Here is a 57,671-nt window from a genome sequence, read left to right on the forward strand (position 1 = left end):
AAGATAAACCCGCCAACCCATGTACCTGCAATAGCGGGTGCGCCTGCAATAATTCCCAGTAATAGAAAGTCTCTGAATCGAGGTGAGGTCTTTAATAAAGGAGCAGCGATTCCAATACCTTCCGTAATGTTGTGAAGGGTAAATCCGATGATTAAAAAGGTTCCCAGAGCTGCTTCACCTAGGGAAAAGGAAGAACCAATAGCTAAACCTTCTCCAAAGTTATGAAGCCCTATTCCGGTAGCCATCAACAAAGCAAGACCTAAGGGAGAATATCCTTTCTTTTCTTGCTTTCTTTGTTGATACTGATCAAAGCCAATCAATAATAAGAAGGTTAAGGAAGCTCCAATAATCACAACCATATTGCCCTGAAAGACAGAAGGGGCTTCTGCACCAATCTCAAAGCCATCGGCTAGAGTCCCAACAAATAAAAATAAAAGCAGCCCAACCGTAAGTGCAAGGATCGCATTAATCCACTTTCGTGAGAAACGTTTCATAAATGGATACCACAACAACCCTAATGTGATCGGGACAATTCCAACGTAAAATCCTATTATGCCGTAGTTTAAAAAGTTGCTCCAGGTAGTTTCTGGGGTGAGTGTGGCAGCTGCAACTTCACCTTCCGTGATAATCCCATTCTCTGTGATTAGTTTAATGGCATGTGGATCACCTTCCACCCATGGGTAAGAGATGGTCACCTTTCCTTCTTCAAATCGTTCAAGTTTTGCTTGAGGAGAGACACTGAAATTCCACACCGAATCATTGACCATAACTTGAGATATCGTTAATGGTTTTGGTCCTGTATTACTAACCGATAATTCAAACCCGGTTTTAGTTATCTTGATGCGTTCAATATTCAAGACTTCAATCGGTGCAGCAGGATCTTTTTCTACACCTGCTCCATTCATTAGTACCCATCCAAGCATCCCTAATAGTAAAATTAACGGTATTAAACCAGTAATTAGCCATTTCCCCTTCATATTATTATCTCCCCTCTTTACTCGACCTCAAAAAATCCCATCCAGCCTAACTCAGCGAATTCGCTTACATGGGCATGAAACATATACATTCCCTTGAATGGAAAACGCACTTCTACAATTCCACGTTCTCCCTGACATTGCATGATGGTATCTGTGAACTGTGAGGGATTATCGTTTCTGCCTGTTGGATAGTACGTAAAGTAATTTGCATGTAAGTGAAACGAATTTAATAAGTCGAATTCTGTTAAATTACTTAGATAGATACGGACCAGTTGATCTTTTTTGATTTTAATAGGGTGATTCATAAATGCGAAGGCATAGCCATTCACGGTATAAAACTCGTTTTCACCATCTAAATCCAAGTCAAATCCATTCATAACCATGTTTAACTCTAATGCCGGCTCTCTTGGCTTTTTTGGATCAATAATAAAATTTCCATATAACCCTTTATGGATATGGCGAGCTAGGGGGAGTACATGGCAATGGTATATTTGCAAACCGTATGGTTTCGCTTCAAATTCGTACGTGAAATTTTGACCAGGAGAAATGGAAGTTAATCCGTCCATTGCAGGGGGATGGATTCCGTGAAAATGGATAGAGTGGGGATGGCTGCCCTCATTTAAAAAATGAAACCGCAAAAGATCACCTTCCGTACAACGAAAAGTTGGTCCTGGAATAGTTCCGTTGTATGTCCAGCCTGGGAATTTAATTCCTTTGGCAATTTCGATTTCCTTATCCATTGCCACGACTTCATATTCCCGGAGTGTTTGGCCGTCTGGCAACTTGGTAACTTTTCCATAATCAAACTTAGTAAGGAGCCGTTCAGCCATTTTATAACCAGTTGTTATTGTCTTATCACTCAGATTTGAATGATTGGAATGATTGCTCTTCTTATGAGACGAATCATTGGATGCCTGAGTCACAGTTGGAATTTGTGTCATTTTATTTAAGTAATAAGATCCAGCTATTCCAAACGCACCTGCAGTCCCCATCTTTAAAACATCTCTGCGGGAAACCTTTTTCTCATTAGACATTACTTGACCCCCTTCTAAAAAGTTTCCTTCAGGAAACTTTTTGTTGTATAAGCTATACTTTAAGGTGAGTACAAGTTTTATGTCAACTCTTTTTTTGGGCTATGTTGTATAAATTGTTGTAAAGGTGGGGAAATTCAAGCGTATTATGACTGGAGTGTTTTTTTATGCATCTTTAAATAAAACTATATGTGCTCTTATGACTCGGATTTTTTGTCAACTCTACAATGAGTCTCCTTTGGGATGTATTTAAGTAATTAACTATTTATTGTGGAGGAGAAGTCAGTGTGTCTTTATATGAAGAGTTACCTGATGATCTTTTAGCAGGCTTTTTTATGGAGATTAGCAAAAATATAAAAAGGAGCATTTTTTTCGAGGCTATGTATTATAAGATAGGTTTAATAAAGAGAGCTGCAAACAAGCGAGGACTTTCAGAAATGAACCTGAGAACGATTTATTCTAGGACCAGTCCTTGATTTATGGATTGGTGTTTTTATTTAGGTCCTCAGATAAATTATTATCCTCCCTTTGATATCATTAATTAATTGTCCTTGAATGGCTTACTGGGTAGTAGTATCGAAGTAGTGGTTTTGTATTGTGTACCAAACGGGTCAGATTGTTGAATAGTTTTTCCTACAAGTAGTATACGTTTAATAGAATTTTCATGTATAATTCTGAATGAGAATATTCTATTTTACCAATAAATTGAAGAAGGGATGCAATATGAGAAATAAAGGGAAATACCGTATTGTTATTGAGGTATTGAGTATTATATTTGGTAGCTTATTAATTGCTATTGGTGCAAATACATTATTAATTCCAGCTAATTTACTCTCTGGAGGAGTCATTGGGATTTGTATGATTTTGTACCACTTTTTTCATTGGTCAGTGGGAGTGCAGTATTTTATCTATAATATTCCACTTTTAATCTTAGGATATATCCATTTAGGGAAAAAATTTATCCTTTATACGATTCTTGCTGTTATTTCTGACACCATATTCTTACACTTTATCCCTATTCGTCTCATGTGGACAGAAAATGTTATTTTAGCTTCAATATTCGGGGGTATAGTTTCGTTTGCTGGCGGAGCCATCATGCTTCGTGTAGGAGGCTCAAATGGCGGATTAGATGTCCTTGGACGGATCATTGCTAAACACAAAAATCTGTCCATTTCAAAATTTGGTCTTATTGTTAATCTGATTATTGTTGCTATTTCTGCTGTAATCTTTGATGTTCAGGCAGCTATGTTTACCATTCTTTCGTTATATGTTGGAGCTAAAACGTATGAATCCTTACTTAATATGGCGGAAAGAAGTTCTGTAATTATTGTGACGGATAAGGGAGAAGAGATATCTGAAGCCCTCAATCAAGCGTTCCATCGCGGTGTTACATCTTGGGAAGCTTTAGGGGCTTACTCACATAGTGAAAAACAAGTCATACTTTGTGTGATCGTGAATATCCAGTGGGCAGAATTATGTCAAACTGTACAAAGTATAGATGATCATGCATTTATTTCAGCCATGCCAGCGCATAAAGTCATTGGTAATTTCAAAAACGTTTGGTAGAAAGTATAGAACCTGAATTTTTAAAGGATTCAGGTTCTATTTACATTTAAATATCGACATTTTCCAAAACATCCATATTAATGCGCAATAAATCTATTATGAGGAAGATAAAAAGGCATCTATGTGAACATCATAGATGCCTTTTATTTTATTAAGAATTGAAAGAGGAGAATATGCTTGTTTTTCGGTATGTCCTAAGATGTATTTTTATTTTGTAATTATCAATAGATTACCTTCTTGAAAGGGATATGATTTTAGAGAAGGACACCAAAGAAGTTTAATAAAAAACCGTTCTTAATGAACTAACGGGTCTTTACTTCATTAAGGGAGTTGCTTTGGCAGCTCTTTTTCTTATAGAGCTAATTTGGCAGTTAGTCCGATTCCTTAGTGTTTTAAGAAATTAGTTTTTCATTTGGGATTATCAAAGTCACCATTAGTGGAATAAGAAATGGAAGTAAAAAAGGAAGCAAACAAAAAAATAGCATGCCTATTTAGGAGGCATACTGATATTCATTTGGGTGTAATTATGCAGGTTTTTTGGATGTTAACCTGAGTCTATAACAAGAGCATTTAAGAGCTGTGGGTTAAAAGGTTTAATTTATATTCTGCAGTATCTGAATATGGATCTGTTGATTTATTAAGAGTGCAAAAGTGTTTTAATTAAGATAACAGATACAATTTGTATATTGATCAATTGCTGATAGGCAGCTGTTTTTATGTTGCTAAAGAGGCAGTTTAGTTAAAGAGTAAAATTTTTAGGTTGAGTTAAACATGAATGAATAAAAAGGCTCTGCTAACTGCAGAGCCTTTAATAATTGTTCAACATCATATTATTGATTTTACTATTATATAATTGACGCAATATCTTGTATTTTTTTTAAAGTTTCTAAGAATCTTTTATATTGTTCTTTGCCTATATCATTTATAATTCTTTCTTGTATTTGGAGCCAAATTGGATTTGCTTCTTTCAGTTTTTTAATACCTAAATCTGTTATTGTTATAATTTTCGCTCTAGAATCATATTTATCTTTTGTAACGTTAACAAATCCATTTTTTTTTAAATTATTTACATTACGAGTAGCTGTTGTTTGATCAAGGAGCATAATTTCTCCTAATTTACTTATCGAAACACCTTTGTGGCGGACGATGTTAACTAGCATAGAGTATTGAGTGATTTTTAAACCGGTAGATTGTAAAAATTTATCATATAACTGAGTAACAACTCTTGACGTTTTTCTAAGATTTGAACCAACACAAATTTGTATTAGATCTATATCATTATGTTCTCTACTCACAGAAATGTTCTCCTTTTATAGTTCATTCTTGACAGATTAAATTATACTTACTAACATTATATATGTATATACATATATTTTAAAACATTTTGTTAATGATATTGTTTATATTAGTATATACTATTTAAAATAAAGGGAGGAAAACATGAAGAGAAACACATGTATATACATGTAAATGTTATTGAATTTTATATAAAAACAATAAGTTGAATAGAGAATAAAGACACTATTAGGGTAAGTGTTGATTGTATGCATCAAATACATGTATATACATGTAAGTTAAAGGGCCTTTTTAGATAGTGGTTTGAGCATGAAATTAGTTTATCACGGTAGGAGGAATAAAGTATGGGAAAGAGTCGTTATGAAAAGGGCTTAGACAAATTAATGGAATTTACTGTGAAAGATTACAAGGAAGCATCTACTCATTTAAAAATTACTGAAAACTTTAAAGATATAGCACCAGATGTAAGTAAATATATGATTGAGTTTACATATGGTGACATTTATACTCGCCCGGGGCTAGATAACAAGCAACGTGCCTTGGTTACAATTTCGTCTCTTGTAACTCTAGGAACGGAGCCACAGCTTGAATTGCATATAAATGCAGGATTAACAGCCGGGTTAACTCCTGAAGAGATTATTGAAGTATTCATACAATTACTTTCATACACAGGTTTTCCACGTGTTCTTAATGCAATAGAAGTAGCTAGAAAAGTATTCACTCAACGAGGTTTATCTGTTGAAATAGCAAATTATGATGATCTTGTCTAAGCACTACATGCTTTTATAATAATTTTAATTTTTGATAGTAGGAGGAGATTGAAATGCCGTTAAATGCAGGAGATACAATTACGTTTGAACGGACTTTTACAGTAGATGATGTTAATTTGTATACAAAAGTTTCAGGTGATGAGGGTTCTCATCATCTCAACCCTGATGAACACGGAAGATTTATAATCCAGGGGTTACTGACTGCAACAGTGCCTACAAAAGTGGGAGGGGATTATAATGTACTCGCTCGCACTATGAATTTTGAATTTTTAAGACCTGTTTTTACTGGGGATACAATAATTTGTGAAGTAACAATTGAGAAATTTGAAAACCAAGATAATAGGACATCTATTGCTGCATCATTTCTATGTATAAACCAGAATAATAAAGAAGTATTAAAAGGGAATTTTGCGGGAGTCATACTATAAACTTTTAAATTTTTTTCTATAAGAATCTAAATATATAGTTAGGGAAACTTCAGTACTATTTCTTTAGTGTTCTAATAGCTGACTTTGATACTAAAGTGTAATAGGAGTAATATTATGAAGAGTGAGGAATTCGAATTGGTTAAACCCAAAAATTTGAAAGACCTAATCCGCACTTTTTCTGAGGAAAAAGAGGTACCGAGCATCGACCCTTGCCTTTCAATTCAAATCGATAACATTGTAATGGTATTGAATGATCTAGGTCAATCTGAAGTTATATTTGAAAAGAACATAAGGAAGTTATTGGATTTGATAAATAGTGACGACGTAAAAAGGTTTAAACTAGGGGTGGAGATTCTCGGAAAGGTACTTGGTTTTGAAGCAATCCAGCCAAAAGGTGATACAGTACTAGATGTAGTCTGGCGTCTAAGAGATAGATTTTTAGGATTTGAAACTAGTGTAGAGGGAATTTGTAGAGCCCCTGTAGAAAGTGAAGAGTGCAAGCAAATACATGGACATAAGAAATGGATACAGGATAATCTACCCTTCCCAGATGGAGCAACAATTGATGTTATCATAATAAGCAAAAAAAATATGACTAGTGAGGACTCGTTGTCTCAAGCAAGCGACTTATTTCACATAAATGCATCTGAAATTAGAAAAATAGCATTAAAGACAACAATTATGTTAAGGTGGATTCTCTCAGTTTTTGAAAAAAACCATAGACAAAAACAGGAGGAGCAAATATATAAAATAATAACCTTGGAAAAGTTGACTTACCGAGATATTGAGGTATATTTTAAAACACAGCTCCTTGATGAGTTGTTTTAATTAGATAAATAAAGATGTCTAAATATATGGTAAATATAAATTTCTTCTATTGTACTAAAGGGGGCAATACTTGATTAGTGGTGTTGCCTATTCTTATATCACATACGGAGCAGCATTCCTGTAATTACTGAAAAACATTTTAGAGTTTGTGAATTTAATGTACTTAAACTATAGGGTGCGTTAGTTCAAAAAGTAAAAAAGTCGATTCCTAAACGTAGAGGAGATCGACTTTTTAAGTTGAAATTCTCTTAGCGTATAAAATTTCCGAAATGGGCGGTTTAGCATTGTCGCTAACGTTCGTAAAAGTACACTTTAACGAACAGTGGAATCCTTGACCAAAACAGCCCTTATTTACGTTCGCCAAAGTATGAAAACATTTTACGAACGTCCTGAACGAAATTCCTCAAACATCTCCTTCGCAACTAATATTTTTCTATAAACTAATAATGGTTACCAAAGGCAACATTTAAATGAAAAAGGAGGTAGGGGGGATTATATGACTACTAGTGTTTGTAATTAATTTGCAAAAAGTGTTCAAAACTACTTAAGGGTTAAACAATGATTAACCTTTTAGAATTAGCAACTAAATCAAGTGCATATCCATGACTAACTTTAAAGTGAGTCCCTATTTCAAGTTCAACAGAAAAGTATAGAATGAAAAAAGAATTCCTACAGAATATGTAGCATACAAGTAGATTTAATTTTCTGTATAATCTGAATAATAAAGTGAGTCATTGAAATGAGGTGGGTCTTTGAAATAATTAATGAATCTTTAGGTAAAGTGCCTTATTTAGTAGGCGGAGAAAGGGGATTTCTAACACCTTAGATGCAATTTATCAGTTAACTTGACTGTGATTAAAAATGGAGGTGTGATGATTTGTCTAAAAAAAATAAAGATATGGGGAATGAACTTTCTAATAAAAAAATGAAAAGAAGGGCGCTTGTCGGCTCTACCTTTGGAGCAGTGATCGAATGGTATGACTTCTTTCTATATGCAACTGCCTCTGCATTAATCTTTCCTAAATTGTTTTTCCCAGATTCGGATCCGTTTATCGCTACATTGTTATCCTTTGCTACTTTCGCGACCGGATTCTTGGCACGTCCAATAGGTGCGGTTATCTTTGGGCATTATGGTGATCGTATTGGAAGGAAAAATGCACTAGTAATAACATTATGGATGATGGGCTTGAGCAGTTTTCTTATGGGGTTATTGCCTACCTTTGCGACCATTGGAATCTGGGCTCCTATTTTACTTGTTATTCTTCGTCTAATTCAAGGAATTGGAGTCGGAGGAGAATGGGCAGGATCGATTCTGTTGTCAATGGAATGGGGTAGCGAAAAGAAAAAAGGGTTCATGGCAAGCGTGCCAAATGCAGGGGTAGGAGCAGGTATGTTATTATCCTCTGCTGTAGTAGGATTGTGTCTATATATTTCAAATGACAGTTTTTATACTTGGGGGTGGAGAATTCCATTTCTTGCAAGCTTACTACTTTTGGCCGCAGGTGTAATTATTCGGAATAAAATCTTAGAAACTCCTTCGTTCCGTCAAGTTAAAGAGGTAAATCAGGTCTCTAAAATGCCGGTTTTGGAAGTACTTAAGTTATACCCTAAGCAAGTCTTATATACTGGGTTAGCAAAATTCTCTGAACATGCACCTTTTGCTATATTTACAACCTTTATGATAAATTATAGTATAAATAATTTTGATGTAAGTTCGGAATATATGGTGAATGTCAATATACTTGCAAGCGTATTAATGTGTATCAACATTCCTTTATTTGGTTACCTTTCTGATAAGGTTGGGATTAAACGTCTGTATATTGTGGGAGTCATTGCGACCCTTCTCTTTGTATTTCCATATATCGGATTAATGAATACTGGTGTTCCAGGCATAATTTTACTTGCAACCCTCTTATCGATGTTCCCACATAATATACAAGCTGGTGCTCAACCAGCTCTAGTAGCTCAGGCCTTTCCCGCCAGACTACGTTATAGTGGCGCTTCATTGGGAACACAAATACCTGCAGTATTTGCTGGAGGCATAGCTCCAATGGTCTGTACTTATCTAATACAAACTACTGGATCCATATATTCTATCGGTTTTTATATAGCTTTTACTTCGGTGGTAAGCTTAGTGGGGACCATTTTACTTAAGAATCTTTCAAATGTTAGTGTGGATTCTGAAATTTGTAATCAGAAGATGGTATTAAAGAGTACGGAAAAGGCAAATGCATAGAGAAATTCTTTCAGGAATGGAATATTTATAATTACCAATTATTATATATACCATATTAGGATTCTGCCAAAATAAGAGAGGACATTTTCAAAAAATGTCCTCTCTTATTAATTTTTTATATTAGGGAACATCAAAACAAAAAACATTAGAACCTTTACTAACAAACATTGGGTAAAGGTAAAATAGAAGATTGAAACAATCCATACAATAATATATCTCAAATTTTATCTTGTATTTGCATAAAAGGTAGTTTACCAAATGCGAGGTATATATCTAAGGCTAATTGTACTTCACGCCGAGTACTAGAATTCATCATATCAATGTTAAATCGTTCTAATATATTTAACAGGCGGTAACGCATTCCACCAATCGATAAGTTCATATAACGAGCAGTTTTATGTAAATTACATTCGTTATCTAAATAGAAATATAATGTTTTTAATAGTTCTGTAGATTTCCGAACATCATAATCATACATAGGCCCTAAAACCTTATCGGCATAACTCTCTAATTCCTCTGGATTTCGTGCATCTAATAAAATAGAAATAGGACCTAGTTCCGAAAATAAGATAACCCGTTGTTGCTGATTTGTGATTTGTGCAATTTCTAATGCTTTTTTCGCTTGTTTAAATCCATGGTGGAAATTATTGATATCTAAGCAAAGGTTACTTATACCAATTAATAGTTGAGAAGTGGGAATAATTCGCTTTACTTCTTCCATTATTGCTTCGCCGTATTGTTGTGCACTAATCTTACGAGATACTAATATATCCTCGGGTATTAGCGCTTGTATTTGTCCAAAGTAATTTGAAACCAAAATTTTTTGCTCCTCATATTCTGAATGTTTCCTTAGAATATTAGCGATTAGATCTTTTTCTTTAGTTAATAATTTATCATTCTTAAAGAGAAGATTTTGATTTTGTAATCGAAATATAAACACAAAATGAGGTTTATTAAGATAGTAGCCTAAATAAGATAGTCGTTTTGCAATACTTGAATCTAGATTTGGCTGGAGTAATATTTCGTTAAGCATTTCACCTTTCATACGGTGTTCAGTTTCTATGACCGTTTTTTCATTTAGTAAATGAAGAGCGCAAATATTTGCGGCTCTTTCAATAAAAGAAGGCTCGAGTTCTTCTATTTCCTTTGAATTTTTTATTATTGAAATATATCCGTATATATTATTCTGGACGACAATTGGAGTGATTAATGGGAATTTGAAAAATTCTTGTTCTTCTAGGGTATTTAGTTGAATTGTTGCTTGTTTATTAATCATTTCTTCCATTTTTTTTTGGTCGGATGCACGAAGTTTTTCTTTGTTGTCAATGATATTTTTTAAAGAATAGTTGAATACTTGTCCATACTCCGTAATCGTCTCAAAATACTGATTGGAAATTACTATTCCGCATTGAAGGCTTTTTCCGAGGGTTTGGGCTATTTCGCCAAGACCTTTTCCTTGTAGAACTATTTGTGTCAATTGGTTACTTAAGATATTCCCTCGCTTTAAAATTTCACTTTGACTTTCAATCCGCTTGTAGGCCCAATCAAGTTCATCACCAATATCCTCTCGGGCATAATCAACAGAATCGATAGAAATTTCGTCACCCCATAATTCCAAAGTTTTTCCTACGAAATGGCAATGTTTATCACCTTTTCCGATACACTCTATTTCTTTAAAGACTACTTTTCTTCCAAATGATGTACTGCAGTAGCCACTTGCATAACCTTCCAAAAAGTAGCAGACAGGTTCAGAGTGAAAAGGGAAATGTTGTAAGTATTGTTTTGCTTCATAGGAATTATACCAAAAACCTTCAACGTCGAATTCTCCAGTTTCGGTATCTATTTTCGCCTTTGTTGGAACAGATGATGTACGTCCAGAAAGGTTATGCATGGTGACTCCTGCTAGAACCCATTCCTTTTTATTTTCCCACTCAAACATATCTTTTAATACTTCAGCTTCATGTCTACCGCATTGATACCCGTAGCGTAATAAAAAGCGCTTTGCCCGTTCGATTCCAAGAGTCAAAGTCAAATCCTTAATTAAGGTCCCCCAAGCATCTGCACTAGAAATAAACATTCGTTGAGACTGAAGAAAGTTATCCATTTCGGCATCGATCCTAAATAAATCGCCCAAGGTTATATTATTTGCTTTAACTGCCATAATCAGCCTCCTATTAATAGCATTTTTACTTATGTACTACCATAATTCTTTATTGATTTTTATTTTAACTACAGAATAATACAATATTATACCTATTTTCCTACTCATTATGTCGTTTAATATATTTAATATTCAGATTATACTTAATATTAAGATATCAGATTTTGTTAGTACAATGTAGCATTTTGTTTTTAATAATTAATAACAAGCTGGTGAACTGTTAAAAACATAGAGGATCTAGTTTCTACCTGTAATATGCAGCTAGATACTAAGTTTTCTAGTTTTAAATAATTAATAAAGCATGTTTCAAGTTAATTGTCTTTAATTAGCCATAGCGACAAAATGACAGCTATGGAGAGAAAATGGAGGTAAGAGAAATGGAACGGTCTTTAAGTGATAGAGCATGTATCGTGGGTGTTGGGGAAACAGATTATGTAAGAGGCACATCCAAGGCATTAGCACATCTTTGTATTGAAGCTTCTCTTAATGCTTGTAGAGACGCTGGGATTGATCCTTCTGAGATAGACGGTGTAATTTCTCCCTGGAAATATAATGTTCGTCATGAGGAGTTTGTTCATGGATTAGGAATGAAAGAACTTAAATTCACCGGACGTCATGAAATGGGAGGGGCCAGTTCCATCGCAGCCATTCAGACTGCAGCATTAGCAGTGGATGCAGGAATCGCAGATTATGTGCTTGTTGCTACAGGACAAAAAGGCTATTCAGGTCCACGACTGGGTGCGGGGGATCCCAGTATTCTAGATTTAAATAATGAATTTATGCCTAACTCCGAGTATCGTGATAACTTAGAATATCCATACGGCTTAATGGTTCCATTGCAATATTTTTCACTTCATGCAAATAGATGGTTTCATGAATATAATCCTGATCCAGTTGGTATGCAGATTGTAGCTATGACTTGTAGGGAACATGCTCAGTTGAATAAAAAAGCATATATGAGAGGACGCCCAATGACATCAGAGGATTACCAAAACTCTCCTATGCTTGTTTCTCCTTTTCGGCTATTAGACTGCTCACTAGAAGTGGATGGTGCAGGTGCGGTAATTGTCACCTCTAAGAAAAATGCATATCGTTTTAAAAAACCTGTTTATATAGGCGGAATCGCTGAAGGTCATCCGACTTATCCAGATGATATGCCTACGCGTCCTGACATTTTAGATATGGGGATTACCCATGCTGCACCACGTGCATTTGACATGGCTGGAGTGCGACATGAAGAAATTGATTTTGCAGAAATTTATGATTGCTTCACTTTTATTGTCCTTAGGCAACTTGAAGAAATGGGCTTTTGTGCTCGGGGTGAAGCGCCGGAATTTACTAAAAATGGCCGGATTAGTCTTGGGGGACAATTGCCTATCAATACACATGGTGGGCTGCTTTCCCAAGCACACATTGTTGGAATAAATCATGTTGTTGAAGCTGTTTATCAATTAAGAGGAGAAGCAGGAGAAGCTCAGGTTGATGATGCAAAGATTGGTATTGTCACAGGTTATGGAGATCTTAGCGATGGTTCAATTGCTATTCTGCACAATTAATTATTTAAATAAACCCTTAAGAAAGAGAGTTGTTAAAATGGAAAATTTAGATATTCTTTTTCGTCCGTTACCTAATCGTAATATAGACCATTGGGACAGGGAATGGGATTTGTTTTCACCATTTTGGGAAGCGGCGCGATCTGGAAAACTAATTGTTCAAGAATGCACAGAAACAAAAAAGAAAGTTTGGCCTCCAAGATTTGTTTCACCTTATGCCCCTAGTGCCGAACTAGAATGGGTACCGATTAAAGGTATAGGAGAAATTTATACTTACAATATCGTTTATAGAGGCTTTTTCCCTTACTACAAGGATAAAGTACCATACGCACTAGTAGTGGTTGATTTAGGAGAAGGAATTAGAATGCTAGGCAATACGGTAGGTATGGATCCTACAAAGGTGCACTGCGGGATGAGAATGGAAGTTGCTTTTGAAATAGTAAATGATGAAGTTACTTTGGTGAATTGGAAACCGTCTGAAAGGGGTTAAGAAATTTATGACGAACCAGGCAGAAGTTCTAAAAGGAATTCGCGTTTTAGATTTCACATGGAGTGTCTCCGGTGCGACCACAACCAGAATTTTAGCTTCCTTTGGAGCGGAGGTTATAAAAGTTGAATGGCCGAAGACCCCCGATGCTATGCGTTTTTCCATGTACGCTAAGGAGGATGAACCGGGACTCGATAATGGTGCTTTTTTTAACAATTTAAGCGCTGGAAAAAGAGGGATAACGTTAAATGTAAAATCAGAACGTGGCATGGAACTAATTCATGAATTGTTAAAAAAATCAGATGTAGTAACAGAGAACTTCAGCGCAGGTGTCTTTGAAAAATGGGGACTTGATTACGAGACTTTAGAAAAGATTTCTCCAGGAATCATTTATAAGAGTATATCTGGTTTAGGTCATAGCGGTCGAAATAAAAAGTACGGAACATGGGGTCCGACCGCCGCAGCCTTATCTGGGATGACCTATACATCTGGACTTCCGGATACTCATCCTTCGGGTTGGGGTTATTCCATTTTAGATGTTGTAGCAGGCTATACCGGTGCTTATGCTGTAATGACCGCGCTCTATCACAAAAAACGTACGGGGAAAGGGCAATATATCGATATTTCACAGGTTGAAACTGCGATGCACTTAACCGGAGCAAATCTCCTGGATTATACAGTGAATAAACGATCATCCAAGAGACCAGGATTTCCACCAGGAAATCGTTCGATCGTCTCCAAAGCAACACCGGAAAACAGCTACAGAGGACAAATAGGATGTCCACATAACAGCTATCGCTGTGCGGGTGGTGGTCAGAATGACTGGTGTACGATTGCTATTTTCTCTGATGACGAATGGAATACTTTCAAACAAGCAATTGGAAATCCTATATGGACAAATTATGACAAATTTAACACGTTTGAGGGGAGGTTGGCCCATCAAGATGAATTAGATAAAAATATTGAGTCATATACGATTGAGCTTAACAAATATGAAGTGATGGAACTGCTACAGAGCCATAGAATCTCATGTGGAGCTGTGCAGATGAATGAGGATCTTATGGTAAATGATCCTCAGCTGAAATCACGAGGATTGTTTGAAAACCTTCAGCATTCATTACTTGGCTTACGATCCTTTGAAGGCATTCCTATTAAAATGTCTAAAACGCAACCCTATCTCCAAAAATCAGGACCTCTAATGGGAGAAGATAATACTTATGTGTTTGGAACGATTTTAGGCTACAGTCAAGACGAAATCGACCGATTGACAAATGAAGGAGTTTTATGGCCTGAAGATATGCCGAAGGATGAGATTAAGGCTATTCGCCCATTATGGTGAAAAGGAGTGATAACAAAATGATACAGGGAGCTTTAGATGGAATTAAAGTATTGGAAATCGGTGACCAATTGACTCAGTATGCTGGAAAATTACTGGCGGATATGGGAGCGGAAGTTATTAAGGTAGAACCTTCGAAAGGCGTTCAATCACGCAATATTGGCCCATTTTATCAAGATGAGCCCGACGTGAATAAAAGTTTATATTTCTGGCATTATAACACTTCTAAAAAATCAGTAACACTTGATCTGCAAACTGAAGTTGATAAGCAGCGTTTTTCCCATATGGTGTCCGAATTTGATGTTGTTCTGGAGGATTACAAGCCCGGACAGATGAAAGAATGGGGCCTTGATTTTGAGAATCTCTCTAAGATACACCCAGGTTTGATTTATTGTTCGATAACCCCTTTTGGACAATCCGGGCCTTGGAGTCAGTATGAATCTAGTGATTTGATCCAGCTTGCTCTAGGTGGAATTATGGCTGTAACTGGCTATGACGATGTGAAAGATGCGCCGCCAATTGCCCCGACAGGAGGTCAATCCGCTCACTTATCGGGATATTTTGCTGCTATGGGAGTTATTAGTGCCTTATTTTATCGAGATATAGCAGACGGCGGCGGGCAGTATATAGATATTTCGGTTCATGACTGTGTTACGGTTTCAACAGAAATGTCCATTCCGTACTGGGAGTATCAAAAAGCACATGTTAACCGTCAAACTGGACGACATGCCCTGCCAAACAGGTCAAGCCGCTGGAATTTCAGATGTAAAGACGGTCGTTACATTCTTTGTTTGAATACGTATTTAAGTTCCGGGCGTTGGCGAGACTTGGTGACCTGGCTTAAATCAAAGGGAATGGAAGGGGAATTGGAAGACGAGAGATATGTGGATGATCATTTTCGCGCTACACATATGGAATATGTATGTGAAGTGTTAGAACGTTTTTGCTTAGAGCATGATTCAGAATATATATTCCATTATGCGCAAAGCATCAGCCTTCCATGGGCACCCGTTCGTGCACCTGAAGAAATGTTGGAAGACCAACACTTGGTTGAAGATCGGAATACTTTTGTTAATGTTCGACACCCGGAATTAAATGAGTCCTTTACTTACCCAGGAGCTCCTTATATTTTTAATAAAACTCCTTGGAAAATATCCCAAAGGCCTCCATTGCTTGGTGAGCATAACAATGAATTTGAGAAGTATATAGCCAATGAAGCTTCATCGGCTGCAATTGGTAAGATAAGAATCAATGAACGAGGAATTCTAAAGTGATATAAATTAATATTTAGAAGTAGTCCAACCATCGATAATCCTTACATCATTTAATAGTATTTTTTCAAGCGTTTTGTTCTAATCCATTGCTGATAGATGTTCATACTTATGATTGGATTGATTATTTTTCTTTTATCGTCCTCTTCCATGTGGTTGTAAGAATTCCTGTGTAGAAGACTTGTTTGTTTAGGGAACAAAACAAGTCTATCTACAACAGGTTTTTTTATTGTGTAAAGATTTTATCAACTTATAAGAATACTTTTAATTCATTTTAGTAACTATGTGAAAGGTAAGGGCGATTGCTAACTGCTTTGTGTCTTATGAAATATAGAAAATCTATTGCTGATTTGAATTTCTGTAAAATTCGCTTTCTTATTTTCAGTAACAGGGAATTTTAACTGTACGATTAGGCCGAAAAATTAATATTTTCCGACCTAAATCTAAATTGTATGATTTTAATAGTTAACCTATGATGTATTTATGAATTAATTTTTGAATATTGTTTCAATTACTATTTTGTAAAGCATTTAATTATATAGGGGGAATTAACATGTTAACAAAAGAGGATAATCAATTACTTACTCAAACAAACCCTGAAACACCGATGGGACAATTATTTCGCAGATACTGGATTCCTGCTCTAAAGTCTAACGAATTAAAAAGTGATGGTAAACCTCAACGGGTAAAGTTGCTTGGTGAAGATTTGATTGCCTTTCGTGATACAGAAGGAAAAGTAGGTTTGATCGATGAACGGTGTCCACACCGTGGTACTTCTCTTTATTTTGGAATTAATGAAGGATGCGGCATCCGGTGTATGTATCACGGATGGAAATTTGATACGGATGGAGAATGTATGGAAATTCCTTCGGAAGAAAAAGACGGAAAATTCAGACAATCAATCAAGTTGAACAACTACCCTACTAAGGAAGTAAGTGGAATTGTATGGACATATATGGGTCCGCCGGAAAAGCAACCACCATTTCCTGAATTTTATTGGATGGGGCTACCAGAAGAAAACAAATTGGTAGAGCGAGTTTGGCAAGAATGTAACTATGCACAAGTAATGGAAAATGACTTGGATTATGTACATGCTGCATTCTTACATAAAGCACATGGTACACAAGAAGTAGAAGAAGGTATTTTAAGTAGTGATTTAGGAATAGATCCAGATCATCCGCTTGTAAAAAACCCACCAGTAAAACAAGCAGTAGAGGATACGAATTATGGGAAGCGGTGTATAGCCGTAGGAATCGGGACTGAAAAAGAAAATGCTTTCATGGAGATCCATTATATATTCCCATTTTATACATTTCCACCGAGGTTTGGGGGTGAAGACGGAATGTGGCATGCTTTTATTCCACGGGATGACTACAGTACATGGTCATGGGATGTGCAGTTTGCGCATGACCGGGTGATTGATGTACAAGCTCAACATGATCGTCGGGGATTAAAACTGGATGAAGATTTCAAAAAACAAATCAATCTTGAAAACGAGTATGGACAGGATCGTGATTTGCAAAGAACAGGAAATTTCACAGGTATTCGTGGGATAGCGAATCAAGACCATGCAGCGACTGAAACGATGGGTCCTATTGTTGACCGTTCAATTGAGCATCTTGGGACAAGTGACTTACCGGTCATTCATATGCGACGCATTTTGCTGCAACAAGTAAAAGCATTCCAGGAGGGGCAGGAGCCATTAAAGTTAGAGAACGATTCATTAAAAACATTGTATAGCGATGGTCTCTATGACAATAATCAAAAATCATGGCAAGAAGCATTTCCAATAAAAGAACAATTTCAAAAGAAAGTATTGGAAAAAAAGCAGTGATGAATGAGAAACCATATGATGGTTATACATCCTTTAATTATTTAAAGGCAAGCAAGGATTACAAACAATATGAGCTATCCACTGAAATTCATAGAGTTCCAGAGTTTTCACTACACTTAACAGATGAAGAAAATAATTTGCTGAGTGAAGTATTAACAGAATATTCTATTGTTTCTCTTAGAGATCATGGTTTTGTTGTACCAAGAAAATCTAAGGATATACTTCCTTATTGCAGTAGTCTTCATACAGCTTTTCATTATGAGGGAATTTCTAAATCTGGAATTGATGTTATGTTTGAAAATTTCATGGATGGAATTTCAACAATTACATCGAAAAATGGTTTGAAATGGGACGATATCATTTATTTATTGGGAATGCGCTATGCAGATATTTATCATCAAAAAACTGTTTATATTGCAAGTACGTATAGTGATTTAACAAAAGCTAAGGGGCAGAAACAAACAGCAATTCTCCCATCCTTGGAAGCAGCTAGTATTTTGGAAAACGAACTGGATCGTGTTGATATTTTATATGGTTTAGGTATTCGTTGTATGGGGATAACCTACAATGAATCAAATACACTTGGTACTGGCCTTACAGAAAAGAGAGACGGTGGTTTAACTAACTTTGGACGCCGTGTTATTGAAAGAATGAACACAATAGGTATGATCATTGATATTTCTCATTGTGGAGATCAAACTAGTTTAGATGTGATCGAGGCAAGTCAACATCCTGTTTTCATGACACATGCAGGTGCAAGAGCAAAATGGAACACACCGAGAATGAAACCAGACCATGTATTAAAAGCTTGTGCAGAAAAAGGAGGAATTATTGGTATTTGTGCTGCTCCCAATACCACGTTAACAAAGAATTCACCTTCTCATTCGATCAATACGGTAATGGAGCATTTTGAGTATATTAAGAATTTAGTAGGTATCAATCATGTTGGCTTTGGTCCAGATACATTCTTTGGTGACCATGTAGCCTTACAGCATGCTTTTGACGACATGTTAGGAATCTCAGCTTCGCACAGTGGAGAAATATTTGAGGAATCTTCTTATGTGAAGGGTCTCGAAAATCCTGCAGAAGCAATGAAAAATATGATTGGCTGGATGATTAAAAATCATTATTCAATAGAGGAAATTGTTAAAGTTTCTGGTGGGAATGCCATGAGGGTAACAAAGGAGATTCTAATACATTAGAGAAGATCGAAACATTTAGTATAAACAATTCGCAGAAGATTTTGTAATAGTGTCTAAAATAAGAAATAAGGCATGAAGCTTTTATTGAAATTTTCTATAGAAAGTAGTGATTTAATGACTTTAGTGGAATTTTTGGGTAAAATCCTTAACCAAAAAGAACTGGAACTTATAAACTCGGAACCAGCCTTTATATTTAACCTTGAAGATTTTGAGGAGACTAAACAGTGAATGATATTCTTTTTGAAACAATTGAAGCAGCTAGTTCAGCCATTAAAAATAAAAAGATATCGCCAGTCGAGTTGACAAAGTTAACACTTCACCGTATTCAACAACATGATCCCGTCCTTAATGCATTTATAACCGTTATGGAAGAAGAAGCAATGGAGCAGGCTAAGCAATTAGAAATAGAAAGTCAGAAAAATCATATTAGAGGTCCTTTGCATGGAATTCCGATTGCTGTAAAAGATATCTTACAAACAAAGGGAGTTCTAACAACTGGAGGATCTAAAATTTTCCAAGACTGGGTACCTAAAGAAGATGCAACCTCAATAAAAAAGCTAAAACAGGCTGGCGCTATTATTATTGGGAAGACGAACTTGCATGAATTTGCTATGGGAGCAACAACAGAAAATCCTCACTATGGAAGTACTAAGAATCCTTGGGATATCACCAGAATACCTGGTGGTTCAAGCGGAGGTTCAGCAGTAGCGACAGCAACGGGTTTGGCTTTTGGTGCTGTTGGTTCAGACACTGCCGGTTCCATTCGCCTACCTGCAGCTTTTTGTGGCACAGTCGGTTTTAAACCAACATATGGTCTTGTAAGCCGGGAGGGCTGCCTTCCTTTCAGTTGGTCATTAGATCACATCGGTCCTATGACAAGGTCAGTAAAAGATGCTGCATTTATGCTTGAAGTGATGAGAGGATACGATCCTAATGATCGTTCAACCGTAAAAAGAGATGAATTTAAAATGTCAGACTATTCATTATTGAATGATTTAAAAGGTATCAAATTTGGTATCTATGAACCATATATGTTTTCTGGGATCGATCAAGATATAAAAGAGGTCATTGAACAAGCCTTTGACCAATTAGAAGCACTTGGAGCAGAAATAGTGCCAATTCATTTACCCGGAATTGAGGAAGCACTAAATGCCCTGAAGTGTATTGCTCAATCAGAGGTTGTCTCCTTTCATCAGCCTTTATTGAGAAGACACGGAGATTTGTACGGAAATGATTTAAAATATAGATTTCAATTCGGGAGAGAAGTTTCTGCTACATCATATATTAATGCCCATAGGATTAGAAATCAGTTTGTCAAAGAAACCATTAAGCAAATGAAAGACATTGATGCTCTTATTGGGCCAACTAACATTCAACGGCCTTTTAAAATAGGTACAATGGTACCTGAACAGGCAATCAGCAATATGTTTACACTAGGGAAAACACCACTTGCAAATATTTTAGGTTTCCCTTCGCTATCAGTTGCATGTGGTTTTACAATGGATACCCTTCCCATAGGTCTTCAGCTCATTGGAAAACCTTTCTCTGATAAAAAAATATTGCAAATAGGAGATTGCTATGAAAATTCACAACGATGGTTACAGGCATTAAGAGAAAATAGGAATTACTCGCCAATAAAATCATAATAGAAGAAAATGGCCTACTGTGGAACTGAGTCACTCCTAACCTTGCAATTAATAAAATGGAAATAATTCAAATAAAAAAAGAAAAGAGATTAAATTTATGATTCGAAAAATAGAACATACCGCAATAATTGTTAAAGATATTGAAAAATCAATCCGATTTTATACAGAAATATTGGGGCTGAAATTGCGCTTAAGAGGAAGTGGACCGGATCGTGAAATGGCTTTTTTGTATTTAGACTTGCAGTCTGATGTAGAGATTGAATTAATTCAGGATTTTGAACCGATTGTAGAATACCAACCGTTTGGAATAATGAATCACCTGGCTTTTAGTGTTAATCATCTTAATGAAGCTATTGGATATTATATGGAAAAAGGAATTAAATTTCTAAGCGATGAGCCGAAACCTACTCTTGATGGAGGGCGTATGATATTATTTCACGGTCCCGATGACGAACTTTTACAATTTGTAGAAAGGCCGTAGAACCAATAAAATACCTTTATTATCATTAAAAGTATATTTTAGACCTTCCCCCTTTAACTACTTTCTGCACTAAAGTAGTCTCCTTGATTAGAGAAGAATTTTATATTATCAGCTTTGGTGACTTACTAAACATTGGACAAGGACCTTGCTGTTTTATGTGTAACTTTAATAAAATTGAACACAACCTTGTCAATATCTCTACTTACCAAGTGACAGACGATATATTAGCATAAAGGATGAGGTGTTTGACTATGAAGAAAATTGTACTATTCATAAATTAATAGATAGAGTAACGCTTGTCCAAACACATGCATAATATATATAAGACGTGAGGAAGCACCTGACGTCACCTTTAGACTGACTATTTATAGTCAGTCTTTTTTTGTTTTAAATTGATGCAGCCATTGACTTCACTTTCATTTATGATTTGGTGAAAGATAAGTATTCAGAGTTAGGTCGCCAAAGTATGCTCCAGTTATTCATGTCCCTCACAGGTCATCGTCTAAACAAGGATCAAATCATTTAATATCAAGGGGTTGGGATCAACCTAATAGAGGTGACCAGTTAAGAGTCTGCCCATATTCCGTTTCAAAACTTTTTTTGTCGAATAATTAATAATTGATACATTAAATTCCATTATTATCTAGATTTATGTTTTGCTCATTAGTCTTATGTGAGACATGAGTTTGAAATTAAGAATTTTTTCTATAATGAATAATATGATCAACGTCCGGTCTCTGAAAGTGCTCGTTTACAAAATATTTATTATTCAAAGGTCTCTCTTAAATGACAGGTTAACTGGATTTTCAACATGTCTTCAGCATTATTAAAACTTATGTTTAATAATTCTTCTATTTTTCTTAAACGCTGGTAAAGTGTGTTGATATGAATATGAAGTGTCTTTGCTGTTTCAGTAGCAGATTTATTTGATGAGATATAGATCATTAGAGTTTTTTCTAAATCTTTATTTTGTAACTTTTCAGATCGTAACTGGGAAAAGATTTCTTCAGTAAACTCCTCTATCTCTTGAATAGGTTGATTTAAGAAAAATCTATTTACTCCTATTTCTTCATAACGAATCAACCCGAATTTATTTCTATTTATTAAAAAAGCTAAGCTTTTGTTCGCCTCATTATAACTCTTTACAATATTTTTAATTTCTTTATATGGAGTACCAAGGCCTATGCGTATGTCGTTTTTATCGTATCTTTCCTCATCTTCAATAATCATTTTAATATGATGTATGATTCTGTTTAGATCCTTCGTATTGGGTACTGAAAACAGTAAAGTTACTTTGTTATGAAATCCGAAAATTAACTTATTAATTTTTGGAAATCCTTTTTTAATTTTTGATAATAATCGTTGAATTCTTGCCTCGATTTCAAAGGGTTCAAAAAGATCCGGAATTTCACATAAAACAACAAAGGTGTAGGTGGAAAATTCTAAGTTAAATTTATGGCCTTTTGCAATCAAAGTTTTGTGATCGTGATTTTCAAGTAATTGATTAAAATATTCTTGAACTTTTTTGTAATGAATTTCAGTCATAGATATTTTTTTTGCAAGTTCTAATGCAAGAACTGAACCACTTTGTTCAATTGTGATAGTATCCATTGAAGAAAGTGGGTGGGAAAGAGTAATGATAATGCAACCTAATAATGCTGTACCAACGATGATCGGATAAAAATAATAATCCTGATTATTCATTTCAATGAATGCGGGAGAATTTTTATGAATCGAAATTAGATTCGATATGTTATCAATACTAAATTTTTTTTGATTTTGATTCCTAGGGTAAAACTCGCTGTCTAAAAAATCAACATAGCCAACCGGCATCCCAAGCATTCTGTTTGTTTCGTAAATAATCGCTTTAATTCCTTTGTTATTTAAGGAGAGTTGGGTTAATGTATCATGCACGTTGATTCTTTGTTGAAGAAGTTTATTTTTCTCCTCTAATTCATTACTTAATTGTGTAACCTTATTTAATCTTGTATGAGCTTCTTTATATAGCTTGGCATTATTATAAGCAATTGCTACTTGAGGAGAAAAACCTTGTAATAAATCTAAATCCCTTTCTGTAAATTTCTTTTTCTTAGAGAATTGGAGAATTGTCATCGTTCCTATACGGGTGTCTCCTAATGAAACTGGTACGGTTATCATTGCCCTTGCCATATCACCATTTTTTACAAAAGACCAATTTTCTTTCGAAATATTTATTCGGTCCATTAAAATCTCTTGCTTGGAATGGTGAATTCTAGGAATTCCATCTATGAATACTTGACCGGAAGTAGATTCCCCTATTCTTGTTTTATATTGGATATATTCTTCCGGCAGTCCAACTGTAGTAAGAGGAACTAGGAGATTAGTTTCAGAATCAAATATCCTGAAAACTCCTGCATCTCCAGAAGGAATTACATTTAAAGCAATTTGAAAAATTTTCTTTAACAATTCATTTAAATCAAGGCTAGAATTAAGAATTCTTATACCTTCAATTACTTTTTCAAGTTCTTTGTTTTTAGATTTACTAATCTCTTTATAATAGAGAACTGAAAACAGGAGATATAAATGATCAAATTCAAATTCATTAAAGATGTTTCTATCAAAAAAACAAACAATAACCTGAAAACTGTCTTCAAAAGTCATTCCCATGTAGGTTATATTGTTTTGTTGTAAAAAAGTATAGTTGGTATCTTTATCATTAAGGGGTAAAGGAGGAGGATATACAGCTGGTTGATGCCCGCTGAACGAGCATAATTCCATCATACTATGTTTTCCTAACCAAACCTGATATGGGGTATTTTTGAATTTTTTCTCTATGAATTTTTCAATAGATGTAAGATTTAACATTTATCAACACTCTCTCTCTATGTTTAAAACTACATAAAAACTATGAATTATCGTTAATAAACTCCATATATTTTACTTTTTTTATAGCTTATCATATTTTAAGAACATTCAAAATATTTTGGGTGATTAAATTCAAACGGGAGGATAATTAATGAAAAAGACTTTAGGAAGTAAAAAGAAATTTATAATCCTTTTATTATTATTTTTTGCTCAGATTGTGTGTTTTATCGATAAAACTGCTATGAATTTTGCTATTATACCGATTTCGAAAGAACTAAATTTGACATCGGATAAAGCAGGTTTAATTTTAAGTAGCTTTTTCCTCAGTTATGCCATTATGCAGTTTGTAGGGGGATACTTGGCTGATAAGTGGGGAGTTAAAAAAGTTCTAACCGGTGCTATTACTATATGGTCCATTGCTACCATACTAACTGGTATGGCCCGTTCTTCTTCCACATTGATCGCATCACGCTTTTTGCTTGGAGTCGGAGAAGGTGCCTTTCCTGCAAGCGCTTCGGTTGCCATTGTTGATAATTTTCAAAAACAAACAAGAGCGCGAGCTAAGTCGGTTATATCAGCAGGTGCTTCGGTTGGGTTTGCAGTTGGCTCTGTTGCTGTTACTTTGCTGCTAACTTCTATTGGTTGGAATTGGATGTTTTTCGTTTTTGGTGTGATAGGTATCCTACTTGCTGTAATCTTTTGGTTTGTTCTTAAGTCAACAGAAGAGAAAAAAGATACTCAAAAGGTAAAAAAACAAAATAAAGTTCCTATTAAGTCTTTATTGAAACTTCCATTGATTTGGAAATTGATGATAGCTGCTTTTTTTACTAATGTTGTATTCTGGGGACTACAAAGCTGGCTACCATCTTACTGGGTAAAGGTAAAAGGTATGGACATGGTTTCTATGGGAGTTTATTCATCGATTCCTTATATTCTAGGATTTATATCTTTTCTTGTAAGTGGTTGGGTCTTGGATAAATTCATGGTCGGAAGAGAGAAGTATATGTTTATTATCGGCGCATTTTTTTCTGCTATTTTCATCTACCTGATGTTCAATACGCAATCGATTCCACTTGCCTTTACGTATTTGTCTTTGTCTAATGTGTTCCTAAATGCAATGAATATTACTGTGTTTGTTTTGCCTCTCAAACATATTTCGGAAGATTCGGTTGGAACAGCTACGGGTATTATTAATACCGGTGCTCAGATCGGTTCCATTCTTACTCCAACGATTATGGGTTTTCTGATTAATGCTTTTGATCAGAACTATAATGTAGCGTTTATGTTTTTGATAGCTTCGGCCCTCGCAGTATTAATTGTAGGGATTACGATTAACACTAAAAAGAAAATAGATGACTTGAATGAGACTACCGCAGTGGCTAGTAAATAGTGTGGATTGATGTCGAACAGAATCGAGAAGATACTTCACAGACTGGTGAATTTGTTTCAATTGACCAATAATAGCTTTTCTGCTGATGTTTATATAAATAAAGCGTCCTAAACTGTTCAAGTAGGTCAAATTTGCTAAATTATTCGAATAAAATTGGAGTGAAACAATTGAGCTATCATGAAACCATATCTAACATTATCGATCAAAAGAGAGAGAAACTCGTCCATGTAAGCGATAAAATTTGGGGATTTTACGAAACAAAATATGAAGAATTTCAGTCTGCAGCTCTTTTATGTACAACGCTTGAGGAAGAGGGATTTCAGGTTAAACGACATGCAGGAGACATTGAAACCGCTTTTGTAGGAAGTTATGGAAGTGGGAAACCTGTGATTGCGATTTTGGGCGAATACGACGCCCTACCTGGATTAAGCCAAAAAGCCGGAGTTGCTGCCAAGGAAGCAATCGAGGAGGGTGGAAATGGGCATGGATGCGGACATAATCTTCTGGGGTCAGGTTCGCTTGCCGCAGCTATTGCTATTCGACATTACATGGAGCAGAACGGACTGAAAGGCACCGTGCGCTATTACGGTTGCCCTGCGGAAGAAGGCGGTGGGGGAAAAGCGCATATGGCTAGAGCCGGTCTCTTCGATGATGTAGACGTTGCGTTTACATGGCATCCTTGGATTGAGAATCTTGCCTATAATGCTAGAATGCTAGCTACCAGCCAAGTTTATTTTAAATTCAAAGGGTTAAGTACCCATGCTTCGTTTAGCCCTCATTTGGGTCGAAGTGCTTTAGATGCAGTGGAATTAATGAATGTTGGAGCGAATTTTTTAAGGGAGCATATCATTCCAGATGCTCGATTACATTATGCAATAACAAACGCCGGTGGTTCTGCGCCTAATGTTGTTCAGGCGGAAGCTGAAGTATTATATAAAATCCGAGCCCCTAAGATGCATCAAGTAAGTGAAATAAGTGAACGTATTTTCAATGTAGCCCGGGGAGCAGCCCTGATGACAGGAACACAAGTGGACATTCAATTTGATGGGGCTTCTGCGGATTTGATCCCCAACATCACCTTGGGCTCTCTAATGCACAAACATTTCACACAAATTGGAGCTGAATCTTATACCCAAGAAGAGATTGATTTCTCTAAATCCATTCAGGCTACTTTTTCAGAAGAAGAAAAGAAAGTAATCCAGAATAATAACGGAAAAGTGCTATCGGATAATGTTAACGAGTATTTGTTTGAACCGGAGTTCTTTGCAGGGTCAACGGATGTTGGGGATGTAAGCTGGATTGTGCCTACAGGACAAATATATGTAGCGACATGTGCGTTTGGATCTCCATTTCACAGTTGGCAATTGGTAGCTCAGGGAAAATCCTCCATTGCCCACAAAGGTATGTTGTTAGCAGGAAAAGTCATTGCAGCCTCAGCTATAGAAGCAATGCAGAATCCTGAACTCATCGAAAAAGCGAAGGCTGAACATAAAAAGCAATTAGGTGGAGAAGTGTACCAATCGTTGATTCCACTTGGAGTAAAGCCCTCTCCGATTAGACGTGCCTAATATTCAGGATAGTCTAGTAGAGTGACATTATAGATAATAGATCCCACCTCCTAAACTGTTTTCAAAACGATAGGGTCAGTGTTGTGCTCTAACAAATGAAAGGGACTGTCGGGAAATGGTACACGCAATCACTAGTAAATATATTAAATCCTTAAAAGCCTATTCTAAACTGTTCAAGTAAGTCAGATTTGATAAATTATTTAAAGAAGTGGAGTGAAACAGTTGAGTTATCATGAAACCATATCTAACATTATCGAGCAAAAGAGAGAGAAATTAATTGAATTAAGCGATAAAATTTGGGGGTTTTGCGAAACAAAATATGAAGAATTTCAGTCAGCAGATCTTTTATGTACAACGCTTGAGGAAGAGGGGTTTCAAGTCAAACGACAAGCAGGGGACATTGAAACCGCTTTTGTGGGAAGCTATGGAAGTGGGAAACCTGTGATTGCAATCTTGGGAGAATACGACGCCCTATCTGGATTAAGCCAAAAAGCCGGAGTTGCTGCCAGGGAAGCAATCGTCGAGGGTGGAAACGGGCATGGATGCGGACATAATCTTTTGGGGTCAGGATCGCTTGCCGCAGCCATTGCTATTCGACATTACATGGAGCAGAACGGATTGAAAGGCACCGTGCGCTATTATGGTTGCCCTGCGGAAGAAGGCGGTGGAGGGAAAGCGCATATGGCTAGAGCCGGTCTCTTCGATGATGTAGACGTTGCGTTTACATGGCATCCTTGGGATGAGAATCTCGCCTATAATGCTAGGATGCTAGCTACCAGCCAAGTTTATTTTAAATTCAAAGGGTTAAGTACCCATGCTTCGTTTAGCCCTCATTTAGGTCGAAGTGCTTTAGATGCAGTGGAATTAATGAATGTAGGAGCGAATTTTTTAAGGGAGCATATCATTCCAGATGCTCGATTACATTATGCGATAACAAACACCGGTGGCTCTGCGCCCAATGTTGTTCAGGCGGAAGCTGAAGTTTTATATAAAATCCGAGCCCCTAAGATGCGTCAAGTAAGTGAAATTAGTGAACGTATTTTCAATGTAGCCCGGGGAGCAGCTCTGATGACAGGAACACAAGTGGACATTCAATTTGATGGGGCTTCTGCGGATTTGATCCCCAACATCACTTTGGGCTCTCTAATGCACAATCATTTCAAACAAATTGGGGCTGAATCTTATACCCAAGAAGAGATTGATTTCTCTAAATCCTTTCAGGCTACTTTTTCAGAAGAAGAAATGAAAGCTATCCGTAATAAAAAAGGAAAGGAGCTTTCGGATAAAATTAATGAGTATTTGTTTGAACCGGACTTCATCGCAGCGTCCACGGATGTCGGGGATGTAAGCTGGATTGTGCCAACAGGACAAATATATGTAACAACATGTGCTTTTGGGACTCAGCCGCATAGTTGGCAATTAGTGGCCCAGGGGAGATCTTCCATTGCCCACAAAGGTATGTTGTTAGCAGGAAAAGTCATTGCAGCATCAGCTATTGAAACAATGCAGAATCCTGAACTCATCGAAAAAGCGAAGGCTGAACATAAAAAGCAATTAGGCGGAGAAGTGTACCAATCGCTGATTCCGTTGGGAGTAAAGCCCTCTTCGATTAAACAAGCAAAATCCAGAGTAGCAACTATAAAAGTTTAAAAGACTTTGCTGCCAACCCAAGCGTCATACCCGGTTTAACACGGTGGGGAAATTAACCAATAATTAAGCTAACTCTTAATCAAATAACTTGCCCCTTGCTTTCAATCCAAGAACTCAGAACACACAATGCAGTATTGCGTATTTGACGTAATTTATCATAATGGCCAAAAGGTAACTCATTTACCTCTACATGAGAGGAAAGAGCTGCTTGATAAGGTAGTGGAAGATACTGATATGATTTGTAAGGTTCGGTGGATGTATGGGAATAGCCCAGCTTATTTTGATATAGTAAAACAACAAGGACTTGAAGGAATCGTTCAGAAGAATGTAAATTCACAATATCAAATTAGTAAACGATCTCATGATTGGAAAAGGTTATTAATTATCAATACACTGAAGCAGTCATACCCGGATTAAGAAAAGATGAATTTGGATTGCTGCTTGGGATTGAAGAAAATAACCGAATAAAGCCAGCTGGCATTATGGAGTTTGTCACTCCTGCAGCAGGAAAGCTGTATCAAGATTTAATTGTTAATGAAAACAAGGAATTCATATACTTGGATCCCAAGATTAAATGTAGGGTGAAGTTCAGAAATTATACAAAGAATGGTTTGCTCCGCTTATCAAGACCTAAATTATAAAAAACCTTAAAAATAAAGGAGAACACATATTAGTCATTTATAATATGTGTTCTCCTTTTATTCAATTAAAGCGCCTGATTGTTGAAGAACATTGCTTATATTTTATTGAAGAAAAGGGACTAGTAGTTCAACCTGAAAGGCTTAAAATTCAAAAAAGACAACAATTGGCGGCTTCCTTATTACACTAACGCACCCGATAGTTTATGTAGATAATAAATGAGATATATTAAATGACTTTAGTTAAATTCTCGTTGTTATTCATCTAATGAAATCCAATCTATAAAATAAACGCCACCTTTTAATTTATTTATAATAATATTTTAAAATCTTAAATAATATTGTTGGGAATGATGTTATCCATAAAAAGCAATTTTTTTGGACAGAATAAAATGAAATAGGAATGAAAGAGGACCGATGCTATGGTTTCTTTTTTTAAACAAAAAGGACAAATGAAGAAACGCAAGAAGCAAAAGATAGACGAAAAAGAAAAAGATCAATCTATAAGTAAAACACCCCAAAATATTGACAGCTCTATAACAGCCAATCTGGATATCGTGAAGCAAAAAACAGGAAGCAGCCCGGATATCATTATCCGAACGTTGAAAACTAGTCAAAATCCTGAGATTAAAGTGACTATTTTGTATGTACAGGGTCTGATAGACAATCCAAGTGTTACAGATTTTTTAATTGAATCCATCATGAAAAATCCTCGTCTAAAAGTAAAGTTACTTCCACATGAAGCTCTGGAAGTGATCTCTAAAGACGTGGTTTCACTCGGCGGTGTAGAAACCCTCACGAACTGGGAAAAATTATTTTTGTCATTATTATCAGGGGATAGCGTCATTTTTGTTGATGGCATAAACATAGCCCTGGTTGCCAGTACAAAAGGGGGAGAAAGGCGTTCTGTTCAGGAACCAAGCACAAATTCGGTGGTCCGTGGGTCAAGAGAAGGGTTTACTGAATCGAATGCAACAAACATAGCCCTGGTTCGCCGCATCATTAACAGTCCGGATTTATGGATAGAGTCGATGAAAATAGGCACTGTGACAAAGACGGATGTTTCCATTATGTATATAAATGGGATTGCAAAAAAAGGAATCGTCGAAGAGGTCAAAGAGCGCTTAAAAGGTATAAATATCGATAGTATTCTTGAATCAGGATATATTGAACAATTGATAGAAGATCAGGTCATGACCCCATTCCCTACCCTTGATCATACAGAAAGACCTGATAAGGTCGCTGGCAATCTCCTTGAAGGAAGGGTAGCTATTTTTGTTAACGGTACGCCTTTTGTCTTGGTGGCGCCTGCGTTATTTATTCAGTTCTTTCAATCTGTCGAGGACTACTATGCTCGCTTTGATATAGCCTCAGCTATACGTTTTTTACGTATTTCTATTTTCTTTATTTCGCTAATTGCCCCGTCTGTCTATGTAGCAGCTACAACGTATCATCAAGAAATGATTCCAACAAAGCTGCTCGTCATTCTTGCAGCACAACGGGATTCAGTTCCTTTTCCGGCAGTTATCGAAGCATTCATCATGGAAATTACATTTGAACTCTTACGAGAAGCAAGCCTAAGGATGCCTAAAGCCATTGGGGCGACTATGTCCATTGTTGGTGCTCTGGTGATTGGGCAGGCGGCTGTTCAGGCTGGAATTGTATCACCGGCAATGGTCATCATGGTATCGATCACGGCCATTGCTAGTTTTGCTACCCCATCTTATACCATGGCAACTGCTGCTCGTTTGCTGCGGTTCGTATTTATCATTTGCGCAGGTGCAATGGGTTTCTATGGTATGAATTTAATCTTTTTTATCGTCCTAGTTCATTTATGTAGCCTGCGTTCATTCGGAGTTCCTTATATGTCACCATTTGCTCCACTTAATCCGGAAGGACTAGGCGATACATTCTTCAGGAGACCAATGTGGGCGTTTAAAAAAAGACCCGAATTTTTAAGCTCCAATACTAATCTGAAAAGAGAAGGCGATAATCAAAGGCCACTGCCGCCTACATCACGTGGAATGAAGACTTCTAACATGAAGAAGGGTGACGGCACTGAACCGTGACATGTTTTTACAAAATGGGTGCGTTAGCTGAAGATCGGAGCTGCCTTTAAGGCAGCTTTTTTTACTTTATTAATAACACCTAAAATATAGTTAATTATATTAATTGGGCGGTGTAAATTTGTTAACTACTATATTTCATTTCGATTTATTAATTTTTCTTATTTCACAAAGGGGCAGTATTCTTGTAATGGATAAAATTAAAATTGAATAACGTAAATCTCAAGTTTGTGAATAATTGTATTTAAACTAACAGGTGCGTTCAATAAGGGAGTTGCTTAGGCAGGGTGATGCATCATTAAGTAAACCAACTAAACCAAGCCTATTCAAGCCTTGGTTTAGTTGGTTTTTTTATATGAATGGTGAAACTTAATTAGCTTTACATATTTTAATTTACCTGCGAGGATGAATAGGGTTAGTACGGTTAGATAAGGGGAAGCTTTAAAAGAGGTTTTTCTGCTATATACTTTTGATATAATTAAATTAGAATAAAGAATTGGAAATTGAATTTAAAGAGCAACTTAGGGTTTAACATGAAAAGGGAGGGGCATTCTTGAAAATTCGTCTAGGACTGTTAGGTGTAGCAGACTCCTTTGAAATTATCCAGTCCGTTATAATTAAATATCCGGAAATCATTTGTATACCCATTGAGTGTCTATCAGAAGAGGACTTAATTAAGAAGGTATCTCCTATTTTAGAAGAAGTCGATATGTGGCTTTGTTCAGGTCCGATTACTTATAAAATAGTACAGGACTGGAAACGGATTGAAGCCCCTGTATTTTACGTAAAATATACAGGTTCTACTCTGTACAAAACTGTTTTGAAAGTACTATATGAACAAAAAATCGAGGTTGATGAAATCAGTTTTGATTCAAGCAATGTCTCTACATGGGAACAAGCCTTACAGGAGGCAGGGATAAAAAATAAGCCAAGATTTGTAGAATCTGAAATGATTTCTTTAGAAGGATTAGTGCAATATCATTTTGACCTTTGGAAAAGTGGCCAAACTAAAGCTGCTATCACTGGCCATCCTATACATGATGAACTTCTCCGTCTCGGTGTTCCTGCTTATCGAACCCTTCCATCATCAATGGCCGTTGAGGCAGTGGTAACCAATATACTTCGCACTTATGAAATGTTACATTTTAAGGCTACCCAGATTGCTGTACAGATAATTGAAATTGATTCTTTTGTTGGACTGATAAAGGATACATTTTCTACTGATGAGATTTTTAGAATTGAGATTAAGTATATGGAAAAGTTGCTCTCATATACAAAAAAAGTACATGGTTCGATTAAATCTTCAGGATTTGGACGCTATGTTATTTTTACCACCAGAGGACTCTTGCAGGATTTAACGGGTAATTTTAGGCAGATACCAGATATCCATGATTTTGATCAGGCGAGTAAAGAAGCAGTTACTTGTGGAATCGGGATAGGGCAGACTGTATATGATGCTGAAATTAATGCAGGAAATGCCTTATTACACGCGAAAGAATGTGGAAAAGGCACATGGATGGTTTGCTTTGATGATAAAAAGATAGCAGGCCCGTTAGGAAAGCCGGAGCAACTTACTTATTCCTATATATCAGAACAATTAGAGTCGATAAGTCAACAAACATCACTTAGTGTTATAACATTAAATAAACTGAAATCTTCTCTAAAGAAATTATCAAGTGATGAACTTAATGCAAATGAACTTGCAAACTATATGCAGATTACTCCAAGGAGTGCCCGTAGAATTTTAACAGTACTTGAGGAGAAAGGGTTTGCGCAGGTTGTTGCCGAGGAGAAGCCGCATACACGAGGACGACCACGAAAGATATATAAGATTTCACATTTTTAACTCAGTTAACAGATTAAAAAAATCGATAAAATAATAAACCTAACAATCTCCAGTTTGTACTTTTTGTCCAGATGATAGTCTGCGTGGCAAGGAGGGTTAATATCACCCGAAAAGAGAGCACATAACTACTTGTGCTCTCCATTCTCCTACATTATGTGTTTTGTAAAATACGAACTTTATATTTCTTAACTTCGGCTGGTAATGGTGAAACGTATTCTTCACCATCACGAAGCTCAACTAACTCTGCTTTTGCCTTTTCAATTATCTCTGGGCGATTGAGTACTTCTACTGCTGTTGCAGCCATCACTTTTCCGGCGTGAAGCATTCCTTTATGAGCGATAGAAGTTGTTCCAGTTGCAACGAATTGCCATGTATGGAATGGTGTACCTAGTGCTTCACAAACTGTCATACATTGTACTGTTGGAACGACCCAGCTTACATCCCCAACATCTGTAGAACCTGTCATTGATCCATTTGCAGGTATAAATGAGTCAATTACATCCGATAAGGCCTTTCCAGCTAATTCTTTATTCATTTGCACTTCTAACTTTTTGTCAGCTTCTGAAAGCGAATCACGAATAGTTCTTGCAAATTGGAGATCATCTTCATCATGTTTAGGCACACCTAATGCAACGAAGTTATCATACATAATTTTTTCTAATGTTGTATTCGGTATTACGTTAGAGAGAGCTGATGCAAAATCTATTTCCACTTCTGTTCCAGTCATTAGAGCTGCACCTTTAGCAATAGCACAAACGCGTTGGTAAACTTCTTCTGTTTGTGAAACGCGAGGAGCTCTTACAAAATATAAGACTTCTGCATCTGCTTGGACGACATTTGGCGAAAAACCACCTGTATTCGTAATCGCATAGTGTACTCTAGCTTCTGGAATAATATGTTCACGTAAATAGTTCACGCCAACGTTCATGAGTTCAACTGCATCAAGGGCACTTCTTCCTAAATGCGGACTGCCTGCTGCATGGGCACTCTTTCCTTTGAACTTGAAGTAAACTTCGTAACAAGCGAGGGATGCCATCGACATAACGTTATTGCGTGTTCCAGGATGCCAACATAATGCAAAGTCTACATCATCGAACAATCCTTCTCTTACCATGAACGTCTTACCGCCACCAATTTCCTCTCCAGGGCAACCGTAATAACGAACTGTACCTTTAATTTTGTTTTCTTCCATATAGTAACGGAGTGCTAAGGCTGAAGCTAGTGCACCTGTTCCTAGTAAGTTATGACCACACCCATGTCCATTACCGCCAATTTTCTCAGGATTGAATTGTGGAACACCACCAGCCTGACTTAACCCTGAAAGGGCATCAAACTCTCCTAAAAAACCAATAATTGGTTTTCCACTTCCAAAACTACCAATAAAAGCAGTTTCGATATTTCCCACACCTTTTTCAACAGAGAATCCTTCTTCTACTAACGTTTGACATAATAATTCTGCTGATTTAAACTCTTCGAATCCTGTTTCCGCATAACTCCAGATTTTATCACTCACTTGAATAAGCTTTTCACGCTTTTCTTCTATTATTTCTGATAATCGATTGCGATAATCCATTTCTTCACCCCTAGATAGCATTATACTATGAAATTTTTTACAATTAATAGGACTTATGCTTTTGCTTCTAGTGAAGCGCTTTCATAAATGCTGGTCTTATTTTTCGGTAATTTAAACAATATAGCACAAATTAATACTACAACTAATGCGCCTATCAGGAAGGTGAACGCCGCTTGGAACGATCCTTCAAATGTATCTATAAGTATGCCCATTGCTGTTGGAGCAATAAATCCTGCCAATCCTCCAGTAAAATACATCGTTCCCATAAATGATCCAATTACATTTTGCGATGCGTATTTAAGCGGAATAGATATAATCGCCATGGCAATCGCTGAATCTCCGAAAGAGAAAATACTTTGATAGATAATGGCTAATTGAATAGAAGGTGCCTTAAACATTAAAAATAAAAAAATGCCTGATATAACTGCACCAATTAATACGATGAACTTTTCTTTACCTGCCAAAGATTTATCAATTAAATAGCCTGTTAAAATAGCAGATAATAATCCAAATGCTTGTGGAATCATAGCGAGAGAGCCAACTGTCTTTAAATTTAAACCACGTGTTTGCTCCAAATAAGACGGTAGCCATGAAGAGAAGCCCCAATGCACAATACTTGAACAAAAGTACATAATGACAAGGACCCATAGTAGATTACTTTTATATAAGTCTTTCATCTGGATTTTACCATCTTGTGTTGTTTTAACAACCTTCGGTGGATGGTAATATTTAATTAATAACAGTGTTACGACAAGACCGACGCCACCAATAAGGTAAAACATGGCTCGCCAGCCCCAAGTGTCTGCGATTAAACCAGAAATATATAAAGCGAGCACCCCACCAATTAACTGAGCAGCAAGTAACATTGACTTCACTCTTGCACGAACTTCTCTTTTGTAAATTTCCGTAATAGCAACACTGCTCCCTGTAGGCAATCCCCCATCACCTAATCCAAGAATCAATCGAATAGCTAAAATCGCTACAAATGACCCAACCATACCTGTTAACAATGAAAATAGAGATATGATGAATACTGCTATTATAATAACTTTTCTCGAACCAAACTTGTCTGCAAACCACCCTGCAATAAGTGTCATACACGCACTACTTAACCAGAAGCTACTAATTACCATACCACTCTGCGTTTGCGATAAGTGCAATTCTTTACTAATAGGTATGATGGCTACATTCATACCAAACAACGTTAATGAATCAACAATCCATCCAAGAAATAGCAACGAAAAAATGAAATTACGTTTACCATTGCTCATCTGTACATTCTCCATGATTGCCCCCTTTTTTTAATATTGAGATAATTTAGTTGATGATAAGCTAAATTCTATCTCCGATTTATTTACGGATAATAAAGGTCTTGTCCGTAATTATATATTTATTTCGAACGTTTCGCAATAAACAAATTACTAATATATTTAATATTTCTTTGATCTGTTTTTAGCGATTCAAAGATAATTTAGCAAAAACGTAAATGACCCGATGATAAATATGAATTAATCAATGGGGTCCAATTAGTTGACCTATGGATAAAAGGATTAAAGTATGGGGAACAGGAGAATAAGCAGCTAATACCTGAAGTTGTATATGCTGCACCGACATGAGGCATTATTGGGGCCATATTTATCATTTCCTTGAGCCTTTTATACTTAAATCATGCTCGACATAAGACAGCTAGAAAGGGTGAAGGGTATTTTGGAATAGGGAATAAAGCCATTGATATAGGGAAGCTGCTGAAGCAGAACTGTCAGCTAGTGCTGAGTGAGTGTACATATAGTAATTGATTATTTTGTTCTTCTACTAACAGGTGCATTAGTTGAGATCCGGAGCTGCAATTTGGTGGCTTTTTTGCTTAATGAACTAAAGGGACAGGTTAGTGGAAGAAGGTATAGTAAATCTTTTGACGAAAATATAAAGAGATTTGTAAGTAGTACTTATAATACTTTCTGCTATTTAAAAAACGGGAAAAAAATAACTGCTAATAACTTTAGGGGGGAAAATATTGAAACAAACATTACTGATAATCGATGCCCAACAGGAATTAATGGAAGGTAATAAAGAAGAACAAGGGGTTTTTGAGAAAGAAAAAATCGTTAATAACATTAATACTGTAATTGAAAAAGCGATAAATGAAAATATATCCGTTGTTTTTATGAGAGATTTAGATGTTTCAAATGGAGAAGGACCTGGATTCCAGATACACAGGGATATTAAGGTACCATCAACTGCTATCATAATTGATAAAGCTGCCACAAATTCTTTTTATGGCACTCCATTACAAGAACATTTAATTAAAAACAATGTAGACCATATTGTAATAATGGGATGTAAGACGGAACATTGTATTGATACAGCTGTTAGAACAGCAACAATCAATCATTTTGATGTAACATTAGTTGGCGATGGACATTCTACTTCTGATTCCAAAAACTTATCTGCAAAACAAATAATCCTTCATCACAATGAAACCCTTCACGGCCACTATAATGTAGATAATTTTTCACTTGTTAGAAATACTAATGATGATTTGTTTAAACCTTTTCACAATAATTACCGATAAATCATCTTCAACTAAACGGGTGGGTTAGCTGAAGATCGGAGCTGCCTTTAAGGCAGCTTTTTCTTATGGAACTAAAGGGGCAGTTAGTTCAATAAAGCAGTGTATTGAAGCAAAGTGTTAAAATATATATTAGAAAATTAAGAGGTGGTATGGTGTGTAGAGAGTAGATGTTGTATACGCGTTAATTTATGACGAAATAACAGAAAAAGTATTAATGGTTAATAATCAGAATTCAACTTGGTCACTACCAGGTGGGGCAGTTGAAATAGGAGAAACCTTAGAACAAGCTGTTATTCGGGAAACAAGAGAAGAAACAGGTTTAGTAATTGAAGTAGGAAGTATTATTGCGGTTAATGAGGCATTTTTTTCAAAGCAGGGACATCACGGTTTAATGATTACATTTGGAACAAAAGTTATTGACGGAGAAATTACAATTGAAGACAAGAATGAAATTGCTGAGATTAAATGGGTGGACATAAATACTGCTAATAACTTAATGCCTTACCATAGAGATGGAATAGAAAGTTTACTAAAATCCTCGTCACCTTACACTTTTCAGGGTGAATGTTAATAAACAAATTTATAACATAGAATCTTAATCAATTAACGGGTGCATTAGCGCTATAAGAAGGCCGCCAATTGGCGGACTTCTGAATGTACGATCATTTACATTATCATACTTCAAACGCGATCTATATAAGCGAGCAAAAAATGAAGGCATCCTCATAAGAGAAGAAGAAGTCGTGTCAGAGAATAAATAATTCCCTATCAAAAAACCACACATCATGGTGTGGTTTTTTATTTTTCTTCCTTTTATGCTTCTTTTACATCCATTCCCTTCATCATCGAACGGTCTTGGAGGCTTTCGGAACGCATGCTATATGCCACGAGCTTCTTCTTGACCTGTTTTACGACATCCACATGGTCGCCGTACACGAACACCAATAACCGAATATCCTTTTTGCCTTTTTTCGTATCGATGACCAATGGCTTCACACCACTCTTTGGCTGTAAAAACAAGGAGTCGTTTCCAGGAAATATATGATTTTTCTTCAAAACCATCGCGTGGTTAACATCCTGAATCACTTGGTTCTTCTCTTCCCCTTCCAATCGTTTTCCGTCCATCGTGATAACGGTATTCCCGTCACTAAGTGTTGGATGCATCTTAAATTTATTCAAAAGCCAATTGACGACATCGGTTGGAAGGCAGGTAACAACTAGTTTAAATATCGTCATAATAATGGTCAAAATCAAAACGGGTCCTGTCATTTTTTCATCATCTCCGTATGTTATAAATGCCTCATGATAAACACCTGCCTCTATATTACCAAAAGAATAGACATTTTTTCTTCGAAAATATGTCCATTCTCGCAACGTTTTCCTTTTGGGGCGTGCGGTATAAACTAACGGACAGGGGGGCTTCCGCAGCTCTTTTTCTTATGGCACTAACGGGTCAGGATAGTTAAACAAGAAAGTCGGGATCAATCATTTGCCTAATACATATGGATAAAAAGAGTTGAACTTTTTAAGGAGGAAATTTTCAAATCATGGCAACCCATCGCCAATGTATAGACAAAGAATTAGAAACAACAGGCTCAAGAAATCGCACAACAACGTGTACCTGGGAAAGTTCTACATGTAGATATGGATTTAGAAAATAGTGTTTTAGTTTATGAAGTTTTCATTTTAACATCAGAAAACAGAATATTCGAAGTGGATATTATTGCAAAATCAGAACGATATTAAAAGTAGAAGAAAATGATTTCGATTAATAATACTTATTCTTGAACTACCAAGTGCGTTAGCGCCATAAGAAGGCAGCCAACGGCCTTTTAAACGTATGATTTGCTGAAGTAGAACTATTAGATTTTATCTATATTATATTAACGACTTTAGTCTCCTTATTTCTCTCCTAAAATAGCGAGTGGACTAAATACCTCGTAATGGATATGGTCTTTTGAAACACCCCACTGACTTAAGGCTTTATTGATCGCTTCCATCTTTCAGTTGTTGATGTAAATAGTTAGAGACAATTCCAGGTGGAGCATCACCGTGCGCATCTTCACGTTTAACACTTATTCGATAATAGTCTTTTCCTGGTGAATCCGATAAACTGTAATGACGAATATGTGTATATTTCTCTCCTGGAATTTCAGCCTTTAGTGTTAAATATTGTCCAGCTTGATAAGAAGAAATGCTTTCTTTATTTTTCGGTTTCAAATAAAAAGAAGTAACAACATCACTTTCTTCCACCCTCTTATCGAGGCTAAAGATTCGGTAACCTTCCCAACCGCCCTCCTGTTGTTCTGCTTCAGCATAGAGTTTCTTTTCAATGTCAATAAAGGCCTCCGCAATATAGCCATATGCCTTTCCCCATGCATCTATTATCTCATCGGTGGCTGCATCACCAAGCACATCTTTCACTGCTTGAAGTAGAGTTTCACCTACAACCGGATACTGTTCAGGTACGACCCCAATCGCACGATGTTTCTCGGTAATTCTTGTAATAACGGGCATAATCGCTTCAAGGTTCGTAATATGTTCACCTGCAGCATAGACCGCATACCCCAATGCTTCCTGTTGGATTCCTCTTTTTTGGTTGGTTTGATTAAAAAGGTTGTACAAATCAGGAGCTTTTGAAAAAAGTAATTCATAGAATCTTTTTCCTATTGGTAATTAATGTAGAAGTATATGTAAACAATTGTATTATAAGGAATTAGACGTTTTAATTTCGCATAATTACCTTTTTAAAATTAATCAACTAAAAATATAATTTAGGGAACTCTTTAGAGGTTCTTTTTTTGTTCATAATTAAAAATTTTATAGGCTAGATCCTAGAAACGTTTTAGTTTAATAGAATAAATTCCACCTGAATAAGTAAGGGGAGTTTAATTTAATAGAATATACTCCACTTCATTAAGTAAGAGGGGGAATTTAAATGTTAAATATGAAAATTTATGTTGGCAAGGCTAAGAACAGGTGGAACAGTTTCACAGTAGGAATAATCGTTGGTATCGGAAATGATCAATATTACATAGTAAGGTTTAGAGATGGGAGGAAAACGTGGATTAGGAAAGATTGGATTTTGTTTTGGTATTAGAAAGCTCCCTGCGGGGAGTTTTTTTAGTATATAGTAAAATATAGGAAAACATTAAATAGGGGGATGTAAATGAAAATTTTATCAAAGTTATCGTTAATCCTTATCTGTGCATATTTTTTGATTCCTGCATCCGAAGATTTTATGACTTGGAAACCATCTTTTTATTTTTTTGATGAAAATGGACATGTAATAGATAAATTAGTGGATACACCTTAATGAATCTCTTTAGAGGTTCTTTTATTTATTTTAGTAGCCGTTAAATACCAAAGAACATTTCTAAAGTTTGGTAAATTGTCTTTTTACTTACACTTTTTAATTGTGTTATTGTGTTATGAAATCATTAAATGACTCTAGTGTGTCTTTTTACTTGTTCAACTAACGGTGCTTACATTGATAAGAAAGGTTGCTAAGGCAGCCTTTTTCTTATTGAACTATCGGGGCAGTTAGTGGAAGAAGGAATAACAATACTTAGTCTAGAAACAATCAATAGGTGATGAAAAATAATGATTTTAAAACATTTTCTCTTATATTCGGATGATGATGAAGGAATTGCAGAAGTAGATAAAAACTTGTCTTTTCAATCAAGATGTATAACAACTCTATACAGTTCAACCGTTTGTAATAAAGTTGCACCGTTTTGAAAAAAGTTCAACCGTTTATATGTGGATTTTTGATAATGTAGGATTTTCTCTTATTAAGCAAACGGGCCAGATTGTAAAGTAAGATTGTACAATTAACTTGGAGGTTAGAGAAGGATTTTACGAAACTAAAATACGAGGTGTCCAAACATGAGATTTTATTTTAAAGAATGTAAACAAAGTGATATTGTGGATTTAATCCAAAGATATGTTAGCACATTAAGTTCTCCTATTGATTCCTTTTTAGAGGAGCACATTCTCAATTCCGTTTTTTATACAATCAGATACAACTCTGAAGTTGCAGGTTATTATGCCATACATAATAACCAGTACCTAACTCAATTTTATTTAAATTTATCATACTACAAAGAATCCCAAGAGATATTTGACAATGTTCTTAAGGATCATTCAATTCGGTCAATACTGGTTCCAACATGCGACGAACTTTTTTTAAGTTTGGTATTAGATCATGATTATAAGATCGAAAAACAAGCTTACTTTTTCCAAGATAACAAAGTGGAAATTCCTAAGGAAAAATTATTTAAAGATGGGGAATTCAGAGCTGCGGTGCCTAGCGATGCTACAAAAATAACTGAGGTATGTCAGGACTTCATTGATAAAGTGGAGGAACGTATTGAAAATAGGGAAATATTCACCTACACCAAAGGAAGTATTCTGCTTGGAATAGGAATTATGGAAACAAGTAAGTTACTTGATAGATATGGAAATATCGGCATGTTTACAAATGAACAATACAGAAAAAAAGGAATAGGCAGAACGATAATTCATCATTTAAAGGAATGGTGTTATGACAATAATCTAAATCCGATTTGCGGTTGTTGGTATTATAATACTTCCTCGAAACAAACTTTAGAAAGTGCTGGTATGGTCTCTAAAACAAGATTATTAAATATCAAAGTCCCATAGATTTTTAAATGAATGAATTTATTGCTAATCTTGAGTTATTTCATAATCGCTCCCGATAGTGGAAAAGTGAAGAACGCGAAGGAGTTACTCTTCAGAGATTATTAAGAACATAGGTCTACGAAGTTCTTCTTTCATTTCGGGAATACTCTTTAACATTTCTTCGGAAGGAATTGGTCACTGGAATTAGGAGAAAACCTCATCGTTTTCACACCAGAGAAACCGGAACCTACATGTACAGCTGCTGGATGGGAATGATCCGCGGTGTAATCATTGTGAAAGAAGCATAGGAGGTAGTAAAAGCTCCATAAAGAAAATCGGCTGTATCCAATGGGGATAGCTGGTTTTGAAAATATTTAGAAAATCCAGTTGACAGTTCACCTACTACGTGCTACGATATACATGTAGTAAGTCATACTGGATACCAACACCACTGAATAGTGAGGTTATAAAAATATTTTTAAGAAAAATAGTTGACACCTTCTACTCGGTGATACAATATACATGTAATAAGTAATACTGAATAGTGTGATTTCCCAAAAGCTATTCAGTAAAAATTTACCTTAGTACTCTGTTATACTGAATATAAGTCAGACAAAATAGAGGAGGTAGGAGGATCTAAACATGGAAAATTTAACTGAAATGCTGAAGGGTTCGCTGGAAGGCTGCGTGCTGGAAATCATCAGCCGCCATGAAACCTATGGCTACGAGATTACCCGCCGCTTGAACGAGCTTGGGTTTACCGAAGTTGTGGAAGGGACGGTTTATACCATCCTCGTGCGATTAGAAAAGAAAAAACTTGTGAACATAGAAAAGAAACCGTCTGATATGGGGCCACCCCGCAAGTTTTACTCACTTAATGAGGCTGGCCGCCAGGAACTTGAATTGTTTTGGGCAAAATGGGATTTTGTATCATCAAAAATCAACGTCTTAAAGTCAATCTAGCTTCATAAGATATTCCGTACGATATTTTTGGAGTGTCTTGTTCAGCTTTATAAAATAGGAGGAAAAATAACATGATGGAAATGTTCAAAAAAATGATTGGTGATAAAAAAGAGTATAAGATGATGATGGCACGGGTTGAAGCCCTGCCAGAGGACTACCAGTTTGTATTTAAGAAAATTCAAAACTACATGTGGAATTTCTCAGCGGGTAGCGGGATGGATATGCTGCAAATGCAGTATGAATTAATCGAGTTGTTCGAATCCGGTGCGGCGGAAGGAAGACAAGTGCTGGAAATCACTGGGGACGACGTGGCGTCCTTTGCCGACGAACTAGTGGCAAACGCTAAAACCTATGTCGCCAAGTATCGTGAAGATTTGAATCAGAGTATCATGAAGCGATTGGGAAAAAATAAATTCAATAGATAATACCGACTGAATAGCTGGTTACAAGGGTGAATTGCCACCTTCGCTATTCAGTTATATTTTCACCCTGGTACTAAGTTATACAGATTATCAGTCAGACTAAATAGAAGAGTTTAGGCAATCTAGCTCCGCAAGGCGCCTGACCGGATAATTACGGATCTCGCAAGCGGCCTTGCAGCTCTTTTTATAAGGAGGAAAAAAGTATGAGTAATGCAGGGATTTCTGTAAAAGGGTTAAAAAAATCCTTTAAAGACAAGGAAGTCTTAAAGGGGGTGGATTTTGAGGTGCGGCGGGGCGAAATTTTCGCACTACTGGGCTCAAATGGAGCGGGCAAGACGACGACGGTCAACATCCTCTCGACGCTAATGAAGGCCGATGGCGGCGAAGTAAGTATTTGCGGCTTTGACGTCCAGCGTCAACCAGATCATGTTCGCCAGAGCATCAGCCTGACAGGACAGTTCGCAGCTTTAGACGGCATGCTCACCGGGCGGGAAAACCTGATGATGATCGCCAAGTTACGGGGAGTTTCCAATCCCGCTCAAGTCGCCGACAATCTGCTTGCAAGATTCAGCCTGACCGATGCGGCCAACAGCCGGGCGGACAAATATTCCGGAGGGATGAAGCGCCGGCTTGACATCGCCATGAGCCTGATCGGGACGCCAGCAGTCATTTTTCTCGACGAACCGACGACAGGGCTTGACCCCGAAGCGCGGATTGAAGTCTGGGATACCGTCAAGGAGCTTGCCGGCGGGGGCACGACCATCTTGCTGACGACCCAGTACCTGGAGGAAGCCGAACAACTGGCGGACCGTATCGCCATCCTGCATGGCGGAAAAATCATCTCGACCGGGACCCTTACCGAACTCAAGGAGATGTTCCCGCCAGCGAAAGTGGAGTACATCGAGAAGCAGCCGACATTGGAGGAAATTTTCCTCGCGATCATCGGCAAAAAGGAGGAGATGTAATAAATGAAAAGCAAAACAGGGGTATTACTAGGACGTTTAATGCGCAACATCATGCGCAGCCCGGATACAATTATCACGGTGGCGATTACGCCGATTATGATGCTACTGCTGTTTGTCTACGTATTTGGCGGCGCCATAGAGACAGGTACGGACAACTACGTCAATTATTTATTGCCGGGAATTTTGCTGATGGCTATCGCATCCGGCGTCGCTTACACTTCCTTGCGGCTGTTTACGGATGTAAAGAGCGGGCTGATGGCGCGTTTCATTACCATGCCTATCAAGCGCTCGTCGGTATTGTGGGCTCACGTGTTGACCTCGCTTGTTTCCAATGCGCTTACTGTCGTGGTGGTTATCCTCATCGCGCTCTTGATGGGCTTCCGTTCCAGCGCTGATATCCTGGATTGGCTCGCGGTAGCTGGGATACTCGGGCTGTTTACGCTGGCGCTGACATGGCTGGCGGTCATTCCCGGATTGACAGCGGGGTCTATGGAAGGGGCGACAGCTTACTCGTACCCGCTGATTTTCCTGCCGTTCATCAGTTCGGCCTTTGTCCCCACCGAAACCATGCCTAAAATTGTCCGTGCGTTCGCTGAGAACCAGCCTGTGACTTCAATCGTGAATGCGATTCGTGCCCTCTTATACGAAGGGTCTGTTGGCACCGGTATCTGGATCGCGCTTGCTTGGTGCGTCGGCATCATGGTCATCGCTTACTTTTTCGCCAATAAAGCATTTAAACGCCAGTTAGGGTAAGTACACCATTATGGAATTAGCCATATCAATAGTCAGCCGCTGCGATGAATGCATTTGCTATCACATAGAAGGCTTCTTAAATGCTGGGGCAACGATCGATGAAATCATGGAAACCCTCAAAATTGGTGTGATTGGTGGGGGCTCGATCACTTATCCCAACGTGAGGTTTGCCATGCATGCTTCAGAAATATTTTCAGCGCGTAGTGCTCTTTCGCAGGAGGAGAAATTAAAAGAATAAAGCCCAGAGATATAATTGACAGTAAAAGAGTAGACTCCGAAGGTCGTTGACTTACAACCATCAAACTTAAACCATACTTTCTACCTTCCTTTGCAATTCGTTCTATTGATTTTTTTGAGGCTTTATATTCAGGAGTAGTTCAATTTAACATTGAGCCTGCATTGTTGCATTATCTTCAAAGAGTCATCAAAAAAAATGAAAAACTATGTAAAATATATAAAATAATCCAAAAATTGTATATATAATCGTTTTTATGGTAAATGTTTCCGTTTCCAACAACTTTGTCCAAAAGTGCTTGATGTACGATAATAAATAGTAGCTTCTGAACATGCTAGAACCAGCACTATGCTATGCCGAATATATGCAGGGGTGATACCGGCAGCTTGTAGTGCTTACACCTATAGTTATGCTGTAAAAGGAGAAGGAGCAAAACAAATTTACCTATCTGGAGGAATGTAAAATGGAACAAATGTGTATGAAAATGACGATGATGACATGTATGGAAAGAATGATGTGTGAAATGAGTTGTATGAAAATATTGATGGATCAGATGTGTGACATGAACATGGAAATGAATATGGACATGGATCAAATGATGTCTAAAATGCAAGAGGGCGATGAGATGATGACATCTATGATGAACATGATGGTTAGAATGAAAGAAAAATGCTAAACATATTTAAATGGCACCTTATCCTATTAGGATAAGGTGCTTTTATATTCACATTCACCATTTTATAAAATGTTTTATTCAGAAAATGCTACTAGCTCCACCTCATGGAGACTGCTTTTTTTAAAACGAATTTCGCGGTTTAAAAGTTACAGTTCCTACGAGGGGGTGCATTTGAGAATGTTCCAAAAGTAATTGATAGTTTAGATTGAAAATTCCTTACTAGGATTTTAGAGTATTATTTTTTCTCTTCTTCTTCATAGGACGATGCAAATGCTTCCGGGTTAGTTATCTAAGCGATCGGTACGTTTTTGCATCGGATGCTTCAAGTATTTTAATTAGCATAAAGACTTTTACTCCCTAATTATGTACCAATTACAGCACATATTTTACTTAACTAGTTATAAAATGTTGGTGTATATTATTTTGCACAGTTAAATTTAATTGTATCTGAAATATTACTCTAAGATTCAGATAAACGCATTTTTTTTAATCCTTCTAGTCGAGTGAATCGAGTGAAAACAAAACAACCTATAATAACAATCAAACCACCGACGACTTGGAATAGTGTAATTTCTTCTCCGAGTATTAACATCGCTAAGATTGCAGTAAAGATTGGATTGAAATTTAGAAACAGACCAGCATTCGTTGCTCCCAATTTCTGTACGCCAAGATTCCATAGGACCATACACACTACAGTTGAGACGACTCCCGTGTATAAAAGTGACAGAATAAAAGCAGTATCGATATTTGTAATAAATGATCCCTCAATGATGGCGAAAGGAGTTAGGATAAGGACTCCGAATACACCAGCGTACAATGTAGCCATTAAGGGGCTAACATAATTCATAGCATGTTTGCTAAAAATCGCATACATCCCCCAAATTAGGGATGCCATAAGCATCCACAAATCACCAATGTTCAAGTTTAAGGAGGTTAATACAGCCACGTTCCCATTTGTTAAAACAACCAGCACACCTATAAATGACAGGCCAATTGCTCCAACCTGTAAAAGATTGATTTTTTCTTTAAGAAATATAACAGAAAAGATAGCTATGAAAACGGTGTTTAAAGTTGATATTAATCCTACATTTGTTGACGAAGTATAATTAAGTGCTTGAAATTGAAAAACGTTAAACAAAACAACTCCTGTTAATCCCATAAAAAACAATGGTTTTATAGCTTTCTTAGGTGGTGTTAATTTTTTTTCTTTTTTCCATACCATTGGAATTAATACAATAACGGCAATGAACCACCTTAATGCAGATAAAGTGATAGTTGAACCGTGATCAATTAGAGATTTACTAATAACAAAGTTACCTGCCCATAGTAAACTAGTTAATAGCATCATGAGCGCATACAAGTGTACCTTTTTCAAATTAAAAACCCCCCTTTAAACTCTTTATATTCTGATTACTAAAACGATTAATTAATATAAGTATATGTTACAATTAATTTAATAAAGTTACATCTTAAAAGAAAAAATCAATAAAAATCAGTGTTAAATTGCTTTTATGATTAATTAAATTAAAATCAATAACTGTTTTGGAACATATACATTAATATTATTAAGGGGGATTTTGGGTGAAGAGCTCAGAGAAGGAATTATTTGATGATATTGATTACCGGATATTAGACTGCATTCAATCAGTGAATAATATTAGTAACACTCAAATCGCAGAAATTGTTAATTTGTCTGCACCTGCAGTACATACTCGGTTAAAAAAAATAGCTTCTCAAGGTATTATTGATAAACAAGTAGCTATTTTAAACCAACAAAGATTAGGATTTGATCTTCTCTGTTATGTGTATATGAGCACTGACATCCACCGAGAAGAAGAACTGAGGACTCTTGAAGACCAGCTAATAAACATAGATGAGATTTTAGAATGCCATAGTCTTACAGGAGAGTTTGATTATCTCATGAAAATTGTAGTTAGGGATCGTAGAGAATTAGCTCAGTTTATAAGGAAATTAAACAAGATGAAGGTTACCAGAATCCAAACGAACCTGTCATTGCGGGAAGTGAAAAGCACAACCGCATTGCCAATTAAAGGAGAGTTTTAACGAATTCATATCCTCAATATAGATGACCTGTTCTGATGCAAATGATGCGACTGCTGGAAGTGGTTTTATGATGTGAAGATGATACGTTGCATCTTCAAAATGAACTGGTTATACTTTTTGGCAATTGCTGCAATCACTTTTCGATTCTCGACAGACATACAGCAAGCTGTCGGATTATGATTATCCGGGATCTGGTAAATGCCTTTAAGATTGATCATACTAAAGATAAAGAAGCCATAACTGCTCATGTATACCTTAAATATCAAAAGGGTAAAGGGAGATTTATGTTTATCAAAATCAATAGCACCGGGGTACGACTAGCCTATGTAGCAGTGCCAAGTCAATTCAGGGAGCCAATTTCAAAGGCACTTTATAATTTAAATATATCAGTTTCCACGTTATTAGCAGAACTGGCGGCACGTACTATTGTATCGAATCAATTTGAAGTCTTAGTTGAGAGTCATCGGGAACAAACATTTCGCAGAAACCAAGTCGTAGATCGATATTTGGCAGACTATACGTGTTTAGGTGTTGAAACAGGCATCTTTCGTTGGTTGCTATTATCAGGCAAGATTACAGGTGCAGAATTTGAAACGTTAGCTGCACAGCAGGGGGTACAAGTGTATGCAGCTGAACGTTTTGTAGTTGGAAATAGTTGTCCAGAGAGGGCTGTAAGGGTGTCTGTCTGTGCACCGGAAACGCTTGAAGAGCTTGAGCGAGGATTGATTATCCTTATACGTTTACTAAACGAATTTACCTAATATTGTTCGCCATACAATTATAATATTGTATGGTTTTTTTGCGCGTGTTATGATGATTCAAATCTAGTTGGAGGATTATAAGAAATAGAATTAGCTTTCTAGAAAGGAAGGTTAGATTGTGTTACATAAAGATAGTGAAAAAGTGTTAGATGTACAATCGGCTTGGTTACAAGGCTACATTAGTTCCTCAGAAAAACAACAACAATTATATAAAAGAACATTAATGGTTGTTGTCATATCCCAAATTTTTGGAGGAGCAGGACTTGCAGCAGGAATAACTGTGGGGGCACTTCTAGCCCAAGATATGTTAGGTACAGATAGTGTAACGGGAATTCCTACGGCGTTATTTACTTTAGGGTCAGCAGGGGCTGCGCTACTTGTGGGACGACTTTCTCAGCGATTTGGACGTCGTCCTGGACTTGCAGCAGGATTTTTGGCTGGAGGTATCGGTGCCATTGGAGTAGTGATTGCAGCATTAACAAATAGCATTCTACTTTTATTTACTTCACTGCTCATCTACGGGGCTGGAACGGCTACAAACTTACAAGCACGCTACGCAGGAACGGACTTGGCTAACTCAAAACAAAGGGCAAAGGCTATTAGTATGGCCATGGTTTCCACCACATTTGGTGCTGTTGCAGGCCCAAACCTGGTGGATGTAATGGGTGAGTTTGCTATATCCATAGGAATTCCTGCTTTAGCTGGTCCATTTATATTAGCTGCTACAGCTTATATACTTGCTGGTTTAGTTCTATTAATTTTACTTCGTCCTGATCCCTTTATTGTTGCAAAAGCAATATCAGAAGCTCAAAGAACAACCAGTAATTTACTTTTAGAGGAAAATTCTAATTTGTTATCGATAAACAGGCGAGGCATTTTTGCAGGAGCTGCGGTAATGGTTCTAACTCAATTTGTTATGATTGCAATTATGACGATGACACCCGTACATATGGGACACCATGGACATGGTTTGAATGAAGTAGGGCTTGTCATTGGATTTCATATAGGTGCTATGTTTTTGCCTTCGTTGGTAACTGGTTTTCTTGTTGATAAAATTGGCCGTGCTGTAATGGCTATTGCTTCTGCCATTACGCTACTTGTTTCTGGCATTTTAGCTGCTATGGGACCTGATGATTCAATGGTAGTACTCATTACAGCACTTGCTTTACTTGGGCTTGGCTGGAATTTTGGTTTAATAAGTGGCACAGCAATTCTTGTAGATGCAACTCAACCTTCTATTCGGGCTAAGACGCAAGGGTCTGTGGATGTTTTGATTGCTTTGTCAGGAGCATTAGGAGGAGGCTTATCTGGAATGGTTGTAGCACAATCTAGTTATGCAGCCCTTTCAATTGCTGGTGCTGTGCTTTCATTACTGCTTATTCCAATTGTTATTTGGGCCGGTATCAACAAACAGAGTAAGGTCTAATAAAATAACTGAAAATTCAAGATGCTATTAGAGTAAAGGTAGCTATTAAACTTATAAATAATTGTTAAACGTAATCAATTATAATTAATCAGAGCTGTCCTTAGACGGCTTTTTCTTTTTGAAATAAAAGGTTGGTGTTTAGATAATTCAGTCACTAACGAGATAAAGAAGTATCCAAAGATAATTGTTTGATTAAAATTATTTTGATATACCCAACCATTTAATTATTTGAGAATATTTGGTTTTTAAAATCAGAATTAAAGCACTTACATTTCCTATTATCTGTGTATAGTTAACTGAAAATATCAAATTATCTTTAAATTTTGATTATTCAGTGTTATTATATTATAAGAATATTCAAACTACTAATTCGGAAGGTGAGGGAACTCTTATGTCACAGATGTTGGCTTTAGTTATTGTTATTCTGATTTTATTTGTAGGAGACATAGTGGCGGTTCGAACAAAAGCCTGGGTACCTTCCGTTTTCATTTCCGCGATCCTATTTCTATGCGGTTATTGGACATTCTTCCCGCAAGACATCGTTTCAATAGCAGGTGTTCCACCGGTAGTTGCAACCATGATGATGTACCTATTGATCACAAACATGGGAACTTTGCTTTCGGTTCAAGAATTGATGAATCAATGGAAAACGATTGTCATCTCCTTATCTGGTATTCTTGGTATTGTTGCACTATTATTCGGAATTGGCACATTTATATTTGATCTGCAAACTGTCCTTGTAGCGATTCCACCTTTAGTGGGCGGAATGGTATCTTCAATAATCATGTCAGAAGGAGCGGCAGACGCAGGACTTACGAGTTTGTCCGTTTTTGCCATCGTTATTTATGTGATGCAAGGCTTTGCTGGATATCCTTTAACTTCAATTGTCTTGAAAAAAGAGGGGAAAAAGCTTTTGGGGCAATATCGCAATGGGCAATTAACGGTAAAAAAGAGTGATACTGCAGCCGCTACAGAGGGGATGACGGAACTTAAGCTGTTTAAAAAACTTCCTGAAAAATATAATACCGAATATTTTAAATTTTTCAGACTTGCGGTTGTTGCTTTTCTCGCTTACCTTGTTTCGGCAGGATTAGAGCCGATTATATCAATAAATGCATTTGTTCTTTGCTTACTATTCGGGGTTGTCGGAAAAAGTATAGGTTTCTTGGAAAGACAGACACTGCAAAAAGCAAATGGATTTGGATTTGCCATCATGGCCCTTATGCTCTTCGTCTTTGACGGTTTAAAAAGTGCAACACCAAGTATGATGATGGAGATTCTCTACCCACTTGTTGTTTGCATTTTCTTAGCTGTGATTGGTATGTATATATTCTCATTCATTACAGGGAAATTGTTAAAAGTCAGCAAAGAAATGGCGTTTGCTGTATCTTTAACAGCATTATACGGATTTCCAGCCGATTACATTATCACCAATGAAGTCGTCAATTCATTAACAAAAGATGAAAATGAAAAAGAAGCATTGCTAAGCCATATGCTGCCGCCAATGCTTGTTGGTGGATTTATATCGGTTACAATTGTGTCGGTTATTTTGGCAGGAATATTCGTACAATTCTTGTAAAATAGGAGGGATTCTAAGTGAGTCTTATCGAACGTATAGAAAAGCAAATAAATGATTTGAGCGAATTTACATCAACACCCGGAAAAGGGACAACCCGGCTTACGTATAGCAAGGAAGACTTACTTACACGCAATTATATTAAAAATAAAATGATGGAATACGGTCTAACAGTACGGGAGGATGGACTTGGAAATATTTTTGGAAAGCATGAAGGTACTTTAAAAGATGCACCAAGCGTTTTGATCGGTTCACATTTTGATTCCGTACCAAATGGCGGTGCGTATGACGGACCAGCCGGTGTAATTGTCGCTCTAGAAGTGGCTGCCCTATTTGCAGAAAATCAATTAACACCTAAATATCCATTGGAAATCGTTGCCCTGATTGAAGAAGAGGGTGCTCGTTTTGGCGGAGGACTAATGGGGTCTAGAGGAATAGTGGGAACACTTAGTGAGGAAAGTTTTAAAAACTTAAGGGATAAAGAAGGTATCACAACAATTGAAGCGATGTCAAAAATTGGTCTGGATTCATCACTTCCGAAAAGGAGAAGTCCTAATAGCATTAAAGCATTTCTCGAATTGCATATAGAACAAGGACCAATCCTTGAAGAGAAGAATATCCCCATAGGTGTTGTAGAAGCCATTGTTGGTTTAACCCAATTAGAAGTAACCATTGAAGGGAAGGCAGGACATGCAGGCACAACCCCGATGGATCGCCGTACGGATGCATTGGTTGCAGCCGCTCAAATTATATCTCAATTACCGAGCTTTGCAATTGAGGAAGGTGAAGGAACGGTTATCACGACAGGGCGACTACATGTTCTACCAAATGGAGCCAACGTCATCCCAAATAAAGTCGAATTTTCGGTAGATATCCGATCTAGCAAGGAAGAACATATTAACAATGTCATCAAGCGGATGAAAGAATTAATTGAATCCTATCATGAGCAGGGGATCCATACAACTGCGGAACAGGTGTTATATATGCCGCCAAAGGTATTGAGTGATGAGATAAAAGCTTTATTAAAAGATAAAAGTTTTGATTTGGAAATTCCATACTGTTCCATTAATAGTGGAGCAGGTCATGATGCGATGGTTTTTTCCGATGTGACTGATGTTGGCATGCTCTTTGTTCCAAGTAAAGCAGGACTAAGTCATTGTCCAGAGGAATGGTCTGATGCACGTCATTTAGCAAATGGAGTGCAAATATTTTACGAAGTGGCTAAATGTTTAACGGAGGTAGAATGAGAATGATTAATCAAACGATAAAAGTAGCGATTCAAAATAATAGTGATGAATTAATTGAAATACGTAGAAAACTTCATAGCGAACCTGAGTTATCATGGGAAGAAGAAAGTACAACTGCCTTTATTTGTGAATACCTTGAAAAATTAGGAATACCTTATCGCAAAGCAGAACCAACAGGTGTCATTGCAGAGATTAAAGGCGGTAAGGCAGGAAAGACGGTAGCATTAAGAGCGGATATGGACGCCCTATCTGTTGAAGAATTAAATAAAGACTTGCCGTATGCTTCAAAAGAAGAAGGGAAAATGCATGCATGTGGTCATGATGCACACACATCAATGCTATTAATTGCAGCGAAGGCACTAAACGAAATAAAAGTAGAATTACCTGGGAATGTGCGATTAATCTTTCAGCCAGCTGAAGAAGTAGCAACAGGTGCAAGGGAAATGGTTAAACAAGGGGCTGTTGAAGGAGTTGATAATGTTTTTGGCATACATATTTGGTCACAAATGCCAACAAGCAAGGTTGCTTGTACTCAAGGACCTTCATTCGCTTCAGCAGATATCTTTACAGTAACGTTTAAAGGAAGAGGGGGACATGGTGCAATGCCACAGGATTGTATCGATGCAACTATTGTGGCTTCTTCATTCGTCATGAATGTACAATCTGTCGTATCAAGAACGGTCGACCCGCAAAGTCCCGCAGTTTTGACAGTTGGAAAAATGGTCGTGGGCACACGATTTAATGTCATTGCAGAAAATGCCGTTATTGAAGGGACTGTCCGTTGTTTTGATCCTAAAACACGTGATCATATTGAAAAACAGCTCCAGATTTATGCTGAAAATGTTGCTAATATTTACGGTGCGACCGCACAGGTTGAGTATTACCGTGGAACGCAAGCTGTCATTAATGATGAATACAGTGCCAAATTAGTGCAAAAAGTTGCTTCAAATGCATTTGGCGAAGACGCAGTATATAATGAAAATCCAACAATGGGTGGAGAAGATTTTAGTTTCTATTTAGATGAAGTACCTGGAAGCTTCGCTTTAGTTGGATCTGGAAACCCTGAAAAGGATACGGAATGGGCCCATCATCACGGGAAATTCAACATTGACGAAGATGCGCTTGCTACCGGTGCAGAACTTTACGCTCAATATGCCTGGGCATATTTGCACGAATGACGGACTGGATAAAAAAAGGGAACACGAAATTGTTAAAAGGATGTTTGAATGCCAGAAGGCCGCCGATTGGCGGCCTTCTGGCGTTAAGGGTTAAATTCACTAAAAGGGCTTTGCACATAGTCAAAAAGGGAATGGATTTTATCATTCCCTTTTTGTTTTCCATTAATAAGGGATGAAACAATAAAGATTCTTTTGTGGAAATTAAAAGTGAGAAATCAATTAATTATCTATAAAAACTTAAAATAACTTAAATTAATGCAGAATTAATTGCTATTAAAAATAAATAGACTTATAATTGGATCTATAGGGTGAAATCATGTAAATGGACGGGTGACTATTTCGACAAATATGAAAATGGATTGATATCGAAACAATTTGTTAAATAAATGATAAATCCAAAAACACAACTAGAAGAGATATGAAAAATTGGAAGATAAGAGAAAACTCAATCAAATATTGGATGGTTGCCTCTTGTTCTCCAATGAAGTCTATTAATCATGATCATCTTAAAATACAAACGTACTAGAGGAGGATTTTACAGGTGAATCAGGAAAAGGAAGGTTTGTCCCGCAGAAAGTTTATAGGTAACGTCTGTAAAATTGGAAGCGCTTCCGCGGTTCTTGGTGTCACGGACACGATGGGAATGTTCATGCCTGAGATGGCAAGTGCGGATACTGAGAAGAAGGCTGGCCATATCACCAAAAAACCAGGAAAGAACAGTTCCTACATGTTGATGAATGTTCGATTGGAAAGTGGATACAAGTATAAAAATGGCCAGGTCGTCGCAACCGAAACCGTATTGAGGAACCTCCATATTGTTAAAGGCACCATTACCAGAATACTAGATACTAAGTCCCCTTATGGAAAAGGTATCGATTGCTATGACGCGAAAGGCATGCTTCTACTTCCTTCTTTTAGAGATATGCATATTCATTTGGATAAAACCTATTATGGGGGTCCTTGGAGAGCAGCTGCGACGAGGAAAAATGGCATTTTTGACATGATTACCTTGGAGCAGACACTGCTACTGGAGCTCCTTCCAACAGCCCAGGAGCGGGCGGAGAAATTAATTGAACTAATTCTTGGCTACGGCTCGACATATGTCAGAAGCCATTGCAACATCGATCCAGTCGTTGGTCTAAAAAATCTTGAGAAACTCAATCGGGCTTTAGCAAACTATTCAGATAAAATATCACATGAAATCGTTGGCTTTCCTCAACATGGCTTGCTTCGTTCAAATGCTCAGGGACTTATACGCGAAGCCATGCAGCTCGGAGTTACACATGTTGGCGGACTAGATCCAACCTTAGTTGACGGTGATATGGAAAAATCGTTACAAACGATGGTACAGATCGCGGTGGACTACAAAGCAGGAATTGATATTCACCTTCATGAAGGTGGCGAAACGGGATTGAAGGCAATTCGTCGATTGGCTGATCTGACTGAGGAAGCCGGTCTGCAGGAGAAAGTGACGATCAGTCATGCGTTTTCGCTCGCTTCGTTAGGGGATGGCGCCGACGTAGAAATGGCAAAACGCCTTGCATCGCTGGGTATTTCCATTGCCTCAACCGTTCCGATCGGCAAAGACGTAATGCCGATTCCGCTGCTTCAGAAGCATAAGGTGAACGTCATGCTTGGTAATGATAGTATTACTGATCACTGGTCACCATTCGGGATTGGCGATACGCTGCAGAAGGCACATCTCGCTGCAGATCTGTATGGATGGTCAAACGAATACAACCTGTCTCGCGCACTTTCCCTTGCTACCGGCGGCATTACACCACTAGACGATTCCGGTAAGCAAATATGGCCAAAGGTAGGCGATGCCGCGACCGCCATACTCGTTCCAGCAAGCTGCTCGGCCGAAGTCGTAGCCCGCCTGCCTAAGCGTGCTGCCGTATTGCATAAGGGAACTCTGTCTTCGGGTTCTCTGGATAGCGTGAAGCCTAAGCTTCATACCAATTAAAAGGGTATGACATTGTTAATGAACCTTGGTAAAAAAGAATTGGGGATAGGTTCGATGAGCACATAAACGTATATCGTTTTAAAGGAATTACAAAATAAAATACCAATGGGGGAAGTTATGCTACAAAATATTGGAATACCAGGATTGATGCTAATTTTAGTGATTGCCCTTATTATTTTCGGTCCTTCAAAGTTACCGGAAATTGGAAGGGCGTTTGGCTCAACATTAAGAGAATTTAAAAAGTCTACAAGAGACCTTGTAGCAGATGACACTAATGCAGATGTGACCAATAAGAAAGAAAGCTAATCAAATAAATGAAGAGGGGATGTAGGATCTGTCTTACATCTTTTTTTCCTGGAGTGATGAAGTTGGAAAATCAAAAAAAAACGAGCATGATTCAGCACCTTGAGGAGTTACGTAAACGTATTATTATCACTATAGTCGTTTTCACGCTGTTCCTCGTACTGACATTTATTTATGTTCAAGATATTTATAATATAATAGTTAAAGACTTGCCGTTTAAGCTAGCTCTGTTAGGACCGAGTGATATCATACTCGTTTATTTAATTATTGCCACCGTCGTTGCCATCGCTGCTACTATACCGGTTGCTGCTCACCAAACTTGGCTGTTTGTACGTCCAGCGTTAACACCAAAAGAACGCAAAGTTACTAGCGCTTATATTCCAGCACTATTTATTCTATTCACACTAGGAATCAGTTTTGGTTACTTCATTTTATTTCCGCTTGTACTGAATTTTTTAATGTCTCTATCAAACGGCATGTTTACTACTTTCTTTACCACGGAGAAATATTTCCGATTTATGCTTCATATGACACTGCCTTTTGGATTTCTGTTTGAAATGCCGGTTGTCATTATGTTTTTAACAAGTTTAGGAATAATAAATCCATACCGTTTGCAAAAAATCAGGAAATATTCTTACTTTATACTAATAGTTATTTCAATTTTGATTACTCCACCAGACTTTCTATCAGATATCCTAGTTACGATCCCTTTATTACTATTATATGAAAGCAGTGTAAGCTTATCCAAATTCGTATATAAACGGCATCAAAAGGAAAAAGAAGGTAAAAAAGAGATGTATGAATCTGTTTAAAAAGGGCCTGGCACTAAGACAGTATCATCTCCATTTTAAGGTTGATTTTTTTTCATGCCCGGAATATACCCATCCAATGGCCGGGATAATATTATCTATAATTTTGTGGGCTTAACCGTCATGTTTAATCCCTGGTTAATATCCCCTTTTTGGAATTCTGATAACCAAATATATTGATTAAAGTGTTCAGTATTTACTTATAATCTACCCTCGAAAGCTTAATTATCCTTAATATAATTCATGTTTCGTTGTGAATAAACTTGGATTAACTTATAATTAAATCTACGAGGTGAGATCATGTTACAGGATGAACGATTAGACGCAATTATTCAATATTTAAATGAAAATGAACGGATTGATATTGAAACAATTTGTAAAATAAATAATGTATCTAAAGATACGGCCAGAAGAGACTTAATAAATTTAGAAG

The 57,671-nt window shown here is 36.9% G+C and carries 48 protein-coding genes and 5 pseudogenes (2 of these 53 running past the window's edge); 41 read left to right on the forward strand and 12 right to left on the reverse strand.

The genetic code is table 11. The features are described from left to right. Positions 1-977, reverse strand: the 5' portion of a protein-coding gene (locus NYE63_RS10415; RefSeq protein WP_342605061.1) for a ZIP family metal transporter. It extends 193 nt beyond the left edge of the window; 977 of the gene's 1,170 nt are visible here — the first part of the coding sequence; it begins with the start codon at positions 975-977; its stop codon lies beyond the left edge, outside the window. A 17-nt stretch (positions 978-994) separates the two neighbouring features. Next, positions 995-2,011, reverse strand: a complete 1,017-nt coding sequence (locus NYE63_RS10420; RefSeq protein WP_342605062.1) for a multicopper oxidase domain-containing protein — start codon at positions 2,009-2,011, stop codon at positions 995-997. 720 nt (positions 2,012-2,731) lie between these two features. Here NYE63_RS10420 and NYE63_RS10425 point away from each other — a divergent pair. After that, entirely contained in the window at positions 2,732-3,574 is an 843-nt protein-coding gene (locus NYE63_RS10425; protein WP_328168004.1) for a YitT family protein, read from the forward strand. An 845-nt stretch (positions 3,575-4,419) separates the two neighbouring features. Here NYE63_RS10425 and NYE63_RS10430 read toward each other — a convergent pair. After that, complete coding sequence (locus tag NYE63_RS10430; RefSeq protein ID WP_342605063.1) at positions 4,420-4,869, reverse strand: MarR family winged helix-turn-helix transcriptional regulator; 450 nt, start codon at positions 4,867-4,869, stop codon at positions 4,420-4,422. 345 nt (positions 4,870-5,214) lie between these two features. Between NYE63_RS10430 and NYE63_RS10435 the strand changes: the two genes are divergently transcribed. From NYE63_RS10435 to NYE63_RS10450, 4 genes are all read left to right on the forward strand, one after another. Beyond that, on the forward strand, positions 5,215-5,640 hold the full coding sequence (locus NYE63_RS10435; protein WP_342605064.1) for a carboxymuconolactone decarboxylase family protein: 426 nt from the start codon (positions 5,215-5,217) through the stop codon (positions 5,638-5,640). 53 nt (positions 5,641-5,693) lie between these two features. Beyond that, positions 5,694-6,068 carry a hotdog domain-containing protein gene (locus NYE63_RS10440; protein ID WP_342605065.1) on the forward strand — a complete coding sequence of 125 codons (375 nt, stop codon included), beginning with the start codon at positions 5,694-5,696 and terminating at the stop codon, positions 6,066-6,068. Positions 6,069-6,182: 114 nt separating this feature from the next. Further along, positions 6,183-6,896: a hypothetical protein gene (locus NYE63_RS10445; RefSeq protein WP_342605066.1), complete on the forward strand. Its 714-nt coding sequence runs from the start codon at positions 6,183-6,185 to the stop codon at positions 6,894-6,896. An 877-nt stretch (positions 6,897-7,773) separates the two neighbouring features. After that, positions 7,774-9,132: an MFS transporter gene (locus NYE63_RS10450; protein WP_342605067.1), complete on the forward strand. Its 1,359-nt coding sequence runs from the start codon at positions 7,774-7,776 to the stop codon at positions 9,130-9,132. 217 nt (positions 9,133-9,349) lie between these two features. On the opposite strand, the gene NYE63_RS10455 is transcribed toward NYE63_RS10450, so the two are convergent. After that, a complete protein-coding gene (locus NYE63_RS10455; RefSeq protein WP_342605068.1) occupies positions 9,350-11,293 on the reverse strand; it encodes a XylR N-terminal domain-containing protein in 1,944 nt (647 codons plus the stop codon). A gap of 377 nt (positions 11,294-11,670) precedes the next feature. Here NYE63_RS10455 and NYE63_RS10460 point away from each other — a divergent pair, with 377 nt between their 5' ends. The 8 genes from NYE63_RS10460 to NYE63_RS10495 all read left to right on the forward strand — a co-directional run bounded on the left by NYE63_RS10460 (position 11,671) and on the right by NYE63_RS10495 (position 21,103). Beyond that, positions 11,671-12,849 (forward strand): hypothetical protein, encoded by a 1,179-nt coding sequence (locus tag NYE63_RS10460; protein ID WP_063235508.1) that lies wholly within the window; start codon positions 11,671-11,673, stop codon positions 12,847-12,849. Beyond that, positions 12,821-13,336, forward strand: coding sequence for an OB-fold domain-containing protein (locus NYE63_RS10465; RefSeq protein WP_342605069.1), 516 nt, complete (start codon positions 12,821-12,823; stop codon positions 13,334-13,336). Before NYE63_RS10460 ends, NYE63_RS10465 begins: the two co-directional genes overlap by 29 nt. Positions 13,337-13,343: 7 nt before the next feature. Beyond that, the gene (locus NYE63_RS10470; protein ID WP_342605070.1) at positions 13,344-14,672 is read left to right on the forward strand and encodes a CoA transferase; all 1,329 of its coding nucleotides are present in this window, start codon (positions 13,344-13,346) and stop codon (positions 14,670-14,672) included. Positions 14,673-14,689: 17 nt separating this feature from the next. After that, positions 14,690-15,943 carry a CoA transferase gene (locus NYE63_RS10475; protein WP_342605071.1) on the forward strand — a complete coding sequence of 418 codons (1,254 nt, stop codon included), beginning with the start codon at positions 14,690-14,692 and terminating at the stop codon, positions 15,941-15,943. A 550-nt stretch (positions 15,944-16,493) separates the two neighbouring features. Beyond that, a complete protein-coding gene (locus NYE63_RS10480; RefSeq protein WP_063235514.1) occupies positions 16,494-17,774 on the forward strand; it encodes a Rieske 2Fe-2S domain-containing protein in 1,281 nt (426 codons plus the stop codon). Beyond that, the gene (locus NYE63_RS10485) at positions 17,774-18,976 is read left to right on the forward strand and encodes a membrane dipeptidase (protein ID WP_342605727.1); all 1,203 of its coding nucleotides are present in this window, start codon (positions 17,774-17,776) and stop codon (positions 18,974-18,976) included. Before NYE63_RS10480 ends, NYE63_RS10485 begins: the two co-directional genes overlap by 1 nt. A gap of 224 nt (positions 18,977-19,200) precedes the next feature. Next, positions 19,201-20,622: an amidase gene (locus NYE63_RS10490; protein ID WP_342605072.1), complete on the forward strand. Its 1,422-nt coding sequence runs from the start codon at positions 19,201-19,203 to the stop codon at positions 20,620-20,622. A gap of 97 nt (positions 20,623-20,719) precedes the next feature. After that, the gene (locus NYE63_RS10495) at positions 20,720-21,103 is read left to right on the forward strand and encodes a VOC family protein (protein WP_342605073.1); all 384 of its coding nucleotides are present in this window, start codon (positions 20,720-20,722) and stop codon (positions 21,101-21,103) included. Positions 21,104-21,868: 765 nt separating this feature from the next. Here the strand turns inward: NYE63_RS10495 and NYE63_RS10500 are convergent. Continuing rightward, positions 21,869-23,947, reverse strand: coding sequence for a helix-turn-helix domain-containing protein (locus NYE63_RS10500; RefSeq protein ID WP_342605074.1), 2,079 nt, complete (start codon positions 23,945-23,947; stop codon positions 21,869-21,871). A 151-nt stretch (positions 23,948-24,098) separates the two neighbouring features. On the opposite strand from NYE63_RS10500, the gene NYE63_RS10505 reads away from it, so the two are divergent. The 6 genes from NYE63_RS10505 (at position 24,099) to NYE63_RS10530 (ending at position 33,105) form a co-directional block, all read left to right on the forward strand. After that, positions 24,099-25,337: an MFS transporter gene (locus NYE63_RS10505; protein ID WP_342605075.1), complete on the forward strand. Its 1,239-nt coding sequence runs from the start codon at positions 24,099-24,101 to the stop codon at positions 25,335-25,337. Positions 25,338-25,504: 167 nt separating this feature from the next. Continuing rightward, entirely contained in the window at positions 25,505-26,905 is a 1,401-nt protein-coding gene (locus NYE63_RS10510; protein ID WP_342605076.1) for a M20 family metallopeptidase, read from the forward strand. Positions 26,906-27,127: 222 nt separating this feature from the next. After that, entirely contained in the window at positions 27,128-28,555 is a 1,428-nt protein-coding gene (locus NYE63_RS10515; protein ID WP_342605077.1) for a M20 family metallopeptidase, read from the forward strand. Positions 28,556-28,920: 365 nt separating this feature from the next. Continuing rightward, entirely contained in the window at positions 28,921-29,196 is a 276-nt protein-coding gene (locus tag NYE63_RS10520; protein WP_342605078.1) for a hypothetical protein, read from the forward strand. A gap of 419 nt (positions 29,197-29,615) precedes the next feature. Continuing rightward, positions 29,616-31,262, forward strand: coding sequence for a spore germination protein (locus NYE63_RS10525; RefSeq protein ID WP_342605079.1), 1,647 nt, complete (start codon positions 29,616-29,618; stop codon positions 31,260-31,262). A gap of 550 nt (positions 31,263-31,812) precedes the next feature. Continuing rightward, positions 31,813-33,105 (forward strand): ArsR family transcriptional regulator, encoded by a 1,293-nt coding sequence (locus NYE63_RS10530; protein WP_342605080.1) that lies wholly within the window; start codon positions 31,813-31,815, stop codon positions 33,103-33,105. A gap of 151 nt (positions 33,106-33,256) precedes the next feature. Here the strand turns inward: NYE63_RS10530 and NYE63_RS10535 are convergent, their stop codons facing one another. Then, positions 33,257-34,678, reverse strand: coding sequence for a M20 family metallopeptidase (locus tag NYE63_RS10535; RefSeq protein ID WP_342605081.1), 1,422 nt, complete (start codon positions 34,676-34,678; stop codon positions 33,257-33,259). Between the two features lie 53 nt (positions 34,679-34,731). Further along, complete coding sequence (locus tag NYE63_RS10540) at positions 34,732-35,964, reverse strand: MFS transporter (protein ID WP_342605082.1); 1,233 nt, start codon at positions 35,962-35,964, stop codon at positions 34,732-34,734. Between the two features lie 574 nt (positions 35,965-36,538). Here NYE63_RS10540 and NYE63_RS10545 point away from each other — a divergent pair. The 3 genes and pseudogenes from NYE63_RS10545 to NYE63_RS10555 all read left to right on the forward strand — a co-directional run bounded on the left by NYE63_RS10545 (position 36,539) and on the right by NYE63_RS10555 (position 37,821). Next, positions 36,539-36,745 (forward strand): hypothetical protein, encoded by a 207-nt coding sequence (locus tag NYE63_RS10545; protein ID WP_342605083.1) that lies wholly within the window; start codon positions 36,539-36,541, stop codon positions 36,743-36,745. Continuing rightward, on the forward strand, positions 36,693-37,250 hold the full coding sequence (locus NYE63_RS10550) for a cysteine hydrolase family protein (protein WP_342605084.1): 558 nt from the start codon (positions 36,693-36,695) through the stop codon (positions 37,248-37,250). The genes NYE63_RS10545 and NYE63_RS10550 overlap by 53 nt, the downstream gene beginning before the upstream one ends. A gap of 154 nt (positions 37,251-37,404) precedes the next feature. Continuing rightward, a pseudogene (locus tag NYE63_RS10555) lies at positions 37,405-37,821 on the forward strand (NUDIX hydrolase). A 242-nt stretch (positions 37,822-38,063) separates the two neighbouring features. Here the strand turns inward: NYE63_RS10555 and NYE63_RS10560 are convergent. After that, positions 38,064-38,519, reverse strand: coding sequence for a YfmQ family protein (locus tag NYE63_RS10560; protein WP_342605728.1), 456 nt, complete (start codon positions 38,517-38,519; stop codon positions 38,064-38,066). Between the two features lie 375 nt (positions 38,520-38,894). Between NYE63_RS10560 and NYE63_RS10565 the strand changes: the two genes are divergently transcribed. Next, positions 38,895-38,996: a hypothetical protein gene (locus NYE63_RS10565; RefSeq protein ID WP_342605085.1), complete on the forward strand. Its 102-nt coding sequence runs from the start codon at positions 38,895-38,897 to the stop codon at positions 38,994-38,996. 255 nt (positions 38,997-39,251) lie between these two features. Here the strand turns inward: NYE63_RS10565 and NYE63_RS10570 are convergent. After that, a pseudogene (locus NYE63_RS10570) lies at positions 39,252-39,941 on the reverse strand (globin domain-containing protein); the annotation flags it as partial. 478 nt (positions 39,942-40,419) lie between these two features. Between NYE63_RS10570 and NYE63_RS10575 the strand changes: the two are divergent. Both NYE63_RS10575 and NYE63_RS10580 read left to right on the forward strand, forming a co-directional pair. Further along, complete coding sequence (locus NYE63_RS10575; RefSeq protein WP_328152100.1) at positions 40,420-40,566, forward strand: hypothetical protein; 147 nt, start codon at positions 40,420-40,422, stop codon at positions 40,564-40,566. Positions 40,567-41,138: 572 nt separating this feature from the next. Next, a complete protein-coding gene (locus tag NYE63_RS10580) occupies positions 41,139-41,915 on the forward strand; it encodes a GNAT family N-acetyltransferase (protein ID WP_342605086.1) in 777 nt (258 codons plus the stop codon). Between the two features lie 84 nt (positions 41,916-41,999). Here NYE63_RS10580 and NYE63_RS10585 read toward each other — a convergent pair. After that, positions 42,000-42,095 (reverse strand): annotated as a pseudogene (locus NYE63_RS10585) (SAM-dependent methyltransferase); the annotation flags it as partial. Positions 42,096-42,536: 441 nt separating this feature from the next. Here NYE63_RS10585 and NYE63_RS10590 point away from each other — a divergent pair. The 6 genes from NYE63_RS10590 to NYE63_RS10615 all read left to right on the forward strand — a co-directional run bounded on the left by NYE63_RS10590 (position 42,537) and on the right by NYE63_RS10615 (position 45,908). Then, positions 42,537-42,857 carry a PadR family transcriptional regulator gene (locus NYE63_RS10590; RefSeq protein WP_342605087.1) on the forward strand — a complete coding sequence of 107 codons (321 nt, stop codon included), beginning with the start codon at positions 42,537-42,539 and terminating at the stop codon, positions 42,855-42,857. Positions 42,858-42,928: 71 nt separating this feature from the next. Next, positions 42,929-43,282, forward strand: a complete 354-nt coding sequence (locus NYE63_RS10595) for a DUF1048 domain-containing protein (RefSeq protein WP_342605088.1) — start codon at positions 42,929-42,931, stop codon at positions 43,280-43,282. Positions 43,283-43,482: 200 nt separating this feature from the next. Continuing rightward, the gene (locus NYE63_RS10600) at positions 43,483-44,244 is read left to right on the forward strand and encodes an ATP-binding cassette domain-containing protein (protein ID WP_342605089.1); all 762 of its coding nucleotides are present in this window, start codon (positions 43,483-43,485) and stop codon (positions 44,242-44,244) included. A gap of 3 nt (positions 44,245-44,247) precedes the next feature. After that, positions 44,248-44,997: an ABC transporter permease gene (locus NYE63_RS10605; protein ID WP_342605090.1), complete on the forward strand. Its 750-nt coding sequence runs from the start codon at positions 44,248-44,250 to the stop codon at positions 44,995-44,997. 10 nt (positions 44,998-45,007) lie between these two features. Continuing rightward, complete coding sequence (locus NYE63_RS10610) at positions 45,008-45,235, forward strand: carboxymuconolactone decarboxylase family protein (protein WP_342605091.1); 228 nt, start codon at positions 45,008-45,010, stop codon at positions 45,233-45,235. A 460-nt stretch (positions 45,236-45,695) separates the two neighbouring features. After that, on the forward strand, positions 45,696-45,908 hold the full coding sequence (locus NYE63_RS10615) for a hypothetical protein (protein WP_342605092.1): 213 nt from the start codon (positions 45,696-45,698) through the stop codon (positions 45,906-45,908). 460 nt (positions 45,909-46,368) lie between these two features. Here the strand turns inward: NYE63_RS10615 and NYE63_RS10620 are convergent, their stop codons facing one another. Beyond that, positions 46,369-47,256 (reverse strand): DMT family transporter, encoded by an 888-nt coding sequence (locus tag NYE63_RS10620; RefSeq protein WP_342605729.1) that lies wholly within the window; start codon positions 47,254-47,256, stop codon positions 46,369-46,371. A 233-nt stretch (positions 47,257-47,489) separates the two neighbouring features. Here NYE63_RS10620 and NYE63_RS10625 point away from each other — a divergent pair, with 233 nt between their 5' ends. Then, entirely contained in the window at positions 47,490-47,972 is a 483-nt protein-coding gene (locus NYE63_RS10625; protein WP_342605093.1) for an Lrp/AsnC family transcriptional regulator, read from the forward strand. 3 nt (positions 47,973-47,975) lie between these two features. Here the strand turns inward: NYE63_RS10625 and NYE63_RS10630 are convergent. Next, positions 47,976-48,184: pseudogene (locus NYE63_RS10630) on the reverse strand (PLP-dependent aminotransferase family protein); the annotation flags it as partial. Positions 48,185-48,280: 96 nt separating this feature from the next. Between NYE63_RS10630 and NYE63_RS10635 the strand changes: the two are divergent. From NYE63_RS10635 to NYE63_RS10675, 9 genes and pseudogenes are all read left to right on the forward strand, one after another. After that, positions 48,281-48,733, forward strand: a pseudogene (locus tag NYE63_RS10635) (aminotransferase class I/II-fold pyridoxal phosphate-dependent enzyme); the annotation flags it as partial. A gap of 118 nt (positions 48,734-48,851) precedes the next feature. Continuing rightward, positions 48,852-50,159, forward strand: coding sequence for an MFS transporter (locus tag NYE63_RS10640; RefSeq protein ID WP_342605094.1), 1,308 nt, complete (start codon positions 48,852-48,854; stop codon positions 50,157-50,159). Between the two features lie 391 nt (positions 50,160-50,550). Then, positions 50,551-51,738 (forward strand): hypothetical protein, encoded by a 1,188-nt coding sequence (locus NYE63_RS10645; RefSeq protein ID WP_342605095.1) that lies wholly within the window; start codon positions 50,551-50,553, stop codon positions 51,736-51,738. Between the two features lie 17 nt (positions 51,739-51,755). Beyond that, positions 51,756-52,982: a Zn-dependent hydrolase gene (locus tag NYE63_RS10650; RefSeq protein WP_342605096.1), complete on the forward strand. Its 1,227-nt coding sequence runs from the start codon at positions 51,756-51,758 to the stop codon at positions 52,980-52,982. 2 nt (positions 52,983-52,984) lie between these two features. Beyond that, entirely contained in the window at positions 52,985-54,160 is a 1,176-nt protein-coding gene (locus NYE63_RS10655) for a M20 family metallopeptidase (protein ID WP_342605097.1), read from the forward strand. Between the two features lie 658 nt (positions 54,161-54,818). Next, entirely contained in the window at positions 54,819-56,126 is a 1,308-nt protein-coding gene (locus NYE63_RS10660) for an amidohydrolase (protein ID WP_342605730.1), read from the forward strand. Positions 56,127-56,243: 117 nt separating this feature from the next. Continuing rightward, entirely contained in the window at positions 56,244-56,432 is a 189-nt protein-coding gene (locus tag NYE63_RS10665) for a twin-arginine translocase TatA/TatE family subunit (RefSeq protein ID WP_063236065.1), read from the forward strand. Positions 56,433-56,488: 56 nt separating this feature from the next. Further along, positions 56,489-57,241 (forward strand): twin-arginine translocase subunit TatC, encoded by a 753-nt coding sequence (gene tatC, locus NYE63_RS10670; RefSeq protein ID WP_342605098.1) that lies wholly within the window; start codon positions 56,489-56,491, stop codon positions 57,239-57,241. Positions 57,242-57,538: 297 nt separating this feature from the next. After that, a protein-coding gene (locus NYE63_RS10675) for a DeoR/GlpR family DNA-binding transcription regulator (RefSeq protein WP_342605099.1) crosses the window boundary here: on the forward strand, positions 57,539-57,671 show its beginning. The gene runs 644 nt beyond the window's last position; only the first 133 of its 777 coding nucleotides appear in the window; the start codon lies at positions 57,539-57,541; its stop codon lies off the right edge, out of view.

The organism is Peribacillus sp. FSL E2-0159 (assembly GCF_038643155.1).
GTDB classification, from domain to species: Bacteria; Bacillota; Bacilli; order Bacillales; family DSM-1321; genus Peribacillus; species Peribacillus simplex.

Bases quoted from the DNA above. Each gene is read 5' to 3' on its own strand.
- NYE63_RS10595 (WP_342605088.1), top strand. From the start codon at position 42,929: ATGATGGAAATGTTCAAAAAAATGATTGGTGATAAAAAAGAGTATAAG.
- NYE63_RS10645 (WP_342605095.1), top strand. From the start codon at position 50,551: ATGTCACAGATGTTGGCTTTAGTTATTGTTATTCTGATTTTATTTGTA.
- NYE63_RS10445 (WP_342605066.1), top strand. From the start codon at position 6,183: ATGAAGAGTGAGGAATTCGAATTGGTTAAACCCAAAAATTTGAAAGAC.
- NYE63_RS10580 (WP_342605086.1), top strand. From the start codon at position 41,139: ATGAGATTTTATTTTAAAGAATGTAAACAAAGTGATATTGTGGATTTA.
- NYE63_RS10620 (WP_342605729.1), bottom strand. From the start codon at position 47,256: ATGATGCTATTAACTAGTTTACTATGGGCAGGTAACTTTGTTATTAGT.
- NYE63_RS10460 (WP_063235508.1), top strand. From the start codon at position 11,671: ATGGAACGGTCTTTAAGTGATAGAGCATGTATCGTGGGTGTTGGGGAA.
- NYE63_RS10610 (WP_342605091.1), top strand. From the start codon at position 45,008: ATGGAATTAGCCATATCAATAGTCAGCCGCTGCGATGAATGCATTTGC.
- NYE63_RS10505 (WP_342605075.1), top strand. From the start codon at position 24,099: ATGAAAAAGACTTTAGGAAGTAAAAAGAAATTTATAATCCTTTTATTA.
- NYE63_RS10660 (WP_342605730.1), top strand. From the start codon at position 54,819: ATGGCAAGTGCGGATACTGAGAAGAAGGCTGGCCATATCACCAAAAAA.
- NYE63_RS10485 (WP_342605727.1), top strand. From the start codon at position 17,774: ATGAATGAGAAACCATATGATGGTTATACATCCTTTAATTATTTAAAG.
- NYE63_RS10575 (WP_328152100.1), top strand. From the start codon at position 40,420: ATGAAAATTTTATCAAAGTTATCGTTAATCCTTATCTGTGCATATTTT.
- NYE63_RS10600 (WP_342605089.1), top strand. From the start codon at position 43,483: ATGAGTAATGCAGGGATTTCTGTAAAAGGGTTAAAAAAATCCTTTAAA.
- NYE63_RS10615 (WP_342605092.1), top strand. From the start codon at position 45,696: ATGGAACAAATGTGTATGAAAATGACGATGATGACATGTATGGAAAGA.
- NYE63_RS10455 (WP_342605068.1), bottom strand. From the start codon at position 11,293: ATGGCAGTTAAAGCAAATAATATAACCTTGGGCGATTTATTTAGGATC.
- NYE63_RS10420 (WP_342605062.1), bottom strand. From the start codon at position 2,011: ATGTCTAATGAGAAAAAGGTTTCCCGCAGAGATGTTTTAAAGATGGGG.
- NYE63_RS10590 (WP_342605087.1), top strand. From the start codon at position 42,537: ATGGAAAATTTAACTGAAATGCTGAAGGGTTCGCTGGAAGGCTGCGTG.
- NYE63_RS10465 (WP_342605069.1), top strand. From the start codon at position 12,821: ATGGTTCAATTGCTATTCTGCACAATTAATTATTTAAATAAACCCTTA.
- NYE63_RS10535 (WP_342605081.1), bottom strand. From the start codon at position 34,678: ATGGATTATCGCAATCGATTATCAGAAATAATAGAAGAAAAGCGTGAA.
- NYE63_RS10480 (WP_063235514.1), top strand. From the start codon at position 16,494: ATGTTAACAAAAGAGGATAATCAATTACTTACTCAAACAAACCCTGAA.
- NYE63_RS10500 (WP_342605074.1), bottom strand. From the start codon at position 23,947: ATGTTAAATCTTACATCTATTGAAAAATTCATAGAGAAAAAATTCAAA.
- NYE63_RS10525 (WP_342605079.1), top strand. From the start codon at position 29,616: ATGGTTTCTTTTTTTAAACAAAAAGGACAAATGAAGAAACGCAAGAAG.
- tatC (WP_342605098.1), top strand. From the start codon at position 56,489: ATGAAGTTGGAAAATCAAAAAAAAACGAGCATGATTCAGCACCTTGAG.
- NYE63_RS10425 (WP_328168004.1), top strand. From the start codon at position 2,732: ATGAGAAATAAAGGGAAATACCGTATTGTTATTGAGGTATTGAGTATT.
- NYE63_RS10475 (WP_342605071.1), top strand. From the start codon at position 14,690: ATGATACAGGGAGCTTTAGATGGAATTAAAGTATTGGAAATCGGTGAC.
- NYE63_RS10605 (WP_342605090.1), top strand. From the start codon at position 44,248: ATGAAAAGCAAAACAGGGGTATTACTAGGACGTTTAATGCGCAACATC.
- NYE63_RS10655 (WP_342605097.1), top strand. From the start codon at position 52,985: ATGATTAATCAAACGATAAAAGTAGCGATTCAAAATAATAGTGATGAA.
- NYE63_RS10440 (WP_342605065.1), top strand. From the start codon at position 5,694: ATGCCGTTAAATGCAGGAGATACAATTACGTTTGAACGGACTTTTACA.
- NYE63_RS10435 (WP_342605064.1), top strand. From the start codon at position 5,215: ATGGGAAAGAGTCGTTATGAAAAGGGCTTAGACAAATTAATGGAATTT.
- NYE63_RS10470 (WP_342605070.1), top strand. From the start codon at position 13,344: ATGACGAACCAGGCAGAAGTTCTAAAAGGAATTCGCGTTTTAGATTTC.
- NYE63_RS10665 (WP_063236065.1), top strand. From the start codon at position 56,244: ATGCTACAAAATATTGGAATACCAGGATTGATGCTAATTTTAGTGATT.
- NYE63_RS10540 (WP_342605082.1), bottom strand. From the start codon at position 35,964: ATGGAGAATGTACAGATGAGCAATGGTAAACGTAATTTCATTTTTTCG.
- NYE63_RS10565 (WP_342605085.1), top strand. From the start codon at position 38,895: ATGGATTTAGAAAATAGTGTTTTAGTTTATGAAGTTTTCATTTTAACA.
- NYE63_RS10495 (WP_342605073.1), top strand. From the start codon at position 20,720: ATGATTCGAAAAATAGAACATACCGCAATAATTGTTAAAGATATTGAA.
- NYE63_RS10560 (WP_342605728.1), bottom strand. From the start codon at position 38,519: ATGACAGGACCCGTTTTGATTTTGACCATTATTATGACGATATTTAAA.